59 protein-coding genes (1 of these 59 cut by a window edge) are annotated in these 53,464 nt (G+C 67.1%); 21 read left to right on the top strand and 38 right to left on the bottom strand.

Annotated features, from left to right (window positions below):
- The 4 genes from ACQKLX_RS15210 to epmA form a co-directional block, all read right to left on the bottom strand.
- A protein-coding gene (locus ACQKLX_RS15210; RefSeq protein WP_427362405.1) for a type II toxin-antitoxin system VapC family toxin crosses the window boundary here: on the bottom strand, positions 1 to 73 show its start. Its footprint begins 314 nt before the window's first position; the window shows 73 of its 387 coding nt (coding positions 1–73); it begins with the start codon at positions 71 to 73; its stop codon lies beyond the left edge, outside the window.
- On the bottom strand, positions 70 to 315 hold the full coding sequence (locus ACQKLX_RS15205; protein ID WP_427362404.1) for a type II toxin-antitoxin system Phd/YefM family antitoxin: 246 nt from the start codon (positions 313 to 315) through the stop codon (positions 70 to 72). Before ACQKLX_RS15205 ends, ACQKLX_RS15210 begins: the two co-directional genes overlap by 4 nt.
- A gap of 66 nt (positions 316 to 381) precedes the next feature.
- Entirely contained in the window at positions 382 to 1,446 is a 1,065-nt protein-coding gene (locus tag ACQKLX_RS15200) for a lysine-2,3-aminomutase-like protein (RefSeq protein ID WP_427362403.1), read from the bottom strand.
- Positions 1,443 to 2,507, bottom strand: a complete 1,065-nt coding sequence (gene epmA / locus ACQKLX_RS15195; protein ID WP_427362402.1) for an EF-P lysine aminoacylase EpmA — start codon at positions 2,505 to 2,507, stop codon at positions 1,443 to 1,445. Before epmA ends, ACQKLX_RS15200 begins: the two co-directional genes overlap by 4 nt.
- A gap of 133 nt (positions 2,508 to 2,640) precedes the next feature.
- Here epmA and efp point away from each other — a divergent pair, with 133 nt between their 5' ends.
- On the top strand, positions 2,641 to 3,210 hold the full coding sequence (efp, locus tag ACQKLX_RS15190) for an elongation factor P (protein WP_427362401.1): 570 nt from the start codon (positions 2,641 to 2,643) through the stop codon (positions 3,208 to 3,210).
- A 93-nt stretch (positions 3,211 to 3,303) separates the two neighbouring features.
- A complete protein-coding gene (locus ACQKLX_RS15185) occupies positions 3,304 to 3,822 on the top strand; it encodes a DUF1993 domain-containing protein (RefSeq protein WP_427362400.1) in 519 nt (172 codons plus the stop codon).
- A gap of 133 nt (positions 3,823 to 3,955) precedes the next feature.
- On the opposite strand, the gene ACQKLX_RS15180 is transcribed toward ACQKLX_RS15185, so the two are convergent.
- Positions 3,956 to 5,413 carry a phospholipase D-like domain-containing protein gene (locus ACQKLX_RS15180; RefSeq protein ID WP_427362399.1) on the bottom strand — a complete coding sequence of 486 codons (1,458 nt, stop codon included), beginning with the start codon at positions 5,411 to 5,413 and terminating at the stop codon, positions 3,956 to 3,958.
- 354 nt (positions 5,414 to 5,767) lie between these two features.
- Positions 5,768 to 6,421: an MBL fold metallo-hydrolase gene (locus tag ACQKLX_RS15175; RefSeq protein ID WP_427362549.1), complete on the bottom strand. Its 654-nt coding sequence runs from the start codon at positions 6,419 to 6,421 to the stop codon at positions 5,768 to 5,770.
- A gap of 262 nt (positions 6,422 to 6,683) precedes the next feature.
- On the opposite strand from ACQKLX_RS15175, the gene ACQKLX_RS15170 reads away from it, so the two are divergent.
- Positions 6,684 to 7,544 carry an AraC family transcriptional regulator gene (locus tag ACQKLX_RS15170; RefSeq protein WP_427362398.1) on the top strand — a complete coding sequence of 287 codons (861 nt, stop codon included), beginning with the start codon at positions 6,684 to 6,686 and terminating at the stop codon, positions 7,542 to 7,544.
- Entirely contained in the window at positions 7,541 to 8,515 is a 975-nt protein-coding gene (locus ACQKLX_RS15165; RefSeq protein ID WP_427362397.1) for an alpha/beta hydrolase family protein, read from the top strand. Before ACQKLX_RS15170 ends, ACQKLX_RS15165 begins: the two co-directional genes overlap by 4 nt.
- On the opposite strand, the gene ACQKLX_RS15160 is transcribed toward ACQKLX_RS15165, so the two are convergent.
- The 9 genes from ACQKLX_RS15160 to ACQKLX_RS15120 form a co-directional block, all read right to left on the bottom strand.
- A complete protein-coding gene (locus ACQKLX_RS15160; RefSeq protein ID WP_427362396.1) occupies positions 8,516 to 8,848 on the bottom strand; it encodes a hypothetical protein in 333 nt (110 codons plus the stop codon).
- Entirely contained in the window at positions 8,845 to 10,461 is a 1,617-nt protein-coding gene (locus ACQKLX_RS15155; protein ID WP_427362395.1) for a fumarate hydratase, read from the bottom strand. The genes ACQKLX_RS15160 and ACQKLX_RS15155 overlap by 4 nt, the downstream gene beginning before the upstream one ends.
- A gap of 120 nt (positions 10,462 to 10,581) precedes the next feature.
- Positions 10,582 to 11,043 (bottom strand): PTS IIA-like nitrogen regulatory protein PtsN, encoded by a 462-nt coding sequence (ptsN, locus tag ACQKLX_RS15150; RefSeq protein ID WP_427362394.1) that lies wholly within the window; start codon positions 11,041 to 11,043, stop codon positions 10,582 to 10,584.
- An 84-nt stretch (positions 11,044 to 11,127) separates the two neighbouring features.
- Positions 11,128 to 11,715 carry a ribosome hibernation-promoting factor, HPF/YfiA family gene (gene hpf / locus ACQKLX_RS15145; protein ID WP_427362393.1) on the bottom strand — a complete coding sequence of 196 codons (588 nt, stop codon included), beginning with the start codon at positions 11,713 to 11,715 and terminating at the stop codon, positions 11,128 to 11,130.
- 188 nt (positions 11,716 to 11,903) lie between these two features.
- Positions 11,904 to 13,436: an RNA polymerase factor sigma-54 gene (rpoN, locus tag ACQKLX_RS15140; RefSeq protein WP_427362392.1), complete on the bottom strand. Its 1,533-nt coding sequence runs from the start codon at positions 13,434 to 13,436 to the stop codon at positions 11,904 to 11,906.
- Between the two features lie 162 nt (positions 13,437 to 13,598).
- Entirely contained in the window at positions 13,599 to 14,420 is an 822-nt protein-coding gene (gene lptB, locus ACQKLX_RS15135) for an LPS export ABC transporter ATP-binding protein (RefSeq protein WP_427362548.1), read from the bottom strand.
- A 198-nt stretch (positions 14,421 to 14,618) separates the two neighbouring features.
- Complete coding sequence (locus ACQKLX_RS15130; protein ID WP_427362391.1) at positions 14,619 to 15,308, bottom strand: LptA/OstA family protein; 690 nt, start codon at positions 15,306 to 15,308, stop codon at positions 14,619 to 14,621.
- A 42-nt stretch (positions 15,309 to 15,350) separates the two neighbouring features.
- Positions 15,351 to 16,088, bottom strand: coding sequence for an LPS export ABC transporter periplasmic protein LptC (gene lptC, locus ACQKLX_RS15125; RefSeq protein WP_427362390.1), 738 nt, complete (start codon positions 16,086 to 16,088; stop codon positions 15,351 to 15,353).
- Positions 16,089 to 16,204: 116 nt separating this feature from the next.
- Positions 16,205 to 16,819: a ribonuclease D gene (locus ACQKLX_RS15120; protein WP_427362389.1), complete on the bottom strand. Its 615-nt coding sequence runs from the start codon at positions 16,817 to 16,819 to the stop codon at positions 16,205 to 16,207.
- Between the two features lie 235 nt (positions 16,820 to 17,054).
- Between ACQKLX_RS15120 and ACQKLX_RS15115 the strand changes: the two genes are divergently transcribed.
- From ACQKLX_RS15115 to ACQKLX_RS15105, 3 genes are all read left to right on the top strand, one after another.
- Positions 17,055 to 17,483, top strand: coding sequence for a DUF805 domain-containing protein (locus tag ACQKLX_RS15115; RefSeq protein WP_427362388.1), 429 nt, complete (start codon positions 17,055 to 17,057; stop codon positions 17,481 to 17,483).
- The gene (dapE, locus tag ACQKLX_RS15110; protein ID WP_427362387.1) at positions 17,480 to 18,682 is read left to right on the top strand and encodes a succinyl-diaminopimelate desuccinylase; all 1,203 of its coding nucleotides are present in this window, start codon (positions 17,480 to 17,482) and stop codon (positions 18,680 to 18,682) included. The genes ACQKLX_RS15115 and dapE overlap by 4 nt, the downstream gene beginning before the upstream one ends.
- Before the next feature lie 65 nt (positions 18,683 to 18,747).
- On the top strand, positions 18,748 to 19,335 hold the full coding sequence (locus ACQKLX_RS15105; RefSeq protein WP_427362386.1) for a hypothetical protein: 588 nt from the start codon (positions 18,748 to 18,750) through the stop codon (positions 19,333 to 19,335).
- 7 nt (positions 19,336 to 19,342) lie between these two features.
- Here ACQKLX_RS15105 and truA read toward each other — a convergent pair whose 3' ends face one another.
- The 3 genes from truA to def are packed head-to-tail and all read right to left on the bottom strand — an operon-like array spanning position 19,343 to position 21,565.
- Positions 19,343 to 20,080, bottom strand: coding sequence for a tRNA pseudouridine(38-40) synthase TruA (gene truA / locus ACQKLX_RS15100; protein ID WP_427362385.1), 738 nt, complete (start codon positions 20,078 to 20,080; stop codon positions 19,343 to 19,345).
- A gap of 2 nt (positions 20,081 to 20,082) precedes the next feature.
- Positions 20,083 to 21,012 (bottom strand): methionyl-tRNA formyltransferase, encoded by a 930-nt coding sequence (gene fmt, locus ACQKLX_RS15095; RefSeq protein WP_427362384.1) that lies wholly within the window; start codon positions 21,010 to 21,012, stop codon positions 20,083 to 20,085.
- 19 nt (positions 21,013 to 21,031) lie between these two features.
- On the bottom strand, positions 21,032 to 21,565 hold the full coding sequence (def, locus tag ACQKLX_RS15090) for a peptide deformylase (RefSeq protein ID WP_427362383.1): 534 nt from the start codon (positions 21,563 to 21,565) through the stop codon (positions 21,032 to 21,034).
- A 116-nt stretch (positions 21,566 to 21,681) separates the two neighbouring features.
- Between def and ACQKLX_RS15085 the strand changes: the two genes are divergently transcribed.
- Positions 21,682 to 22,866 carry a DNA recombination protein RmuC gene (locus tag ACQKLX_RS15085; protein WP_427362382.1) on the top strand — a complete coding sequence of 395 codons (1,185 nt, stop codon included), beginning with the start codon at positions 21,682 to 21,684 and terminating at the stop codon, positions 22,864 to 22,866.
- A gap of 9 nt (positions 22,867 to 22,875) precedes the next feature.
- On the opposite strand, the gene ACQKLX_RS15080 is transcribed toward ACQKLX_RS15085, so the two are convergent.
- The gene (locus tag ACQKLX_RS15080; protein WP_427362381.1) at positions 22,876 to 23,415 is read right to left on the bottom strand and encodes a hypothetical protein; all 540 of its coding nucleotides are present in this window, start codon (positions 23,413 to 23,415) and stop codon (positions 22,876 to 22,878) included.
- Between the two features lie 238 nt (positions 23,416 to 23,653).
- On the opposite strand from ACQKLX_RS15080, the gene ACQKLX_RS15075 reads away from it, so the two are divergent.
- A complete protein-coding gene (locus tag ACQKLX_RS15075) occupies positions 23,654 to 24,895 on the top strand; it encodes an MFS transporter (protein WP_427362380.1) in 1,242 nt (413 codons plus the stop codon).
- Here the strand turns inward: ACQKLX_RS15075 and ACQKLX_RS15070 are convergent, their stop codons facing one another.
- The 6 genes from ACQKLX_RS15070 to ACQKLX_RS15045 form a co-directional block, all read right to left on the bottom strand.
- Positions 24,896 to 25,405, bottom strand: coding sequence for an OsmC family protein (locus ACQKLX_RS15070; protein ID WP_427362379.1), 510 nt, complete (start codon positions 25,403 to 25,405; stop codon positions 24,896 to 24,898).
- Positions 25,406 to 25,455: 50 nt separating this feature from the next.
- A complete protein-coding gene (locus ACQKLX_RS15065) occupies positions 25,456 to 26,169 on the bottom strand; it encodes an ATP-binding cassette domain-containing protein (protein WP_427362378.1) in 714 nt (237 codons plus the stop codon).
- A 182-nt stretch (positions 26,170 to 26,351) separates the two neighbouring features.
- Complete coding sequence (locus ACQKLX_RS15060) at positions 26,352 to 26,756, bottom strand: VOC family protein (protein WP_427362377.1); 405 nt, start codon at positions 26,754 to 26,756, stop codon at positions 26,352 to 26,354.
- A 45-nt stretch (positions 26,757 to 26,801) separates the two neighbouring features.
- Complete coding sequence (locus ACQKLX_RS15055; RefSeq protein ID WP_427362376.1) at positions 26,802 to 27,584, bottom strand: ABC transporter ATP-binding protein; 783 nt, start codon at positions 27,582 to 27,584, stop codon at positions 26,802 to 26,804.
- Positions 27,585 to 27,591: 7 nt separating this feature from the next.
- Positions 27,592 to 28,425: an ABC transporter permease gene (locus ACQKLX_RS15050; protein ID WP_427362375.1), complete on the bottom strand. Its 834-nt coding sequence runs from the start codon at positions 28,423 to 28,425 to the stop codon at positions 27,592 to 27,594.
- A gap of 20 nt (positions 28,426 to 28,445) precedes the next feature.
- Complete coding sequence (locus ACQKLX_RS15045; protein ID WP_427362374.1) at positions 28,446 to 29,420, bottom strand: aliphatic sulfonate ABC transporter substrate-binding protein; 975 nt, start codon at positions 29,418 to 29,420, stop codon at positions 28,446 to 28,448.
- 326 nt (positions 29,421 to 29,746) lie between these two features.
- Here ACQKLX_RS15045 and ACQKLX_RS15040 point away from each other — a divergent pair, with 326 nt between their 5' ends.
- The 3 genes from ACQKLX_RS15040 (at position 29,747) to ACQKLX_RS15030 (ending at position 33,867) form a co-directional block, all read left to right on the top strand.
- The gene (locus ACQKLX_RS15040; RefSeq protein ID WP_427362547.1) at positions 29,747 to 32,512 is read left to right on the top strand and encodes a [protein-PII] uridylyltransferase; all 2,766 of its coding nucleotides are present in this window, start codon (positions 29,747 to 29,749) and stop codon (positions 32,510 to 32,512) included.
- A gap of 68 nt (positions 32,513 to 32,580) precedes the next feature.
- Positions 32,581 to 33,231, top strand: coding sequence for a nucleotide exchange factor GrpE (gene grpE, locus ACQKLX_RS15035; RefSeq protein WP_427362373.1), 651 nt, complete (start codon positions 32,581 to 32,583; stop codon positions 33,229 to 33,231).
- 3 nt (positions 33,232 to 33,234) lie between these two features.
- Positions 33,235 to 33,867, top strand: coding sequence for a trimeric intracellular cation channel family protein (locus ACQKLX_RS15030; RefSeq protein WP_427362372.1), 633 nt, complete (start codon positions 33,235 to 33,237; stop codon positions 33,865 to 33,867).
- On the opposite strand, the gene ACQKLX_RS15025 is transcribed toward ACQKLX_RS15030, so the two are convergent.
- The 3 genes from ACQKLX_RS15025 to ACQKLX_RS15015 form a co-directional block, all read right to left on the bottom strand.
- Positions 33,859 to 34,482, bottom strand: a complete 624-nt coding sequence (locus ACQKLX_RS15025) for an alpha-ketoglutarate-dependent dioxygenase AlkB family protein (protein WP_427362371.1) — start codon at positions 34,480 to 34,482, stop codon at positions 33,859 to 33,861. The two genes, ACQKLX_RS15030 and ACQKLX_RS15025, sit on opposite strands and share 9 nt — an antisense overlap.
- Positions 34,483 to 34,634: 152 nt before the next feature.
- On the bottom strand, positions 34,635 to 35,441 hold the full coding sequence (dapB, locus tag ACQKLX_RS15020) for a 4-hydroxy-tetrahydrodipicolinate reductase (protein WP_427362546.1): 807 nt from the start codon (positions 35,439 to 35,441) through the stop codon (positions 34,635 to 34,637).
- Between the two features lie 145 nt (positions 35,442 to 35,586).
- Positions 35,587 to 36,546 (bottom strand): TIM44-like domain-containing protein, encoded by a 960-nt coding sequence (locus ACQKLX_RS15015; protein WP_427362370.1) that lies wholly within the window; start codon positions 36,544 to 36,546, stop codon positions 35,587 to 35,589.
- A gap of 255 nt (positions 36,547 to 36,801) precedes the next feature.
- Here ACQKLX_RS15015 and ACQKLX_RS15010 point away from each other — a divergent pair, with 255 nt between their 5' ends.
- Positions 36,802 to 37,038, top strand: a complete 237-nt coding sequence (locus ACQKLX_RS15010) for a hypothetical protein (protein WP_427362369.1) — start codon at positions 36,802 to 36,804, stop codon at positions 37,036 to 37,038.
- Between the two features lie 465 nt (positions 37,039 to 37,503).
- Here ACQKLX_RS15010 and ACQKLX_RS15005 read toward each other — a convergent pair whose 3' ends face one another.
- From ACQKLX_RS15005 to ACQKLX_RS14995, 3 genes are all read right to left on the bottom strand, one after another.
- Complete coding sequence (locus ACQKLX_RS15005) at positions 37,504 to 38,748, bottom strand: amidase (RefSeq protein ID WP_427362368.1); 1,245 nt, start codon at positions 38,746 to 38,748, stop codon at positions 37,504 to 37,506.
- Positions 38,749 to 38,881: 133 nt separating this feature from the next.
- Complete coding sequence (locus tag ACQKLX_RS15000; RefSeq protein WP_427362367.1) at positions 38,882 to 39,661, bottom strand: SDR family NAD(P)-dependent oxidoreductase; 780 nt, start codon at positions 39,659 to 39,661, stop codon at positions 38,882 to 38,884.
- Positions 39,661 to 40,359, bottom strand: a complete 699-nt coding sequence (locus ACQKLX_RS14995) for a hypothetical protein (protein WP_427362366.1) — start codon at positions 40,357 to 40,359, stop codon at positions 39,661 to 39,663. The genes ACQKLX_RS15000 and ACQKLX_RS14995 overlap by 1 nt, the downstream gene beginning before the upstream one ends.
- A gap of 122 nt (positions 40,360 to 40,481) precedes the next feature.
- Here ACQKLX_RS14995 and ACQKLX_RS14990 point away from each other — a divergent pair, with 122 nt between their 5' ends.
- The 4 genes from ACQKLX_RS14990 to ACQKLX_RS14975 are packed head-to-tail and all read left to right on the top strand — an operon-like array spanning position 40,482 to position 43,953.
- The gene (locus tag ACQKLX_RS14990) at positions 40,482 to 41,330 is read left to right on the top strand and encodes an IclR family transcriptional regulator (protein ID WP_427362365.1); all 849 of its coding nucleotides are present in this window, start codon (positions 40,482 to 40,484) and stop codon (positions 41,328 to 41,330) included.
- Positions 41,327 to 42,133: an ABC transporter permease gene (locus ACQKLX_RS14985; protein WP_427362364.1), complete on the top strand. Its 807-nt coding sequence runs from the start codon at positions 41,327 to 41,329 to the stop codon at positions 42,131 to 42,133. The genes ACQKLX_RS14990 and ACQKLX_RS14985 overlap by 4 nt, the downstream gene beginning before the upstream one ends.
- A 51-nt stretch (positions 42,134 to 42,184) precedes the next feature.
- Positions 42,185 to 43,174, top strand: coding sequence for an ABC transporter substrate-binding protein (locus tag ACQKLX_RS14980; RefSeq protein ID WP_427362363.1), 990 nt, complete (start codon positions 42,185 to 42,187; stop codon positions 43,172 to 43,174).
- Between the two features lie 5 nt (positions 43,175 to 43,179).
- On the top strand, positions 43,180 to 43,953 hold the full coding sequence (locus ACQKLX_RS14975; RefSeq protein ID WP_427362545.1) for an ABC transporter ATP-binding protein: 774 nt from the start codon (positions 43,180 to 43,182) through the stop codon (positions 43,951 to 43,953).
- Between the two features lie 124 nt (positions 43,954 to 44,077).
- On the opposite strand, the gene ACQKLX_RS14970 is transcribed toward ACQKLX_RS14975, so the two are convergent.
- Positions 44,078 to 44,785 (bottom strand): glutathione S-transferase N-terminal domain-containing protein, encoded by a 708-nt coding sequence (locus ACQKLX_RS14970; RefSeq protein WP_427362362.1) that lies wholly within the window; start codon positions 44,783 to 44,785, stop codon positions 44,078 to 44,080.
- Between the two features lie 181 nt (positions 44,786 to 44,966).
- On the opposite strand from ACQKLX_RS14970, the gene ACQKLX_RS14965 reads away from it, so the two are divergent.
- A complete protein-coding gene (locus ACQKLX_RS14965) occupies positions 44,967 to 45,371 on the top strand; it encodes a DUF2306 domain-containing protein (protein ID WP_427362361.1) in 405 nt (134 codons plus the stop codon).
- A gap of 118 nt (positions 45,372 to 45,489) precedes the next feature.
- Positions 45,490 to 46,635 carry an extensin-like domain-containing protein gene (locus tag ACQKLX_RS14960; RefSeq protein ID WP_427362360.1) on the top strand — a complete coding sequence of 382 codons (1,146 nt, stop codon included), beginning with the start codon at positions 45,490 to 45,492 and terminating at the stop codon, positions 46,633 to 46,635.
- Positions 46,636 to 46,904: 269 nt separating this feature from the next.
- Here the strand turns inward: ACQKLX_RS14960 and mepA are convergent, their stop codons facing one another.
- The gene (mepA, locus tag ACQKLX_RS14955) at positions 46,905 to 47,846 is read right to left on the bottom strand and encodes a penicillin-insensitive murein endopeptidase (RefSeq protein WP_427362359.1); all 942 of its coding nucleotides are present in this window, start codon (positions 47,844 to 47,846) and stop codon (positions 46,905 to 46,907) included.
- 150 nt (positions 47,847 to 47,996) lie between these two features.
- Between mepA and ACQKLX_RS14950 the strand changes: the two genes are divergently transcribed.
- Together ACQKLX_RS14950 and ACQKLX_RS14945 are read left to right on the top strand one after the other, a co-directional pair.
- A complete protein-coding gene (locus tag ACQKLX_RS14950; RefSeq protein ID WP_427362358.1) occupies positions 47,997 to 48,980 on the top strand; it encodes a Bug family tripartite tricarboxylate transporter substrate binding protein in 984 nt (327 codons plus the stop codon).
- Between the two features lie 91 nt (positions 48,981 to 49,071).
- Positions 49,072 to 49,245 (top strand): DUF3309 family protein, encoded by a 174-nt coding sequence (locus ACQKLX_RS14945; RefSeq protein WP_427362357.1) that lies wholly within the window; start codon positions 49,072 to 49,074, stop codon positions 49,243 to 49,245.
- A gap of 33 nt (positions 49,246 to 49,278) precedes the next feature.
- Here ACQKLX_RS14945 and lhpI read toward each other — a convergent pair whose 3' ends face one another.
- The 5 genes from lhpI to ACQKLX_RS14920 form a co-directional block, all read right to left on the bottom strand.
- On the bottom strand, positions 49,279 to 50,223 hold the full coding sequence (gene lhpI, locus ACQKLX_RS14940; RefSeq protein ID WP_427362356.1) for a bifunctional Delta(1)-pyrroline-2-carboxylate/Delta(1)-piperideine-2-carboxylate reductase: 945 nt from the start codon (positions 50,221 to 50,223) through the stop codon (positions 49,279 to 49,281).
- Between the two features lie 8 nt (positions 50,224 to 50,231).
- A complete protein-coding gene (locus ACQKLX_RS14935) occupies positions 50,232 to 50,567 on the bottom strand; it encodes a lipopolysaccharide assembly protein LapA domain-containing protein (protein WP_427362355.1) in 336 nt (111 codons plus the stop codon).
- Positions 50,568 to 50,587: 20 nt separating this feature from the next.
- The gene (gene ihfB / locus ACQKLX_RS14930; protein WP_326872856.1) at positions 50,588 to 50,875 is read right to left on the bottom strand and encodes an integration host factor subunit beta; all 288 of its coding nucleotides are present in this window, start codon (positions 50,873 to 50,875) and stop codon (positions 50,588 to 50,590) included.
- Between the two features lie 28 nt (positions 50,876 to 50,903).
- Positions 50,904 to 51,872 (bottom strand): signal peptide peptidase SppA, encoded by a 969-nt coding sequence (sppA, locus tag ACQKLX_RS14925; protein ID WP_427362354.1) that lies wholly within the window; start codon positions 51,870 to 51,872, stop codon positions 50,904 to 50,906.
- 149 nt (positions 51,873 to 52,021) lie between these two features.
- Positions 52,022 to 53,311 carry an Hsp70 family protein gene (locus tag ACQKLX_RS14920; RefSeq protein WP_427362353.1) on the bottom strand — a complete coding sequence of 430 codons (1,290 nt, stop codon included), beginning with the start codon at positions 53,309 to 53,311 and terminating at the stop codon, positions 52,022 to 52,024.
- Between the last annotated feature and the right edge of the window lie 153 nt (positions 53,312 to 53,464).

Below are 53,464 nucleotides of genomic sequence, written 5' to 3'. Positions count from 1 at the left end.
GAGCTTTCGCGGACAACCGGTGTGGTTGTCCCGCACTCCATAACAGCAAATGCGTATCCAGCAGCAGCTTCACGAACGGCTTTCGAACAGGCTGACGATCTCCTCGGCTCCCATTCGGTCGAAATCGTCAGGCACGCTGATCTCTCCATCCATGAAGCCTATGCGCCGAACCAATCGGAGCTCCCCCTCATCGAGCGGCACGAGCTTGACCATCGGCTTTCCGGCCTTGGCAATAACGACGCTCTCGCCCTTCGACACCCGCTCGACCAAGCGCGAGAGATTGGTCTTGGCTTCGTGGATGTTCACTGTCTTCATGTCCGCTCTCGAACTTAGTTCATCGGACTTAGTCTAGCACCCAGCCTTTGGGATCGATACCGCAGTTTATATCGGCGGATAGGCGTGGAGATCGCCATGGCGATCCTCCGCGAAGCCTTGCGCGCCGGGCGTCTCGCAGCCCGAAAGGAAGGCGGGTCCGACCGGGATCTTGCCGGCTCCGCCAGGGATGTCGAGGATATAGGTCGGCTGGCACAGGCCGGAAAGGTTGCCGCGCAGGCTTTTGACGAGGGCTTGCCCCTCGGCCAGCGAGAGCCGGAAATGCGAGGTTCCCGGCGCGAGATCGGGATGGTGCAGGTAATACGGCTTGACCCGGTTCTCGACGAAGGCGCGCATCAGCGCCGACAGCGTCTCGACATCGGCGTTGACACCCCTGAGCAGCACGCTCTGGCTAACGAGGACATGACCGGCGTCGACAAGACGCGCCAAAGCAGCCTTCGATTCCGCAGTGAACTCGCGCGGATGGTTGGCGTGGACGGCGATGTAGCTCGCCTTGCCGGGAATGCGCAGCGCCCGGACATAGTCCTCGGTGATGCGCTCGGGCTGGACCATCGGCACGCGCGTATGCCAGCGCGCCACCTTGATATGCGGGATTGCGGCGAGGCGCTTCGCCACCTCGCGCACGCGACGGGCGGACAGGATCAGCGGATCGCCGCCGGTCATGATCACCTCCCAGATCTCCGGGCGGGAGGTCAGATAGGCGAGCGCGGCCTCGAGCTTGTCGCCGGTCAGGGCATCGCCGCCGGGGCCGACCATCTCGCGGCGGAAGCAGAAGCGGCAATAGACCGGGCAGGCGTGGACCAGCTTGAGCAGGGCCCGGTCCGGGTAGCGGTGGACCACGCCCTCGACGGGCGAATGCGCCTCGTCACCGATCGGATCGGCGAGTTCCTCCGGCAGCGTGGTCAGCTCGGCCGCAGCGGGAATGAACTGGCGGGCGATCGGATCGGCTTCGTCGGCGGGGTCGATCAATGCCGCGATCGCCGGCGTCACCGAGACGGCATAGCGCTTCGCCACCTGCGCCAGCATCTCGCGCTTTTCGGGCGCAACGAGGCCGCGCTCGACGAGGGCGTCGAGCGTCCTGAGCGGCTGGCCTGGCGGCTGGTGGATCGTCATCGCCCTCCCCTGCCCGGTTCCGCGACCGGCGTCCAGAGCACATCCTCGATCCGGCGCGCGCCGGTGGCGAGCATGACGAGCCGGTCGAAGCCGAGCGCGATGCCCGAAGCCTGCGGCATCAGCGCGAGCGCAGCCAGGAAATCCTCGTCGATCGGATAGCGCTCGCCATAGATGCGCTGCTTCTCGTCCATGTCGGCCTCGAAACGCCGACGCTGCTCGTCCGAGTCGGTCAATTCGCCGAAGGCATTGGCGAGCTCGACGCCACAGGCATAGAGCTCGAAGCGCTCGGCGACGCGCGGATCGCCCGGCTTCGGCCGGGCCAGCGCCGCCTCCGAGATCGGGTATTCGCACAGGATGGTGGCGCGGCCACGGCCGAGCTGTGGCTCGACCCTCTCGGAGAGGACGCGGCTGAAGATGTCGGACCAGCTGTCGTCCTCGGCGAGGCGGATACCGGCGGCCTGCGCCTGCGCGGCCAGCGCCGCGCGATCAGTCGCGCCATCGTCAGCGATCGTCGCCAGCAGGTCGATGCCGGCATGGCGGGCGAAGGCCTCGTGCAAGGTCACGCGCTCGGGCTCGGCGAAGGGATCGACCTCGCTGCCGCGCCAGCGCAGGAGCGTCGTGCCGGCGGCCCGCGCCGCCTCGGCCAGCAGCGCCGCGCAGTCCTGCATCAGCGCCTCATAGTTCTCGCCGGCGCGATACCACTCCAGCATGGTGAACTCTGGATGGTGCAGCGCCGTGCGCTCGCGATTGCGGAAGACGCGGGCGAAATCGAAGATGCGCGGCTCGCCGGCGGCCAGCAGCTTCTTGGCGGCGAATTCCGGCGAGGTGTGCAGGTAATAGGGATGGTCGGCGCCGGCGTCGTCGATCAGCGTCGTGGCAAAGCCGTGCAGATGCGTCTCGTTGCCGGGCGAGACCTGCAGGATCGCCGCCTCGACCTCGACGAAATCGCGGGCGTCGAACCAGCGCCGCAGCGCCGCCTTGATCCGACTACGGGCAAGAAGCATGGGGCGCCGGTCGGCATGGATGTCCGGCCGCCAGAAGGGCGGGTGGGTCTGGCTCATCACATCTCTCTATAGCGAAAGCCGCGCAAACCGGCCTGCGCGCTTCCGTTTGCGCCTCGAATGCGGTAGTGGCGCGGCACAGGAATTCGCATAGCGCGCGGACAGCGCCCGCGCCAGCCAAGGAAATAGTCACGTGGTCAAGGTCATCGCCTCCTCCGTCCGCAAGGGCAACGTCCTCGAAGTCGATGGGCATCTCTGCTCGGTGCTCTCGGCCGAGAGCTTCTTCCCGGGCAAGGGCACGCCGACGACGCAGATCGACATGCGCCGCATCGCCGACGGCGTGAAGGTCACGCAGCGCTACAAGACGACCGAGCAGGTCGAGCGCGCCTATGTCGAGGACCGCGACTTCACCTATCTCTATCAGGACGGCGAGCAATACGTCTTCATGAACCCCGAGACCTTCGACCAGCTTCCGGTCGATGGCGACGTGGTCGGCGACATGGCGCCCTATCTCCAGGAAGGCATGAAGGTCACGCTCTCGGTGTTCGACGACCGGGCCGTCGCGATCGAGCTGCCGCAGCGCGTCACCCTCGAAGTCGCCGAGACCGAGCCGGTGACGAAGGGCCAGACGGCCTCCTCCTCCTACAAGCCGGCGATCCTCTCGAACGGCGTGCGCAGCGCCGTGCCGCCGCATATCGGCGTCGGCACCCGCATCGTGGTGATGACGGCCGACGGCTCCTATGTCGAGCGCGCCAAGGATTGATCCAGGCGCCCGCTGACAGCGGCAGCAAAAGGCTTATATCGACGAATGCAGCGGGCCCTTTCCGGGCCCGTTTTCGCTGATGAGGGTTCTTCGATGCCGCTTTCCGCCTATGACGCCGTCTTCCCAGGTTTCATCCAGACCCTGAAGGCGCTCGACGCCATCCTCGACAAGGCGGTGGCCGAGGCCTCGCAGCGCAAGATCCAGGCGGAGGTGCTTCTGGCGAGCCGGCTCGCCCCGGACATGCTGTCCTTCACCCGGCAGGTCCAGCTGATGTCGGATTTCGCCAAGAACGCTGCGGCGCGGGTGAGCGGAGCGGAGAACCCGCGCTTCCCCGACGAGGAGAAGAGCTTCGAGGAGCTGAAGGCGCGGATCGCCAGGACGCTGGACTTCGTCGCCTCGGTCGACAAGGCGGCGCTCGATGCCGGGCTCGACAAGGACGTGACCTTCCCGCGCGGCCCCTCGGCGACCGTCACCATGAAGGGCGCCGACTATCTCACGCGCTTTGCCGTGCCGAACTTCTATTTCCACGCCACCACGGCCTACGACATCCTGCGCGAGAACGGCTTCCAGATCGGTAAGCAGGACTTCCTCAAGGGCGTGTTCGACGCCTGAGCCTTTACGCGTCATGCTCGCCCTTGTGGCGAGCATCCACGCCTTGAACACCACCTTGCCCGAAGGAAGACGTGGATGGTCGGGACAAGCCCGACCATGACGGAAAGGGGTCTGCCCCTGATAGCCACCCCTCTCACAGGTAAGGCGAGCAGAGCCAGAGCATCCGGTCGAGCAGGCGCAAGGGGAAGGGCCGTGCCCGCAGCTCCTTCAGCGTGACCGGGCGCGCCCTGGCGATCGCAGCGTCGATGCGCTCCTCGATGCCGCGGGCGAAGCTTTCGTCAAGCACTTCGAGATCGATCTCGAAGTTCAGCCGGAGCGAGCGCGCATCGAGATTGGACGAGCCGACATAGGCCCAGGTCCCGTCGATCGCGAGCAGCTTGGAATGGTCGAAGGAGCCGGTGGCGCGCCAGATCCTGCAGCCATCCTTCAGCACCTGGTCGAACTGTGCTCGCATGGCCCGGTCGACCAGGACAAGATTGTTGACGTCGGGCACGACGATGTCGACGGCGACACCGCGCCGTGCCGCCGTGACCAACGCGCTGATCAACTCACGATCCGGCAGGAAATAAGGTGACATGATCCGGATCGAGGTCCGCGCCACCGAGAAGGCGCCGATCAGCAGCTTGTGATTGGTCTCCAGGCTGGCATCGGGGCCCGAGGCGACGGCGCGCAGCAGCACCGTCGGGCCGTGTGCAGCAGCTTGCGGCACAACTGCCCAGGCCTCGCCGGAGAGCTCCTCGCCCGAGGCGAAGCGCCAATCCTCAGCCGCGACGCCGAACAGATCCTCGACGACCGGGCCCTCGACCCGGAAATGCGTGTCGTGTCCGGCGGCCTCGCCGGCGAACTCGGTGGTGAAGCCCTGGCGGATGTTCATGCCCCCCGCGAAGGCGATACGGCCATCGACGATCAGCAACTTGCGGTGGGTGCGCAGATTCGCATAGGGCAACCGCAGGCCGATGATGATGTTGCCGTTGAAGACGTCGACCGGCACGCCGCCCTTCTGCAGATAACCGACGATGCTCGGCACCGAATAGCGGGCGCCGACCGCATCGATCAGCACACGCACCGCGACGCCGCGCCCGTAAGCTGCGATCAGCGCGTCGGCGATGCGCAGGCCGAGCGGGTCGCGGTCGAAGATATAGGTCTCAAGGATGATGGAGCGTTCGGCCGCCGCGATCGCCGCGACCATCGCGGCATAGGCCTCGTCGCCGGTCCTGAGCACCGCGATGGCATTGCCCGTCTTGAGATGGCGAAGCGTCGCCTTGTCGCCCAAGGTCTTCAGCGCAGCGAAGCGGCGGCCGACATCGCCCGCGACCTCCGCGTCGGAAACCTCGAATGTCTGCGCCAGCGGGAAGGCGCCGAAACGATGCCGGCGCTGCGAGACGATCGAGGCGCGGCGGATGCGGTTGATGCCGCCGACCGCATAGATCAGCGGCCCGACGATCGGCGAGAGCACGATGACGCCGACCCAGCCGATCGCGGCGCGGACCTCGTCCTTGGTCATCGCGGCATGGCTGGCCGCGACAACGGTCAGAACCAGCGAGGCGAAGCCGAGGATATGCGGCCAATAGGCGGAGAGAATCTCCCACATGCGGGCGACTATCGCATGGGAAACGAAACCGGCAATGCGATCAGCTTCTTACCGAGACGCGCCGACTTTCATGGCGGAGCCCCCTTGAAAGGGCAGGATCATAATCCCATATCGCGGCCACGCGGATGTCGAGGGCGTTCCACTGTCCTCCGTCCCGTTGAAGACGGCCATGAGCCCGAAGGTAGCGACGCCGGATGTACGCGCGCCCTTCCGGACATGGCCGTTGGCGTTTCTGGAACACGTCATGCTCGGGCTCGACCCGAGCATCTCAGGCCGGATGAGGCTCTGTTTGGTGCCTTCTCGTCATGAGATTCTCGGGTCTGCGCTACGCTCCGCCCGAGAATGACGGCGCTCCTACTGCGAATTCCCCTGCAGGAACGGATTGGTCCGGCGCTCCTCGCCGAGCGTGCTGGCCGGGCCGTGGCCTGGCAGGAACTGGACGTCGTCACCGAGCGGCAGCAGCTTGCCCTTTATCCCGCCGATCAGGTCCTTGTGGTTGCCATAGGGGAAATCGGTACGGCCGACCGAGCCGGCGAAGACCGTGTCGCCGGCGAGCAGGAAACGCAGATCCTTCTGGAACAGCGTGACATGGCCGGGCGTGTGCCCCGGCACATGCTGGACGGAGAATTCGATATCGCCGACCGAGACGGTGTCGCCCTCGGCGAGCCAGCGCGTCGGCGTCACCGCCTGCACGCCACGCATCTCGAACATCAGCCCCTGCTGCGGCAGCGCGTCGAGCAGGAACTTGTCGGCCTCGTGCGGACCGATGATCGGCAGGTTGAGCACGCCAGCGAGCTCGGTCGCGCCACCGGCATGGTCGATATGGCCATGGGTCAGCCAGATCGCGACCGGCGTGACGCCGAGCTCAGTCAGTGCGCCGCGGATGCGCTCGACATCGCCGCCGGGATCGACGATCGCGGCCTCCTTGGTGCGCGTGCACCAGACGATCGAACAGTTCTGCTGGAAGGGCGTCACCGGCACGACGGCGATGCCGAGCGGGGAGGTCATGTCGTCGGTCATTCCATCATCCCGTCATCGGTCCAGTCAAAACCCCGCAGTGCATGCGCGGCGCCTCTGCGCAACTGCCATACTCCAAACACCGCCTTGGCCAAACCCGCTCGCCCGGCCGTGTTTCGAAGCCAAGGGGCAATGGCAGTCATACCCGCGAAGCGATTCAGGACACAGGATGCAGCAACCGACCGATCCGCATCCAGGCACTTTAGCAAAAGCAGCTAAGTTTCCGGCGCAGCGATAGGGCAAGCTATCAGCCATGACCAACGATCGAACGGAACGGGATTATCGCATCCGCGTGGCTCGCGCGGTCGCCGCCATCGTCGCCGACCCGATGGCCAATTCCCGGCTCGATGATCTCGCACGCCTCGCCAATTTCTCACCCTTTCATTTTCACCGCGTCTATGCCGGCGTCGTCGGCGAGACGGTAGCGGCCACCGTCCGCCGCGTTCGGCTGGCCCTTGCGACCCGTCTCCTGACCAGCTCGAACGAGAGCATCACGCAAGTGGCGCTGGCGGTCGGCTATGACAGCCCGCAAGCCTTCGCGCGCGCCTTTCACGAATTCACCGGGCAATCGCCACGCGCATTCCGGCAACAGATGACGCAAGCGTTCGTTGCTGCCGAAATGGCGCCCCTGCTCCCCGACGACGCATCCCTGCCTGCTGTCACGATCGTCGAGCGGCCGGCACGGCAACTGCGTGCGCTGCGGCATGTCGGATCGTTCGCGACCATCCCCCATACGCATCGGCAACTGCGCCAGCGCGCCGGTCCACGCACCATCGCGGAGAAATGGGGCGCCTCATTCGGCAACCCCGAACATGCCGGCCGCTTCCAATATTACGCCGCCATCGCCTCACCCGATCCCTGGCCAGAGAACTCGGAGGTCGAGACGCTGGAGATCCCCGGCGGCCGCTATGCCGTGCACCGGCTGGTCGGCCCATACACCCGGATCAATGCCACTGCACAGGCCATCTACACCAGATGGATGCCAGCCAGCGGCTACGAGCCGGACGATCGGCCGACGCTGGAGCACTATCTCGATACATCGTCGCGCGGAATCGCGCCCGCCGCCCTGCGCACCGACCTGTTCATCCCCATCCGCAGTGCGAGCCCGCCATGACCCTCCGTCGCCTTGTCTCCTGCATCGCGTTTTGCCTTGCGACCTCGCTGACGCAGGCTGCCGGGCTCAAATCCATCGACATTCCCGCCGAAGGAGCATCCCAACCGCTCAAGGGGGCGGTCTGGTATCCATGCAATCGGCCCGTAAGCGAGACGCGGATCGGCCCCTTCGTCCTATCCGTCAGCATGAATTGCCCGCTCGCTGGCGAGAAGCGCCCGCTGATCGTGGTGTCGCATGGCAGGACCGGCAGCTTCCTCGGGCACCGCGATACGGCGCAAGTCTTGGCCGATGCCGGCTTCATCGTCGTTGCGATCAATCATCCCGGCGACACCAGCCTAGACCAGAGCCGCACCCTCGAGTTCCCGATCTTCATCGAGCGGCCAGCCGACATCAAGCGTACGATCGACTACATGCTCGGCGCGTGGCCCGATGCGGCCAGGATCGATGCCGGGCGGATCGGCTTCTTCGGCTTTTCCCGCGGCGGCTATACCGGGCTCGTCGCCGTCGGCGCCAACCCTCAGTTCGGCAAGCGCCTCAGGCTCTGCGAGGGCAAGAGCGACCCGCTCTGCGAGCAGGTCCACAAAGGAGGGCTGCCGGAACTCAGCCATGATGCGCGCATCAAGGCGGCGGTCATTGTCGATCCGCTCAGCGTCTTCTTCACACAGGAGAGCTTCAGGAACGTGCGGGTGCCGGTTCAGCTCTGGGGCTCGGAACGCGGCGGCGACGGCGTCACTCCGAAGAGTGTCGTGGACATGGCAGGCTGGCTGCCGACGAAGCCCGACTTCCACGTCGCGCCCGGCTCCCAGCATTTTTCCTTCCTGCCGCCCTGCCCGGCCGAACTGGCGCAATCGGCAGCCGAACTCTGCAGCGACCAGCCCGGTTTCGACCGGGCTGCCTTCCACGCCGATTTCAACGCCCGGGTGCTGGCCTTCTTCAAGGCGCAGCTCGGCGAGCCGCCGGAGATCAGGTAGTCAGCGCCGCCCACAGCGATTGGCGAGCAGCACCCGGTAATCGGCGAGCGACTGGTCCATCTGCGCGACGTTCTCCTCGCGCTGCCGGCCGGTCTGGCAGGTCGCGAAGACCGAGCGCGCCTTCTGCATGAAGGCGACATGGTCGCGCCAGGCGGCGCACTGCGTCGCCTGGTCGGCCGTCGCGACCTGCTGCATCTTGTACTGCCGCTGGCGCATCGCCGCCTCGTTCTGGAACAGGTCGCGCGTGCAGGTCGCCGGAACGGGACGGGGCTGTGCCAGGGCGAGCGCAGGAACCAGGGTCAGCAGGACGGCGACGGCAGCACGAACGATCATCCGAGATTCAGCTCCTTGAAGAAGTCGTTGCCCTTGTCGTCGATGACGATGAAGGCCGGGAAGTCCTCGACCTCGATGCGCCAGACCGCTTCCATGCCGAGCTCGGGATACTCAAGCACTTCGACCTTGCGGATGCAGTCCTGGGCGAGACGCGCCGCCGGGCCGCCGATCGAGCCGAGATAGAAGCCGCCATGGGCCTTGCAGGCCTCGCGGACCTGGGCCGAGCGGTTACCCTTGGCCAGCATCACCATCGAGCCGCCGAAGGACTGGAACTGGTCGACGAAGGAGTCCATCCGGCCGGCCGTGGTCGGGCCGAAGGAGCCGGAGGCGAAGCCCTCGGGCGTCTTGGCCGGGCCGGCGTAATAGACCGGGTGGTTCTTCAGATAATCCGGCATGCCCTGGCCGTTCTCCAGCCGCTCGCGGATCTTGGCGTGGGCCGAGTCGCGCGCGACGATGATCGTTCCGGTCAGCGAGAGCCGGGTCTTCACCGGGTATTTCGTCAATGTGGCGAGAATCTCGCTCATCGGGCGGTTGAGGTCGATCTTGACGACGTCGCCGCCGAGCTTGGCCTCGTCGATCTCCGGCAGGTACTTCGACGGATCGGTCTCCAGCGCCTCCAGGAAGATGCCATCCTTGGTGATCTTGCCCTTGGCCTGGCGGTCGGCCGAGCAGGAGACGCCGAGGCCGATCGGCAGCGAGGCGCCGTGTCGCGGCAGACGGATGACGCGCACGTCATGGCAGAAATACTTGCCGCCGAACTGCGCGCCGACGCCGAGCGCCTGCGTCAGCTTGTGGACCTCCTCCTCCATTTCGAGGTCGCGGAAGGCATGGCCGCTGGCTGAGCCCGTGGTCGGCAGCGCGTCGAGATATTTGGTCGAGGCGAGCTTGACCGTCTTGAGGTTCTGCTCGGCCGAGGTGCCGCCGATGACGATGGCGAGGTGATAGGGCGGGCAGGCGGCCGTGCCGAGCGTCAGGATCTTCTCCTTCAGGAACGCCATCATCCGGTCCTTGGTGAGGAGCGAGGGCGTCGCCTGGAAGAGGAAGGTCTTGTTGGCCGAGCCGCCGCCCTTGGCGACGAAGAGGAATTTGTAGGCGTCCTCGCCCTCGGCATAGATGTCGATCTGCGCCGGCAGATTGGTCGCGGTGTTCTTCTCCTCGAACATGGAGAGCGGCGCGACCTGGGAATAGCGCAGATTGCGCTTGAGATAGGCGTCGTAAACGCCCTCGCCGAGCGCCGCCTCGTCATCGCCCTCGGTCCAGACCTTGCGGCCCTTCTTGCCCATGATGATCGCCGTACCGGTGTCCTGGCACATCGGCAGCACGCCGCCCGCGGCGATGTTGGCGTTCTTGAGCAGGTCATAGGCGACGAAGCGGTCGTTTCCGGTCGCTTCTGGGTCGTCGAGGATCTTGGCGAGCTGGGCGAGATGGCCCGGACGCAGCAGATGGTTGATGTCGATGAAGGCCTGCTCGGAAAGCCGCTTGATCGCCTCGCGCGAGACGCTCAGGACCTCGCGCCCACCGATCGTCTCGACGCTGACGCCCTCAGCTCCGAGCGAGCGGTAAGGCGTCTTGTCCTCGCCGAGAGGGAAGAGATCGACATGGGTATAGGCCATCGGCGGCACTCCGCGGTTCGACGGCGCCGCACGCGGCGCCTCTTGCGCCGCGTCATAGCCCCTCGGGGCAAGGCCTCCAAGTCCAGACTGAAATCATTCCAAGTCGAGCACAGCGGCGCGTCAGGCAGCCTTGGCAGCGGTCTCGGCCAGGATCGCATAGATCGCGGCCGGGTCATGCGCATGGCGCACCTGCTCCAGAACCGCCTGGTTGCGCAGCACGCGGGCGACGCGGGCCAGCGCCTTGAGATGATCGGCCCCCGCCCCTTCCGGGGCGATCAGCACGAAGATGATATCGACCGGCTGGCCGTCCAGCGCCTCGAAATCGATCGGCTTCTCGGCACGGGCGAACAGGCCGACGAGCCGTTCGATCCCGGCCATGCGGCCGTGCGGAATGGCGATGCCATCGCCGATCCCTGTGGAGCCCAGACGTTCGCGCTGGAGCAGGGATTCGAACAGTTCACGCTCTGGCAGGCCGGTGAGCAGGGCGGCGTGCTGCGCCAGCTCCTGCAGGGCCTGCTTCTTGCTGTTGGCGCGCAGCGGCGAGATCACCGCATCGGGCCGGAGAAGATCGGTCAGCGTCATAACCCAATCCATGCATGTCCCGTGCCGGAATGCAGGCGCCACCGGCATCCCGGCCGGCGCCCGAACTCCATCAGCGGCAGGACTTCAAGAAAGAGAAGCCGGCGGATCGATCCAGCCGATATTGCCGTCGCGGCGGCGGTATACGACGTTCATGCGGCCATTGCCAGCATGGCGGAAGATAACCACAGGCGCGCCAGTCAGATCGAGCTCGGCGACCGCGTCGACGACCGTCATCTGATGCAGGGATTTGGTCGATTCGGCCACGATCACCGGGTTCTCGCCAGCATGATCGGCCTCGTGCTCCTCGACGTCGTCATCGGGTGCGGCGATCACATAGCTGGGGATTTCCATCAGCGGCTCGCGCCCGTTCGCCGCGGCGGAGCGATCCTTCAGCCGGCGCTTGTAGCGGCGCAACCGCTTCTCGATGCGCTCGGCCATCTTGTCGAGGCTGGCATAGGGGTCGTGTGCGGTGGCGGAGGCTTCGAGGGTGATGCCGGAAGACAGATGCAGGACACCATCCGTCTTGAAGGCGGTACCATCCTTGCCGACGGTGATGTGCCCCTGATAGCCGCCTTCATAGTACTTGCCCAACGCCGCGGCGACCCTTGTTTCGGCCTGCCCGCGCAGGGCCGCGCCGACATCGAGGTTCTTGCCGGAGATTCGCAAGCTCATGGAGTGCTTCCCCTTCTTGTCGCCATGGTCAGTAGCCGACCATCTCAAGGAGGTAAGAACGCCCTCATGGGGTTGTCAATGTGCGGAACGGCGCAGTTGCACGGGCAGCAGGGCGAAGCTGCGAGCTGCTCATGATGTGAGGCGCTCATTGTGCTGCAACGCAAAATTGTCCTGACGGCGCGCGCTCGTCAGCGTCCGGCCAGCGCCATCGCCGCCTTCTCGCGACGGCGTTCCATGGAGGAAGGAATACGCAGCGATTCCCGGTATTTCGCCACGGTCCGGCGGGCGATGTCGATGCCGTTTTCCTTCAGCCTGGCGACAATGGCGTCGTCCGAGAGCACGTCCCTCGGCGGCTCGTCGTCGATCATCTGCTTGATGCGGTGGCGCACCGCTTCGGCCGAGTGAGCCTCGCCATAGCCGGTCGCGGCAATCGCGGCGGAAAAGAAGTATTTCATCTCGAAGACCCCGCGCGAGCAGGCGAGGTACTTGTTCGAGGTGACGCGCGAAACGGTCGATTCGTGCATGCCGATCGCATCGGCGACGGTCTTGAGGTTCAGCGGCCGCAGATGCTCGACGCCATGGGCGAAGAAGCCGTCCTGCTGGCGCACGATCTCGCTGGCGACCTTGAGGATGGTGCGGGCACGCTGCTCGAGCGAACGTGTCAGCCAGTTCGCAGTCTGCAGGCATTCGGCGATGAAGGCCTTGTCCGCATCGTTGCGCGCCGATTTCGAGACGCGCGCATGATAGGTCTGGTTGACCAGCACACGCGGCAGCGTGTCGGGGTTGAGATCGACCAGCCAGGAGCCATCAGGCGCGGCACGGATGAAGACGTCCGGCACCACCGTCTCGGCAGCCGAGCCGCCGAAGGCGCGTCCCGGCTTGGGATCGAGCCGCCTGATCTCGGCGACCATGTCGGCGATGTCCTCGTCGTCGACGCCGCAGATGCGCTTGAGGGCGGCATAGTCGCGCCTGGCCAGTAGCGGCAGGTTGGCGATCAGGGCCTGCATCGCCGGATCGTAGCGGTTGCGGTCGCGCAGTTGAATCGCCAGGCATTCGCCGACATCGCGAGCGGCTATGCCGCTGGGATCGAAGCCCTGGACGATGGCGAGGACCTGCTCGACCCTGGCGAGGTCGATGCCCAGGCGCTCGGCGATATCGGCCAGCGGTTCGCTGAGATAGCCGGAGTCGTCGACGCCATCGATGATATGACTGCCGATCAGCCGCTCGGCCTGCCCGGCGACGGCAAGATCGAGCTGGGCGCTGAGGTGCTCGTGCAGCGAGACCTCGCTGGTCAGCCCGCTTTCGAAGCCGTCCGGCCCCTCGTCGAAGGAGCCGCCGGAGCCGCCATAGGCGCCGCCGATGATCGGCAAGCTGTCGGTCCCTTGAGTCTCCAGCCGCGCTGCCTTGGGCTGCTCGTTCTGGAAGACGTTGTCGAGCCCGGTGCCGAGCCTGCCTTCGATCCCTTCCTGGGTATTGAGACTCTCGGCGCGGGCGTAAGCTTCGGCGTCGGCGGCGAGCGGGCTTTCGCCGGAGCCGTTGAGCGCAGCGGCTTCAGGCGCCTCGTCGCCGCGTTCGAGCAACGGATTGCGCTCCAGCTCGCCCTCGACGAAGCTCTGCAATTCGAGATGGGAGAGCTGGAGCAGCTTGATCGCCTGCAGCAATTGCGGCGTCATCACCAGGGACTGGCCCTGGCGCAGCTCCATGCGTGGCATCATCGCCATCGCGATCCCGACTCCTCAGCCTGCGGCAATTCGGCACGGTTCTTGCCTGTGAAACAGACTAGCTGTGCAGTGCAGCGACGTCAAAGCCCGATGCGGGCTTTTGCGTCGGGAAGTTAATGCACTGCAGCACCCGCAATTCGGATAGCCGCAGCACCAGCCCGCTCAGAGCCGGAAATCCTCGCCGAGATAGACGCGGCGGACATCGGCATTGGCGATGATCTCGGCCGGCGAGCCTTCGGTCAGAACCCGGCCGGAATGGATGATGTAGGCGCGGTCGACAAGGCCGAGCGTCTCGCGGACGTTGTGGTCGGTAATCAGCACGCCGATGCCGCGATCGGTCAATTGCCGCACCAACTCCTGGATGTCGCCGACCGCGATCGGGTCGATGCCAGCAAAGGGCTCGTCGAGCAGGATGAAGGACGGGCGGCCGGCGAGCGCGCGGGCGATCTCGCAGCGACGGCGCTCACCGCCGGAAAGTGCGATCGACGGCGCCTTGCGCAGGCGGGTGATGTTGAACTCGTCGAGCAGCTTGTCGAGCTCGCGCTCGCGCTTCTTGCGGTTCGGCTCGACCACTTCGAGCACCGCGCGAATATTGTCCTCGACCGAGAGGCCGCGGAAGATCGAGGCTTCCTGCGGCAGGTAGCCGATGCCGAGCCGGGCGCGCTGGTACATCGGCAGATTGGTGATGTCGTTCCCTTCCAGCGAGATCACGCCCATATCGGCGCTCACCAGGCCGGTGATCATGTAGAAGATCGTGGTCTTGCCGGCACCGTTCGGCCCGAGCAGACCGACAGCCTCGCCATTGCGGACATAGAGCGAGGCCTCGCTCACGACATTGCGCGCACCATAGGTCTTGCGCAGGCCGCTGACCGCCAGGATGCCAGCGCCACCGACGGCGCTGGCGATGGGACCTGCATCCACCTCGTCCTCGACCGCCTGCTCACCCTTGCCCTTACCGAACAGCCCGCCGAGCCTCGTGAACAGCCCAGATCGCGCCGCCGGCGCCTTGGCCGGCCGCGTCGGATTGGGCTGCCCCTGCTGGGCGGCCTCGGGAGGCGGGGAGAGAGATGCCGTCACAGGAAAAGATGCAAGCTGCTGGCGTTCGACATGAGTCCGCTCTGGTATGCGAGGCGCGCCGAACTGGCAACGCCTTCTTGCAGCCGCCCCTGCCGCAAGGGAAGATCAGTTGGTCGGCGCGGCGGCCGGCTTGGCGCCCGCCTTGTTGTCCTTCTTGTCCTTGCCTTCCTCGCCCTGGTTCGGCACGAAGAAGCCTTGGACGCGCCCGCTCGACGTCACGTTGGCGACGCCGGTCTCGGTGTTATAGACGAGCTTGTCGCCGCGGGTGATGTTCGGGCCGTCGTTCAGCGCGACATTGCCGGTCATGATCACCTGGTTGTTGGCGCGGTCGAACACGGCGTTGTCCGAGGTCGCGGCCTGGGTCTTCGAGACGACGGTGACGGGGCCGGAGCATTCGATGCGCTTGATCGCGCCATCATTGCCGCCCTGCGCGGCCGGCTGAGTCGGCCTGGGCGTGCCGCCCTGGCCGCGGCCTTCATAGAACACCGTCATCACCGAGCAACGCACCGTCGTCTCGCCCTGCACGGCGACGACATTGCCGGAGAAGACCGCCTTGTTGTCCTTATCGAGGACGTCGAGCTTGTTCGCATCGATCTTGATCGGCTCCTTGCTGTCGCCACCCATGCCACCGAAGGGCGAGCCGGGCGCGCCGCCGCGTGGCTTGGCCGGCTTGGCCGGCGTTGCGCTCGCGGCAGCAGGAGCCGAGCCGGAACGGGCCGGCGGCTGTTGAGCAAGGGCCGCGGCGGACAGAGCCGGCGCGATCAGGGCGGCGAGAGCAAGAGCGAGAGGTTTCATCAGCAATCCGTCACTGGTCTCTTCTGGCGCGATGCGGGGGCCTCACGGCTTCGCCGCCGGGCTGAGTGCTTCGAGGTTGGGTGTGCTGCCCTCGCGCTCGGGCCCCGCCAGGCTGCGCGCCGGCGCATTCTCGATGAGGACGTGCACACGCCCCTCGAAGGTGATGAGCGCACCGTTGTCCTTCACGTCGAGCGTGTCGGCATCGACGGTGGTCGTGCCGAGATTGACCTTGACCGGCTCGCGCGAGTTGACCGTCCCGCCCTTGAAGTCGACATCGGCCGTACGCATGCGGATATCATAGCCCGACTCGGTGCGAATCTTCACATCGTCGACCAGCTTCAGCTTTTCCTTCTGCTGGTCGAAATGGCCGCTCTGGGCGTTGATGTTGATCCAGCCCTCGTTCTTCATCAGCACGCGCGCGGTCATCTTGACCAGCTCGATCTGCGTGGGATTGCGCACGTCCTGCAACGCCGAATCCGCCGTGACCTCGTAAGGGCTGCTGTCCTTGCGATAGCCGGCGAGCTTCGGCGCCTCCATCACGACCTTGCCGCCGGACATGCTGATCCCGCCCAGCGAGAGATTGCCGACATGGCGCAGCGGGTTGAGGAAAGGAACGACGACCAGTCCGACCACCGCGACCACGGCCCCGACCGGGATCAGCCGCCGCAGCAGACGCACGAGTGCAGAATGCCGGCGCGCCGCCTGGAAGGCGCTCTGCCGCATCTGCGCCCGGATCGCAGCCGGGCTGCGCGTCTCAGGGGATGTGATCGCCAAGCTCATGCCCGCCCATTGCCAGCCACCAGCGGCTTTTTCATGTCAGACCGGCGCACGCCGACAGGCGCTCGCGGCCGATCCGACAATCGCCCGACATAACGCCTAGCTCAAATACATCAACTTTACGTATGCGCGAAGATGTCGACCTCCGGCCAGCCGGCGAGATCGAGTTCGGCGCGCGTCGGCAGGAAGTCGAAGCAGGCCTTGGCGAGATGAGTGCGCCCCTCACGCTCCAGCAAGACGTCGAGCTTGGCCTTCAGGGCGTGCAGGTGCAGCACATCGGAGGCGGCGTAGCCGAGCTGCGCCTCGGTCAACGTGTCGGCACCCCAGTCGGAGGATTGCTGCTGCTTCGAGAGCTCGACGCCGAGCAACTCGCGGACAAGGTCCTTCAGCCCGTGCCGATCGGTATAGGTGCGCACCAGCTTGGAGGCGATCTTGGTGCAGTAGACCGGCGTGGTGACGACCCCGAAAGCCTTCTCCAGCGCAGCGATGTCGAAACGGGCGAAGTGGAAGAGCTTCTGCACGCTCGTATCGGCAAGGATGCGGCAGAGATTGGCCGGTGCCGGAGCGCCCTTCGGGATCTGCACGACGTCGGCGGTGCCGTCGCCGCGCGAGAGCTGCACCACGCAGAGCCGGTCGCGCTGCGGATTCAGGCCGAGTGTCTCGGTGTCGATCGCCAGGACCGGCCCCGGCTCGAAACCATCAGGAAGATCGCCGCGGTGCAGACGAATGGTCATGCCCAAAACCTCGCTCGGCAGCGCAAGGGCGCCGCTCAGTCAACCTGCCATCCGCCGGTCAAGCCGAATGGCCTCCTCGAAAATCCGGAGATCATTTCGCAGCTAGCGGCGCGTTCGGCCGTGTTCAAGCTTTTTCTCTGGCAATACAACCGGTTCGGGCAAGTTAACCTTTTATTCACCATAAGCTTCATTCGAGCGCCCAAGCATGCGAGGATGCGGAATCGGAGCTTGATCCATGTCCGTAGTCCGCCTGTTCACCGATCTCGACGGCCGAATCGGCCTGCGCCCGTTTTGGTTGGGTAGCATCGCGCTCGCTTTCGGCCTGCTGACGATCCAGTGGGCCGCGGTCAACCTCCTGGACAAGCGAAGCGCGGCGATGACAGTCGCCTTCATTAATGTCTTCGCCCTTTTTCCCTGGTCGGCACTCGCCGCGAAACGCGCAGCCGACCGTGGCGGCTCGCCGCTTTTCGGCATCTTCCTGGTCTGCGCCATCGTGCTGCCGCGGGAATTGCAGCCGCTGCTCGGCTACGCCTGGGCGCCCTCGCTGGTCGCGATCTCGACGATGGCCTGGCTGATCGCACTGGTCGATCTCGGCCTGATGCCTGGCGCAGGCGGCGATGCGCCGCTTGCAGAGCAATCGCGGACTGCTAAACCGGCTCGATGAGCCAGACTGCGCCCACCATCCTCGATTTCGACCTCACCGATCCGATCGCCCTCACCCAGGCCCTGGTGCGCTGCCCCTCGGTGACACCGGCCGAAGGCGGCGCGCTCGCGCTGCTCGGCGCCGTGCTGAACGCCGAGGGCTTCAGCGTCGAGCGGCCGGTGTTCTCCGAGCCGGGCATGCCCGATATCGAGAACCTCTATGCCCGCATCGGCAGCGAGGGCCCGGTCTTCGTCATCGCCGGCCACACCGACGTCGTCCCCCCCGGCGACCTCGCCGCCTGGACGCATGATCCCTTCGCGGCTGAGATCGTCGATGGAACTCTTTATGGCCGCGGCGCCTGCGACATGAAGGGCGGGCTCGCCGCCATGGTCTCAGCCGCGATCCGCTATCGGCGTGCCAATCCTGATGCACCAGGCTCGATCGCCTTCCTGGTCACCGGCGACGAGGAGGGCCCAGCCGTCAACGGCACGGTCAAGCTGCTGGCCTGGGCCGACCGGCGCGGCGAGCGCTTCGACCATTGCCTGCTGGGCGAGCCGACCAATCCGGCTGCGATGAGCGACATGATCAAGATCGGCCGGCGCGGCTCGCTGACCGGCAAGCTCACCGTCCACGGCGTGCAGGGCCATGTCGGTTATCCGCATCTGGCCCAGAATCCGATCCGCGGCATGGTCCGGCTGCTGGCCGGGCTCGAGGAAAGCCCGCTCGATGCCGGCACCGAGCATTTCGACCCGAGCAATCTCGAGCTGACGACGCTCGATGTCGGCAATCCCGCGACCAATGTGATCCCGGCACAGGCCAAAGCCGTCTTCAACATCCGCTTCAACGACCTCTGGACGCCGGAAACGCTCGCCGCGGAGATCGAGCGGCGATTGCGAGAAGCCGCCGGCAATGCCGTGCGCTACGAAATCAGCTTCGAGCCGACCAATGCGGTCGCCTTCCTGACCCAGCCCGGGCGGTTCGTGGCCATGGTCGCCGACGCGGTTGAAGCTGAAACCGGCAAGCGCCCGGCACTGTCGACGACCGGCGGCACCTCCGACGCCCGCTTCATCAAGAACTACTGTCCGGTGGTCGAATACGGCGTGGTCGGCCAGACCATGCACCAGATCGACGAGCAGGTCGCCACGGCCGACCTCGTGACGCTGGAGCGGGTCACGCATCGTTTGCTGGCGACTTATTTTGCGGCAGCGCAGCACGCTTGACGGAACCAGCCCTGACGCGCACATTAGACAAAAGTCTAATGCCGTGACGTCCGGAGGGTTGGGCCATGAGGCTTGCTGCCGACGATGTGACGCGATCGCTCGCCGCTTCCTGGCGCCTGCTATGGGCCGACGCGAAGGCCCTGCCTGATCTCGATCTCAGCCGCGACGGCTTCTGGCGCTCCTATCTCGCGCTCATCCTCACCATTCCATCGATGATCCCGGTTCTGGCGGCCGAGCGGACGCTCGCGGGCCTCTCGAACAGGGGCAGCCTCTTCGATGCCCCCGGGCTGCTCGCCGCGGTCGTCACCGCCGAGATGCTGGCGGTGCTCGCAGTACCGGCGCTGTTGATCGGGATCGCCCCGAATCTCGCCCGGAATCCGCGCTTCACCGGCTTCATCATCGCCTGGAACTGGGCCGGCATCGTTTCGGCGGCGCTGATGGCGGTGCCGGCGACGGTCTTCGCGCTGGGCTGGTCGAACCCGGGCATCGCGACCTTTCAAACCCTCGCCTTCGCGACGATCGTGCTGAGGCTACGCTATTGCGTGGCGCGCGCCGCCTTCGGCGCCGAGAGCGGTGCCGCCGGAGCGGTCGCCTGCGCCAGCCTGCTGGCGGATTACTCCGTGATCCGGACCTTCGGGCTGGCCGGATTCTGACCCGGTTCTAGTAGTCCACGCCGGCGAGATAGAGCCCGCAGGGCGGCGCCAGCGCGGCGCATTGCGAACGGTCGCGCGCCGCCAGCACCTTGCCGACCTTGTTCTCCGGCCAGCGCCCCATGCCGACCATCTTCAGGCAGCCGACCATGGAGCGGACCTGATGGTGCAGGAAGGAGCGGGCATGGACATAGGCGACGATCTCGGCCCCCTCGCGCCGGCAATCGAAGCGGTCGAGCGTGCGCAGCGGGCTGTTGGCCTGGCATTCGGCCGCGCGGAAGGTCGTGAAGTCGTGATGGCCGATCAGCGCCTTGGCGGCGCGGTCCATCGCCTCGTGGTCGAGCTTGACCGGGACATGCCAGACCCGGTCCGCATCGAGCGCCGGCTGCGCCCGCCGGTCGAGGATGCGGTAGATGTAATAGCGGCGCGTCGCTGAGATGCGGGCATCGAAGCTGTCGGACACTGCCTCGGCACTCAGCACCGCGACCGGCAGGCGCTTCAACCGAGCGTTGCTGGCGTCACGCACCACATCGGTGCGCCAGTCCTTGTCGAGATCGACATGGACGACCTGATGGGTGGCATGGACGCCGGCATCGGTACGCCCGGCGCAATGCAGGCGCACGGCATGACCGCAGAAGGCCTCGACCGCCTCCTCGACGCTCTGCTGCACCGACGGCCCGTTGAGCTGGCGCTGCCAGCCTGAGAAGGGCGTGCCGTCATATTCGATGACGAGCTTGTAGCGCGGCATCTCTAGAGCTTCGCGCCCGCAGTCAGCCGCGCCCCGCGCAGGAACTCCTGGGCGCTCATCGGCCCCTTGCCGGCGCGCTGGACCTGAAGAAGCTTCACCGCCCCGACCGCGCAGGCGATCGTCCCGTCATCGTCGAGCAGCGTGCCCGGCTCGGCGGCGCCGCCGGCACGGGCGGTGCGCAGGAGCTTCAGCCGCTCCGGCCCCTTGCCGAGATCGACCTCGACGAAGGCGCCCGGGAAGGGCGAGAGGCCGCGGACGACATCGTGGACCTGCTGCGCCGGCCGGTTCCAGCTCAGCCTGGCCTCGTCATTGCCGATCTTGCTGGCATAGGTGACGCCCTCTTCGGGCTGCGGCGTGAAGCGCAGGCCGCCGCGGCCGAGTGCGGCGAGCGCCCGGACCATCAGGTCGGCGCCAAGGCCGGCAAGCCGGTCATGCATGTCGCCGGCCGTGGCGTTGCCGTCGATCGCAAGCCGCTCGACCATGGCGACCGGGCCGGTGTCGAGCCCCTCCTCCATCTTCATCACGCAGACGCCGGTCTCGGCATCGCCGGCCATGATGGCGCGCTGGATCGGCGCCGCGCCACGCCAGCGCGGCAGCAGCGACGCATGCAGATTGAGGCAACCGAGCTCCGGCACCTCCAGGATCGCCTTGGGCAGGATCAGGCCATAGGCGACGACCACGGCGACATCGGCCTGGTGCGAGGCCATGACCTCGGCGGCCTCGGCGTTCTTCAGCGTCTTCGGCGAGAAGACCGGGATGCCGAAGCGCTCGGCCGTGACCTGGACCGGCGAGGGTCTGAGTTCCATGCCGCGCCCGGCCGGCGCCGGGGCGCGGGTGTAGACGGAGACGACCTCGTGACCCTGGCCGATGATCTCGGTCAGGGTGGGCACGGCGAAATCCGGCGTGCCCATGAAGATGACGCGCAAGCTCATAGTTTAACGCCCCGGCCGGTCAGGCTGCGCTCTCCCGCTTCGCCGCCTTGGCGAAGCGCTTGTTCACCCGGTCGCGCTTCAGCCGCGACAGGTAATCGATGAAGAGCACGCCGTTGAGATGGTCGATCTCATGCTGCAGGCAGGTGGCTAGCAGGCCGTCGGCCTCGACCTCCTGCGCCTTGCCGTCGAGATCGCGATAGCTGACCTTGACCCGCGCCGGACGTTCGACCTCCTCGTAATATTCGGGGATCGAAAGGCAGCCCTCCTCATAGGAGCTAAGTTCCTCCGAGCGCCAGGTCACCTCGGGGTTGATAAAGATCCTCGGCTCGCGCTGCTGCTCCTCACCTTCTGCCGCCTGCTTCGAGACGTCGATGGTGATCAGGCGGACCGGCTCGCCGATCTGGATCGCGGCAAGGCCGATTCCCGGCGCGTCGTACATCGTCTCCAGCATGTCCTCGGCGAGCTTGCGGATCTCCGGCGTGATGTCGCCGATCGGCGCGGAAACCTTGCGGAGCATCGAATCGGGCAGAATGACGAGGGGGCGGATGGCCATAGGGCTCTCAGGGACGATGATCGGGAGTTGCCGCGACATAAGCTTTTGTGAAGAAGCGGTCAAACTGTTCCGCTTATGTTCTAGAATTGCCAGCCGAATCGTGTAGGCTTGGGGGTATGAACCAGATCGCCTTCGTCCTGCTGGAACGGCCCGTAAGCTGGGCCGAAGCCGCCCTTGGCTTCGCCGGGCTGACGCTCACCCTGCTGATGCTGGCTCTGCTCTCGTCCTGGCGCGGCTCGCGCCGACGCGAAATGGAGGCAGCGATAGCGGCCGAGCGCGCCCGCGAGATGGATGACAAGGTCGCCGAAATGAACCGGCAGCAGGCCGAGCTTTCCGGCCGCATGCAGACCATGGCCGAGATCCTCTCGACCCGGCAGGGCGACCTCGCCCGCCTCGTCGCCGACCGGATGGACGGGCTGCGCCAGCAGGTCGGCGCCGGGCTGGAGCAGAATGTCCGGCAGACCAATGAGAGCCTCGGCAAGTTGCAGGAGCGCCTCGCCGTCATCGACAACGCCCAGAAGAACCTGACCGAACTCACCGGCGAGGTGGTGACGCTGAAGGACGTGCTCGCCAACAAGCAGGCGCGCGGCGCCTATGGCCAGGGCCGGATGGAGGCGATCATTCGTGACGGCCTTCCAGCGGCCTTCTTTTCATTTCAACCAACGCTCTCCACCGGCAAGCGGCCGGATTGCCTCGTCACCCTGCCCGGCGACGGGCGCGGCCTCGTCATCGATGCCAAGTTTCCGCTGGAGAGCTTCACCATGCTGCGCGAGGCGCGTGGCGACGAAGCGAAGAAGCAGGCTTCGGCGCGGGTGCGCACCGATGTCGGCCAGCACGTCAAGGACATCGCCGAGCGCTATTTCCTGCCCGGCGAGACGCAGGACATGGCGCTGCTCTTCGTGCCGTCGGAGGCGATCTATGCCGATCTGCACGAGCATTTCGACGATGTGATCCAGAAGGCGCACCGGGCGCGGGTGATGATCGTCTCGCCCTCGCTGCTGGCCTTGGCGATCCAGTTGATGCAGTCGCTGGTGCGCGATGCCCGCATGCGCGAGGAGGCGCGCGTCATCCAGTCCGAGGTCGGCAAGCTGCTCGACGATGTCCGCCGCCTCGGCGAGCGCGTCGACAAGCTCGACAACCATTTCCGCCAGGCGCAGGACGACGTCGCCCAGATCAAGACCTCGGCCGGCAAGGTCACCGGCCGGGCCGAGAAGATCGGCGCGCTCGAATTCGACGACGCCCGCCCGAACGAGCCGCAACTGCCCTTCGCGAAAGCTGTGAAATTGAAGGCGGCTGAGTAAGCTTTAGCCTCAGCGCGGCCGGGGGAGTTGCCGTTCGGCCTCGCCGATCAGGCTGTCCTGGCCATCGGTCGGGCCGCCATGGAGCGCGGCGACCCGGCGCAGCATCCCGAAGAGCTCCTCGAATTCCGCCCGGGTCAGGCGAGGCCGCAGCAGGTCACGCAGATCCATCAGCGCGATCGTCTTCGAGGGCGATGCCTTGACGGCATGCCGCGCCAGGACAAGGCGCTCCTCGATATCGGTACCGTATTCCAGCATGACACGCATCTCGCTGCGGATCAGGTCGAGCTGCTCGGTCGTCGGCTCGCCGCGTTCATTGGCGACGAGGAACATCAGTGCGACGGCACCGTCCCGGCTCTCCGGCAGCGTCTTCAGCGCCGTGCGGCGTGCTTCGGCCTCCGATTCTGCGCGGCGGCGACTCAGCAATTCGCGGCGCTTCTGTTCGCTGCCGGCACTGAGGCGCTGACTGACATATTCCATGCCGCCGCCCCAGATCATCCAGTAGATCACGCCGGTGGTGATGGCGCCGACGATGGCTGCGAGAACCGGCATGCAAATCTCCTGGTGCAGCGCCTGCGATCAGGGCGAGCGATGCAGGGGCGATCCGGTCTTGGACGGATCAGAGCAGATATCGCAGCTGCAGAGCCGGTTTTGTGACACAACGCGCTCTTGCCTGCCTTACACCGACACCGGCGCGGCCTATTGTCCGAGCCGGGCCACATGCCATGGCGAGATCACATTCCGACGTTGAGTTGCAGGCGTCCCCAGATCGCGCCGGAGGCCGCCAACCTTGCTCGTCCAGATCGGAACGCTCATCGCCGCGACGAGCCTCGTGCAGCTCGCCAACGGCTTCTTCAACACGTTCCTGTCGCTGCGGCTGACGAGCGAGGGCTTCGGCCCGACGCTGACCGGCATCGTTCTCAGCGCCTATTTCATCGGCTTCACCATCGGCGCCGTCTGGTGCGGGCCCATGATCCAGCGCATCGGCCATATCCGGGCCTATGCCGCCTTCGCCGGCATGGTAGTGGTCGGGACGGCGGCGATGCCGCTCTTCGTCTCACCACTAGGGTGGATCGCGTGCCGGATGGCGATCGGCATCGGCTGCGTCGGCCTGTTCATCACCACCGAGAGCTGGCTCAACGCCAAGGCCCCGCCCGAGCAGCGCGGGCGCATCTTCTCAGTCTACATGGTCGGCACCTTCCTCGCGCTCGCCGCCGGGCAATTGCTGATCGGCAAGCTGCCGGTCGAAACCGCCATGCCGTTCAACATCATCGTCGCGCTGTTCGCATCGGCGCTGGTGATGGTCAGCGCCACCCGCGCCGAAGCGCCGGCTCTCGCGCCGGAGGCCTCCCTGCCTTATGGCGAGCTGACCCGACAGGCGCCGATCTCGGTGATCGGTTGCGTGATCGCCGGCATGATCAGCAGCGCCTTCTACGCGCTGTTCCCGGCCTGGATGGCGCGCAACGCCATTCCCCAGGAGACTATCGCCCTGTTCATGCTGGTCGCGGTCCTCGGCGGCTTCACCTTCCAGGTCCCGGTCGGCCGCTTCTCCGACCGCGGCGACCGCCGGATCGTGCTGGCGGGGCTGGCGCTCGGCTTCTCCGTGGCGGCCGTCGCGCTCGACCTCGTGCCACGCCATCTCGGGGCCGTGCTGCCGGTCGCCGCCCTGCTCGGCGGCTTCATGTCGACGCTCTACCCGGTCTGCGTCGCCCATGCGCTCGACCGCATGCCGCAGGATCGCGTCGTCGCGGTCAGCGGCCGGCTAATCCTGGTCAGCGGCATCGGTTCGGCGCTCGGCCCGATTCTCGGCGCGCAGGTGATGGCGCAGCTCGACATCAACGGCCTGCTCTACTTCATGGCCGCCATCAGCGCCCTGCTCGCCGCCCTCGCCGCGCTACGGATCCGCCAGCGCGCCGCGCCCGAACAGATGTCCGAGCGCCCCTTCGCCATTATCGACCCGATGACGGCGCCGATCTCGCAGGAACCAGAAGCAACGGAGGCGGACGGGTCGCCGCGCCCGCTGCCGGCCTGATCAGGCCCGCGCGAGATTGGCCGAGAGCTCCGGCTTCACGTTCAGCGTCTGGAAGACGACGCAATAGCGCTCGGTCAGCTTGAGCAAGGTATCGAGCTTCTCCTGCGGCGCGTCGGTCTCGACGTCGAAGGAGAGGCGGATCGCCTTGAAGCCGACGGCGGCATCCTTGGCGACGCCGAGCGTGCCGCGGAAATCGAGATCGCCCTCGGCCCGGACCGTGCCCTTCTTCAGCTCGATCTCGAGCGCGGTCGCGACCGCTTTCAGCGTGACGCCGGCGCAGGCGACGAGCGCCTCGAGCAGCATGTCGCCGGAGCAGAGCTCGGCACCGGAGCCGCCGGTCGCCGGATGCAGACCGGCAAGCGCGATCGCCCGGCCGGTCTCGACCTTGCACGCGATGTGCTGGTCGTCGAGTTCGCCCCTGGCTTTCAGCGTGATCACCGCCGCATCGGGCGCCTCACGATACTTGTCCTTGAGCGGGGCCTGCAGAGCGCGCAGCGCGGTGACGTCCATGATCGTGATCCCTAGGGTAGAAGCATCCGGTCGCGGCTTGTCTAGCCGCTTCAGGCCGCCGCCTCCACCTCCGGCGCGACATGCCGGCTCTCCTTGTCGAGCGCCCGACGCAATTCGCGGCGGAGCGCGACGAAGCCGACCGAGCTCTCGTCACGCGGGCGTGCCAGCAGGTTGTCGAGGCTGAAGGCGATGGGACCCGGCTGCTGCGGCAGGAGGAGAATGCGGTCGGCCAGGCGCAGAGCCTCCTCGACGGAACCCGTGGCAATGACGACAGCCGGGCGTCCCTGCGTACAGAGCCCCGGCAGGAAGGCAGCCAGCCGGTCGCGCGCCTCGGAATCGAGCGCGGCGAAAGGCTCGTCGATCAGGAGCAGACGCGGCCTGACCAGCAGGAGGCGGGCGATGGCGAGCCGCAGCGTTTCTTCCAGCGAGAGCGTTCCCGGCCGCTGCGCCGCCTGCGCAGCGAGGCCGACGCGGACCAGCGCATTGGCGATCAGGCCCTCGCGTTCGAATGGTGTCGCCTTCGGCAAGGCGAAGGCGAGATTCTCGGTCAGGCTGAGCCAGGAGAAGAAGCGCGGTCTGGCGCAGAGCAGGCCGAGCTCCGCCGTCGGCACCGTGCCCTCGTCGCCCGTCAGGCCAGCAAGGGCCCGCAGCGCTTTTGAGCGCGCCTGTGCGGACACGCCCAGCACAGCGATGGCCTGACCCGACTGCGGGCGCGGCAGAGCGCTGTCGGAAGAGCGGGAGAAATTATGAAGATCGGCCGACATGACTGCTCCATCCATGACAAGGCGGAAGGAGCGCCGACGGCTTCAGGCCGTCCCGTCGTTCCCGCGCTTTAGCTGCATTTGTTTCGCGCCCGCAAGCTGAGGCTCAAATCGGCGCGTGTCCTTTCATACGGTCTAGGCGTCCGTTTTGTCAAACGAAGGGATGTCGTGGGTACGGAAGGTCGTCAGCGCGCCGCAGGGCCGCGCACGCAGGCTTCGATATTGTTGCCATCGGGGTCGAGCACGAAGGCGCCATAGTAGTCGCCAGCGCCCTCGCGCGGACCGGGCGGGCCATTGTCTCGGCCGCCGGCCGAAAGCGCGGCCTCATAGAAGGCGTCGACCGCCGCCTTGTCCGGCGCGATAAAGGCGATGTGGGCCTGGTTCAGCCCGGCGCGCGAGCCTTCGACCCAATAGGACGGACGGATCGTGCCGACCCAGAGATAGGGGATCGGCTCTTCAGCACTGCGGCCGAACAGGAACGATTCCGGACTGTTGGAGGCGGTGGCGAGGCCGAGCGGCCGGGCGATCGCGTCATAGAAGCGGCGCGCCTTGGCGAGGTCGGTGACGACGATGCCGGTGTGGTCGATCATGCCAAGTGAACCCGGCGCAGGCAGGCTTGTTCCGCGGCCGACAGCCTACCACCACATCCCGGCGCTCTCCGCCGTCTTGTGCTGGCGTGGCTCGCTGTCGGTGAGCGAGCGGTCGAGCGTGCGCAGCGCCTCGCGCTTGATCGCCTCGAAGGCCGGCGAAAGCCGGTCGCGCGGGCGGGTCAGCGGATTGTCGAGCTCGTCGAAAATGCGGCCGGGCCGCGGCTGCATCACCACGATGCGGTCCGCCAGCGTCACCGCTTCCTCGACATCGTGGGTGACCATCACCACGGTCGGCCGGCTCTCCTCCCAGAGCGCGAGGAGATGGCCGTGCAGGCTGGCGCGCGTGGTGGCGTCGAGCGCCGAGAAGGGCTCGTCCATCAGGAGCAGCTTGGGCCGGGTGACGAGGGCCCGGGCGATGGCGACGCGCTGCTGCTGGCCGCCGGAGAGCTCGCGCGGCCAGCGCGCCTCGTAGCCGGCGAGGCCGACGCGGGCGAGCGCCCCGGTGACGAGACGGGCGCGCTCCGCTGCCGGCAGGTGGCTGAGGCCGAAGCCGGCATTGTCGGCGACCGAGAGCCAGGGCAGCAAACGCGGCTCCTGGAAGATCACGCCGACATCGGCGCGTGGCTCGGTGATGGCGGCATCGTCGAGGAGGATGCGCCCCTCGCTCGGCCGGTCGAGCCCGGCCACGAGGCGCAGCAGCGTGGTCTTGCCGCAGCCGGAACCGCCGACCAGCGCCAGGATTTCGCCGGCGGCGACGGAGATGTCGATGCCGGACAAAGCGCGGGTGCCGTCGGCATAGGTCTTGGAAAGGTGGTCGAAGGTCAGCATCGCGCCCTCAGAGCCTGTCCCTGGCGGTGTCCTGCCAGGCGAGGAAAGGACGCGTCAGCGCGAGCAGGAGACCGTCGGCGAGCTTGCCAAGCACGGCGAAGGCGATGATCGCGGCGATGATCGTATCGGGCCGGCCGAGTTGCTGGCCATCGACCAGGAGATAGCCGAGCCCCTCGCTCGCGCCCATGATCTCGGCGGCGACGACGAACATGAAGCCGAGCCCGAGGCCGCCGCGCAGCGCCGTGAACCAGTCGGGCAGGATCGCCGGCAGCAGAACGCGCCGGACCATAGCGAGCCGGCCGAGGCGGAAGACGCGGCCGACTTCGACGATCTTGCGGTCGATCGAGAGGATCGCGGCGGCAACGCCGAGATAGACCGGGAAGAAGACGCCGACCGCGATTAGCGCGACCTTCGAGGCCTCGAAGATGCCAAACCAGAGGATGAAGAGCGGCACCCAGGCGATCGACGGGATGGCGCGCAGAGCCTGCAGGGTCGGGTCGAGCAGACCGCGCGCCAGCGGCAGGGCACCGGTCAGGGCGCCGAGCGCGGTGCCGACGGCGGCGCCGATGCCGAAGCCGGCGGCGACACGCCAGAGCGTCGCCGCCGCATGGGTCCAGAGTTCGCCGCTGATCGCGAGCTGCCAGAGCGTCGCGCCGACCACGCTGGGTGGCGGCATCAGGCGGCCATTGGCGAGGCCGGCCCGGACCAGGATCTCCCAGATGATCGCGAGAACGACCGGCAGCAGGAAGCCCGCGAGCCGCAAGCCGACGCGAGAAGCCGGCCGCGCTTGCGGCGCGGCCGGCTTCCCGTCAACGGCATCTGCGATCTCGATCGAACTCATTGCGACGGGATCATGCCTGCTCAGTTCGTCGCAGCAAAGCGCTTGTCGATCAGCGCGTCGACCGTCGCCTTGACGTCGGCGTTCGCCGGCAGGACGCCGGCCTGCTGCAAAGCGAGCCCGGCGGCGAGGATGGTCTCAGCCTGCGCCGGGCCGATCGTGCTGTGGGTCAGCTCGGTGCGGGTGAGCTGGCGCTCGATCACCGCGTCGGAGAGCTTGGTCGCCTCGACCAGCGCCTTCCTGACCTCGGCCGGATTGGCGAGGGCGATGGCGCGCGCCTCCTCATAGGCCTTGAGCACTTTTCGGACGAGCTGCGGGTTCTTCTCGGCGAATTCTTCGCGGACGTTGAGCACGCCCCAGGTGTTGTCGGCGGCCTTCCGGTGGAAGAGCTTGGCGCCGGCCTCGACCTCGGCGGCAGCCATCATCGGGTCGAGCCCGGCCCAGGCCTCGACATCGCCGCGCTCCAAAGCGAGCCGGCCATCGGCATGCTGCAGCAGCACGAGCTTGACGTCCTTCTCGGTCAGGCCGGCCTCGGCGAGCGAGCGGACCAGGAAGATGTGCGGATCGGTGCCGCGGGTGACGGCGACGCGCTTGCCCTTGAGATCGGCGACCTTGGTGACCTCGCTCTTGGCGCCGGTGACCAGAGCCGTCCACTCCGGCCGCGAATAGACATAGATCGACTTGATCGGGTTGCCGTTGATCTTGGCGATCAGCGCGGCCGCGCCGGCGGTCGAGCCGAAATCGAGCGAGCCGGCATTGAGAAATTCGAGCGCCTTGTTCGAGCCGGCCGAGAGCACCCAGCGCACCTTGATGCCGTCGGCCTCCAGCGCCTTTTCCAGGATGCCGCGATCCTTCAGGACAAGGCTGACGGGGTTATAGGTGGCATAATCGACGCGAATCTCCTTCGGCGCCTGCGCTTGCGCGCTGCCGAAGGCGAACGAGGCGGCGGCGAAGCCGGCGAGCACGGCGCGGCGGGTCGGAAATGAGATGACAGGCATGGCGTTCCCCTTCGGTCCATTTTGCGCGAAGGGATGGAGGCTCGTGCCTCCGGCGCCCCCGCTTTAGCTGCACTTGTTTCGCGCCCGCAAGCTGCTGGCTCAAATCGGCGCGTGTCCGATTGATAGGTTCAATCGTTCTCTTTGTCAAACAAAACACAGAACGGTGTGAGATTCACAATTCCACATATATTTAATGTTAAATTATGCTTCCGCGGCTGGCCCCATTCGTGCTAGGGATCGGTGCCGCCGCATCAGCCGAAAGCGCCGAAGAGCCTCGTTCAGTGCCGCCCTCCCCCGACAAGCCAGCCCCCCGCCTCGCCGAGTTAATCGACAACCCAACCGCTGCAGTCGGCAAGCTGGCGCGGCAGTTCAAGGATGGAGATCGCGACGGCCTGCGCAGCGCCCTGGTCGGCGCCCTGCACGACAATCTCGAGGAAGGCCGCCAGTCGGCGCGGGAGATCCTGGCCAAGTCCCGCAACGGCCTCGCCTGCGCCAAGCGGCTCTCGACCGTGATGGACAGCGTCGTCGGCGGCCTGCACGCAGCGGCGACGCGCCATTTCTATCCCGTCGAGAACCCCTCGGCTGGCGAGCGCATCGCCGTCGTCGCGGTCGGCGGCTATGGCCGCGGCACATTGGCGCCAGGCTCGGATGTCGACCTGCTCTTCCTCTTCCCCGACAAGCAAACGGCCTGGGGCGAGAGCGTGGTCGAGGCCATGCTCTACCCGCTCTGGGACTTGAAGCTGAAGGTCGGACACTCCGTGCGCTCGGTCGACGACTGCATCCGCGAAGGCCGGGCCGACATGACGATCCGCACCGCACTCTTGGAGGCGCGGTTGATCTGCGGCGATGCAGCCTTGTTCGCCGATCTCGTCCGGCGCTATGGCGCAGAGATCGCCGAGGGCACCGCCCCCGCCTTCACCGAAGCCAAGCTGGCCGAGCGCGAGACCCGCGTCACCCGCGCCGGCTCGTCGCGCTATCTGGTCGAGCCCAATGTCAAGGACGGCAAGGGCGGGCTGCGCGACCTCAACACGCTGTTCTGGATCGCCAAATACTCCTATCGCGTCGACGATTCCGCCGAGCTGGTCGAGGCCGGGCTGTTCGATGCGCGCGAGTTCGCGATGTTCCAGCGCTCGGAGGAGTTCCTCTGGCGGGTGCGCTGCTGGATGCATTTCATCACCGGCCGGGCCGAGGAGCGGCTCTCCTTCGACCTGCAGCGTCAGGTCGCGGCCGCGATCGGCTATGCCGGCCGCAGCGGCCAGGCGCCTGTCGAGCGCTTCATGAAGGCGTATTTCCTCGTCGCCAAGGATGTCGGCGACCTCACCGCGATCGTCTGCGCCGCGCTGGAAGCACGGCAGCAGAAGCCGCGCGCCAGCCTGACCAACCTGATCGGTTCCTTCACCAAGCGGCGGCGCGTGCGCGCGCTCGGCCATCCCGACTTCACCCTGCAGGGCCAGCGCCTCGCCGTCATCGACGACGACGCCTTCAAGCGCGACCCGGTCAACCTGCTGCGGCTCTACGAGATCGCCAGCCGCGACGATCTCGCCATCCATCCCGACACCAGCCGGCTGGTGACGCAGTCGCTGCGGCTCGTCACCCCGCAATTGCGGCAGGACCGCGAGGCCAACCGGATCTTCCTGGAGATCCTGACGGCGCGGCGCTCGCCGGAAGCGGTGCTCAGGCGGATGAACGAATCCGGGCTGCTCGGCCGCTTCGTCCCGGATTTCGGTCGCATCGTCGCGATGATGCAGTTCAACATGTATCATCACTACACGGTCGACGAGCACCTGATCCGCTCGATCGGCATCCTGGCCGAGATCGACGCCGGCAAGCTCGAAGCCGAGCATCCCCTGGCGAACTCGATCTTTGCGACGATCACCAACCGGCGCGCGCTCTATGTCGCGCTGTTCCTGCACGACATCGCCAAGGGAAGGCCAGAGGACCATTCGGTCGCCGGCGCGCGCATCGCCCGCAAGCTCTGCCCGCGGCTCGGCCTGACCGAGGCGCAAACCGAGACGGTGGTCTGGCTTATCGAGAACCATCTGGTGATGTCGACCGTCGCCCAGAGCCGCGATCTCGGCGACCCCAAGACGATCGAGAGTTTCGCCGCGATCGTGCAGACGCTGGAGCGGCTGAAGCTGCTGCTGGTGCTGACCGTCGCCGACATCAAGGCGGTCGGGCCCGGCGTCTGGAATGGCTGGAAGGGCCAGCTGCTGCGCACGCTCTATTACGAGACCGAGGTCGTGCTCGCCGGCGGCCACTCCGGCATCGAGCGCAAGGCCAGGGTCGAGCGCAAGCAGCAGGCGCTGGAGACGCGGCTCGCCGACTGGACTGACGACGAGCGCGCCGCCTATCTCGCCCGGCACTACCCGGCCTATTGGCTCAAAGTCGAGCCCGAGCGCCAAGAGCAGCATGCCCGCTTCCTGCGCGAGGCCGAGATTGCCGGCCGCACCACCGCGACGCGGGTCGAGACCGACCAGTTCCGCGGCGTGACCGAGCTCACCGTGCTGGCGCCGGACCATCCGCGCCTGCTCGCCATCGTCACCGGCGCCTGCGCCGCAGCCGGCGGCAACATCGTCGACGCGCAGATCTTCACCACCACGGACGGTCTGGTGCTCGACACGATCTTCGTCTCGCGCGCCTTCGAGCGCGACGATGACGAATTGCGCCGGGCCGAGCGGATCGCCGCGGCGATCGAGCGTGCCCTCAAGGGCGAGATCAGGATCGCCGATCTCGTCGCGCAGCGTCGCGCCCCGCCGCCGCGCGGCGGAACCTTCCAGGTCGCGCCCGAGGTGATCATCGACAACGTCCTGTCGTCGCGGCACACGGTGCTGGAGGTTTCGGGCCTCGACCGGCCCGGCCTCCTCTACGATCTCACCACCGCGATCGGGAAGCTCAACCTCAACATCGCCTCGGCCCATATCGCGACCTTCGGCGAGAAGGCGGTCGACGTCTTCTACGTCACCGACCTCACCGGGGCGAAGATCACCTCGACGGGGCGGCAGCTGGTGGTTCGTCAGGCACTGCTCGCCGTGTTCAATCTGGAGCTCGACAAGACGGCCTCGGCCAAGGCCAAGACCATGGCACGCGCTTGATTTCGCCGGGCCGAAGCCCGATATCGGCGACGAAGCCGGTGTGCCCCGAGGTCACGCCGCAATGATGCATGACGATCAACGATTGGGATGATGGAATGACGCAGAACCCTGCGAAGGACGATCCGAAGCCGGAAACCGAGAATCAGGACGTGGCCCAGAGCGAAGCGACCGAGACGCAGACGCCCGACCCGCTCGCCCTGCTCGAAGCCGAGCGCGACGACCTCAAGGACAAGCTGCTGCGCACCCTGGCCGAGATGGAGAATCTGCGCCGACGCACCGAGCGCGAGATCGCCGACGCCAAGGCCTATGCGGTGACGAGCTTCGCCCGCGACCTGCTCGGCTCGGCCGACAATCTGCGCCGGGCGCTGGAGAGCGTGCCGGAAACGGCGCGCGCCGCCGCCGACACTGCGCTGAAGGCCGTGGTCGAGGGTGTCGAGCTGACCGAGCGCGAGCTGCTGAAGACGCTGGAACGCCACGGCGTGCGCAAGATCGACCCGCAGGGCGAGAAGTTCGATCCGAACCTGCACCAGGCGATGTTCGAGGCACCCGATGCCGACATCGCCAAGGGGCTGGTCTCGAAGGTGGTGCAGACCGGCTACAAGATCGGCGAGCGCGTGCTGCGCCCGGCACTGGTCGGCGTCTCCGCCGGCGCGCCCAAGCCTGCCGCCAATGGCTCGGACAGACCGGCAGCCGATGCCGGCGACAAACCGGCGAACTGACGGGTGCTCGAAGCTGCGGGCGTCGTCGTCTTTGCCCTGACCGGGGCACTCGTCGCCGCCCGCAAGCGGATGGACCCGTTCGGTTTCATCCTCCTCGCCACCGCCACGGGCGTCGGTGGCGGCACCTTGCGCGATCTCCTGCTCGACCGGCGCGTCTTCTGGATCGAGGCGCCCTCCGACGTGATGCTGTGCACGGCCGTCGCCCTGGCGGCTTGGGCCGTCGCCTATGCCAAACCCGGGATGCTCGACGGCTGGGGCGCCAAGCGCCTGCTGATCTGGGCCGATGCCGCCGGGCTCGCGCTCTTCGCCGTCATCGGAGCGCAGAAGGGCCTGGCCGCCGGCGTTCCCATTCCCTCTGCCATTGCCTTCGGCGCGATGACCGCGACCTTCGGCGGCATCATCCGCGACATCATCGCCGGCGACCGGCCGATGGTGCTGTGGAGCCGCGATTTCTACGTCACCGCCGCGGCGGCCGGCGCCGGAGCGACGGTCGGCCTCGCACAGATGGGCTTGGCCCCGGTACTCGTCATGCTCGGCGGAATTGCCGCCGGCTTCGGCCTGCGCGCCGGCTCGATCCTGTTCGGCTGGTCGTTCCCGAAGCTGCCCGGCGACGACACGCCGAAAGCATCAGGCTGACGGCTTCGTCACCCGTCTGAGTGTCAGGTTGATCCGCCCCGCCTGCGGCAGCAGGCTCGACGAGCCCGCGAGGATGCGGTCGATGCCGTGAAAAGCGAGCCGGGCCTCGCCGCCGAAAGCGAGCGCATCGCCCGAAGCCAGCTTCAAGGAGAGTGTCTTGCCGCCGCGGCTAGTGCCGCCGATGCGGAAAATCGCGGTGTCGCCGAGCGAGAGCGACAGTACCGGCGCATCGAAATCCTGCTCGTCGCGATCCTGGTGCAGACCCATCTTCGCGGTCGGTTCGTAGAAATTCACCAGGCAGGCCTCGGGCGGATGCGGATAGCCTGCGAGTTCCTCCCAGGCGCGCATGAGCCGGGCCGGGATCGCCGGCCAGGGTGCGCCGGTGTCGGGATGCAGCGGCTGGTAGCGATAGCCGCGCTCGTCGGAGACCCAGCCGAGCGATCCGCAGTTGGTCATTTTGACGGAGAACGGTTTGCCGGTCTTCGGCATGCGCGGCAGATAGAACGGCGCCAGCCGCGCTGCCTCGCGCAGTTCGGCGACCAGCGCCGCCTGCTCGGCCGGATCGAGATAATCCGGCCAATGCGTCACGCCCGGCGCGACGGCGAGTTCAATCATCTCAGCACCCAGTGTCCGTCTTGGACTTCGTCAGGGCGTGACGAGACTGGGATTTTTCGAGCATCGGAGCAGAGCGTACTCAAAGTACGTGAGCACCGAAGCGCAGAAAAATCCCAGTCGCAGGCCGCCATCACGAAGCCCAAGACGGACACTCAGAACTTGTCGAGGCCGAGCACGTCGGCCATCGAGTAGAGCCCGGGCTTGCGGCCGCGGCCCCAGAGCGCCGCCTTGACCGCGCCCTGCGCGAACAGGCTGCGATCCTCGGCGATATGGGCGAGCTCGAGCCGCTCGCCGGCGCCGGCGAAGATCACCTTGTGGTCGCCGATGACGGTGCCACCACGCAGCGCTGCGAAACCGATCGTGCCGGGCTGGCGGGCGCCGACCTGGCCGTCCCGTACCGCAACCCGGGATTCGGCGAGATCGATGGCACGCCCCTGCGCCGCAGCTTCGCCGAGCAGGACGGCGGTGCCCGAGGGCGCGTCGACCTTCATGCGGTGGTGCATCTCGACGATCTCGATGTCCCAGTCGGTGCCGAGCGTCGCCGCGACCTTGCGCACCATGGCCGCCAGCAGGTTGACGCCGAGGCTCATATTGCCGGAGCGGATGATCGCGGCATGGCGTGAAGCCGCCTCCAGCTTGGCCAGATGCTGAGGCTCCATGCCGGTGGTGCCGGCGACATGGACGATGCGAGCCTGGGCGGCGAGGCCGGCAAAGGCGACGGTGGCTTCCGGCGTGGTGAAATCGAGCACGCCCTCGGCTTCGACGAAGGCGGCGAGCGCATCGTCGCTGACCAGCACGCCACTGGCGGGCAGGCCGGCGAGCACCGCTGCATCCTGGCCGAGCGCAGGAGAGCCTGGCCGCTCGATCGCGGCGGAGAGCACGCAACCTGGCGTCTCGTGGATCGCTTTGACCAGCGAACGGCCCATCCGGCCGGCGGCGCCGACGACGACGAGACGCATGTCGCTCATGGTGAAACGCTCCAGATAGCCAAAACAGGCGCCAAACGCCGACACCACAACTGCCTATAGGGCGCTTCAGTGCAGGCCGAAACGAAAAACGGCCGGGCAAAGCCCGGCCGTGCAGATTTCGGGTGTCGTCGCCGGCTCAGTCGATCGGCTGGATCGCCGCGACCTTCCACTCGCCGCCGCGCGAACGCACGAAGGTCCAGTGCTCGGTGACCTCCCGCGGGATCGTGGCGTGGCCCTCGACGACCTTGCCGCCATTGCGCTCGACCATGGCGGTGAGCAGGCTGAAGCGCATCGCGACGGTGGCGTATTCGTAGCCGTCCTCGCGCCAGGATTCGGCGAGGTCGCCCTGCAGCAGCTTGACGTCGGCAGCCTTCTCGATCAGGCCCTTGCGGGCGTTGTCGGCGAACTCATCCTCCAGCGCGCCGGAGATTTCCGGCGTCGTGATCTGGCGCAGGCGCGCAATGTTCTCGTCGGAGATCGCGGTCTGCACCTCGGAGAGCAGGCGCTCGAAGGTGCCGTAGTCGGCTCCCTGCAGTTCGAACTCGACCGGCTTGGCAGCGGCAGCGCCGCCACCGACACCCCCCATCGCCGGAGCAGCCGGCTGGGGCTGATAGGCCTGACGACCAAGGGGGCCGCCGGCGCTGGCGAGCTGCGGCTCGCTGCGGCGACGGAACAGGCGCAGCGCCAGCCAGATCAGGCCGCCGATCAGCGCGACCTGGAACAGCAGGCCGAGCATGCCGGCGAGACCGCCGAAACCGGCACCCGAGAGCAGGCCGAACAGGCCGGCGCCGAGCAGGCCGCCGGCGACGCCCATCATCAGGCTGCGCGCCATGGACGGGCGAGCCGCCTGCGCGGCAGCGCCCGCCGCACCGGCCGCCGGCGTGGCGGCCGATGGGCCGGGGGTCTGAGCCTGGTTGCGCTGGAACGAGGAGCCGGGCGCGGTCGGCGTCGGCGCGACCTGCGACTGGGTGCGCGAGCCACGGCTGCCGAAGCTGCGGCCGCCCGGGGCGGCCTCGGCGATGATCGGCACCAGCAGCAGCGCGCCGGCGATAAGGGCGATTGCACGTCCACGACGGGCGAGCGAAATCAGTGACATGGTTCCTCCCGGAGCCGGGATCGGCTCACTGGACCCGAAATATGGTTGGGTCGTACGACTTTCGCAAGGAGGGGATGGCCTGCAACCTTCGATGAACGAGCTCTGACGACATTGGGTTGCCGGCTTCGATATGCTACCGTTTCTGCCGCGTTACGCCGATCAGGCTAACGACAGGAGCAAGCCATGGTCCGATCCCGTCGGAGGCTACCCTGCTCTGGCGCCGCAACCCTGCTGTTGTCGGCTGTTTCTGCGACGATGCTGTTACTGTCCTCCTCCGTCGCCATGGCGCAGGAGCGGGCTGTCGCCCTCGACAAGCCGCGTCTGGCACAGGCGCCCGAGCCCTACTGCTATTGCTGGAACGACGGAAAGAAGATCGCGGAAGGCAGCATGGCCTGCATTCGCACCACCATGGGGCGGCGCCTCGCCACATGCGGGCGCGTCACCAATCTGATGTCTTGGGAAGTGACCGAGAACCCCTGCCCCGAGAGCTGAACGGTTCCGGCGGCTCCAAAGGAAAAGCGCCGCAGGGCCTCTCCCGCGACGCTTTCCAATTGGCTTTTTGGTCTTTTCGACTCGAGACTGACTTCCCCGTCAGAACGCTCCGATCACGATCGCCAGAACCAGCGCGAAAGCTGCTCCCATGGCCAACCGGTCGAGACTTAGCGTGAGGTTCATGTGAACCCTCCTTTGTCATTGACCTGACATGGAAGCTAGCAGAAACGGCGGCCTCCGCAAGTGGCTGCGTCGCCGCAGCCGGTGCCGTAGCAGAGAAGCATTCTTAATCAGCGGTTAAATCATTGAACTGCTTTGTGGATAGTCCCGAACAAGACCTTCTCGGCAGAAGCTTTTAGTATTGCCGAGCGCAGCATAAATCCTTGTCGCCACAATCGAGCCGAAGTTGTTGCAACGCAATATTGTCCCACGCGGGACAAGCGCCCAGGTCTCGCCGAGAAATCGTCATGCCGGCATCAGGATCAGACGCTCGAGCGCACGCGCCACGGCGATGACGCGGGCATCGTCACCGAAGCGTCCGACGAGCTGGAAGGAGACCGGCAGGCCACGTGGGCCGCGCGTCAGCGGTACGGTCAGGCAGGGCGTGCCGAGCAGGGTCCAGAGCCGATTGAACTTGGAATCACCGGTCGAGGCCAGGGTCTCCGGCGCCTCGCCCGGCGCGGCATAGGTCAGGACGAGATCGACCTCGCCGAGCCAGCGCTCGGCCGCATGCCGGCCGCGCCGGGAAGCGGCACGCGCCGCGTCATAGTCGTCAGGCGTCGTGGCTCGGGCCTCGTCGAGATAAGCGCGCAGCTTCGGCGGCAGGTCTTCGCGATGGTTGGCGTATTCCCAGGCGAGCGCTTGCGTCGCCTCCCAATTCTGCAGCGGACCGTGGGCATAGAAAGTCTCTGCAAGCTCGGCCGGCGTCGCAATGTCCTGGACAGTGGCGCCACCTTTGCGAGCGATCTCGGCGATACGCTGCAACGCGCCCTCGCAGGACGGTTCGGGCTTGTCGGTGAACTCCTGCCGGCAGAGGCCGAGCCTCAGCCCGGCCAGCGAGGCTTCGGGCGCGTCGAGGTCCGGGCGGCCGGTCAGCGTCGCCAGGGCGAAGGCGAGATCGTCGGCGCTGGCCGCCATCAGGCCGAGCGTGTCGAGCGACCAGGAGAAGGGCTTCACCCCGACTGTCGGCAAGAGCCCGTAGGACGGCTTGATCGCGGCGACGCCGCAATAGGCGGCGGGCCGGATCACCGAGCCGCCGGTCTGGGTGCCGATGGCGAGCGGGATCAGGCTGGCGGCGACTGCCGCCGCCGAGCCGGCCGAAGAGCCGCCGGGGCTGGCCGAGGGATCGTGCGGGTTGCGGGTCGGAGCGGGATCGAGGAAGGCGAAGGCTGTCGTCTGCGTCTTGCCTGCCACGCTCGCGCCGGCCGCCTTCAGCGCCATCACGATCGGCGCGTCGGCCTTGGGCTGGTAACCGTTATAGATCGACGAGCCCATGCCGGTCGGCAGGTCGGCGGTGTCGATGATGTCCTTGACGCCGACAGCGACGCCCGACAGCGGCCCTTCGCCTGCCGACAGCTTTTCAGGACGAGCCGCGAATGCGCGCAGGTCCGCATCGCGCTCGTCGATTCGCCGTTCGCTGTCGGCAAGGGCGGCCTGAGCGGAAACTTCGCCATTGGCGACGCGGCGAGCGATATCGCGAACCGAAAGCATGGACCTGTCCCTGGAATCTGCGCGGCGAGGTCGCCGATGCGGTCATGCTGGCACAGGCCAAGCGCCGAAAGAAAGCCGGGAACGTCCCCCCGCAGACGGGGTATGCAGCCGGTGCGCCGCTGGAGCGCCCGGCTCAGTAGGTCGCACGGCCGCCGGAGAGGTCGAAGATGCCGCCAGTCGAGAAGGAGCAGTCGTCGCTGGAAAGCCAGAGCACCAGGCGCGCCACCTCCGGCACCTCGACGAAACGCCCCATCGGAATGCGCGACATGATGTCGGCGCGCCGCTCGGCCGAAATCTCCCTGGCCATCGCCGTCTCGGCGGCAGCCGGCGTCACGGCGGTGACGATGACGCCCTCCTTCGCCGTCTCCTTGGCAACGCTCTTGGTCAAGGCGATCAGCCCGGCCTTCGAGGCAGAATAGGCGGCGGCCATCGCCATACCCTCCTTGCCCTGGATCGAGGCGATGTTGACGACATGGCCGCGTAGCGGATGGCCGTCCGGCGAGCGCCGCGGCTCCTGGCGCAGCATCCGGCCGACGACGGCCCGCGTCACCAGATAGGCGCCGAACAGATTGACCTGCAGCACACGCTGAAAGTTCTCCGGCGTCGTCTCCCAGATCGGCTTCACTTCACCCAGCACACCGGCATTGTTGATCAGGATATCGATCCGGCCATGGGCGGAGACCGCGGCATCGGCCGCCGCCTCGACCGCGTTGACGTCGCGGATGTCGAGCTGACGCTGACTGGATCGCCGGCCGAGCTCGGCCACGGCCTGCACCAGGCCATTCGCATCCTGATCCCAGAGCTCGACGCTGGCGCCGGCCTCGATCAACGCCCGGGCGATGCCGCGGCCGAGTCCGCCTGCGCCGCCGGTGATAACCGCGTGGCGGCCGGAGAGATCATGGCGCGTACTCATCAGCCGGCACTCCAGGCGGTCTTGGTGCGGGTGATCTGGTGGCGGTAGAGGCCGAGCGAGAATGGTCCCTCGCCGCCGAGCGCCCGGAGTTCCTCGGCGTCGAGCTCCGCCCTGGCCAAGGCGATGAAGTCCGTCTCGTCGCCCCAGCCTTCGACCAGCAGCACCCAACGCGGCACTGCGTTGGCGACACCGCGCGCCGTCTGCTCGGCCGTGGCGACGCCACTCGCTTGTGCATCCGCCGTCAGCAAATGGACGCCGGCAACACCGCGCATGGCGAGCAGGTCGGGCACGAGCCCACGCAGCAGCGCCGCCTTGTGGGCCGAGGCGATGTTGTCAGGCACATCGTAACGCAAGGTCGCCATCAAACCGCCCTGGGCCGGCCCGCTGGTATGGGCGACGCGACAGATCGCCCGCGCCACCGAACGGAAATGCTTCACCGCCGAGAACGTCCAGGGCGTAGGCGCATTGACCCTCGCGGCATAATCCTGCCCTTTCAGAACCTCGACTGTCTGCGCCTCGTACAGGTTGAAGAATTCGAGCTCGGCATCGATCGCGACATAGCGGCGTCCGCGCAGGAAGCCGGGAATGCCGACCCGCTCCGGCATGTGCTCTTCGCCATGCCAGGCATAGAACTCCGCCCTGCCCTCTGGCGCGATGTCATGCCAGATCGCGACCGCCCCCTCACCTGCCAGGCTCATCGTTCTCTCCACCGGGCTCACTTTGCGGGCCGCGTTGACTCGGCCTCACCCCACCTCTATACGAAAATCAAATCCAAATTGGAAACGATTTCCAATTTTAATCAAGACGAGGGCGGAGACGAGTGACGATCGCGGCGGTCGAGCGTGCATTCAAGCTGCTGGAGGCGCTGGCGGGCGAGGCCGACGGCGCCGACCTGACCGTGCTCGCCGAGCGGCTCGACCTGCCGGTCAGTGCCACCCATCGCCTGCTCGCCAGCCTGGCCGAGCGCGGCTTCGTCACGCAGGACCCGCAATCGGGCGCCTATGCGCTGACGCTGAAGCTGTCGCAGCTCGCCTTCCGCAATCTCGACCTGCGCGGCCTGCCCGATGCCGGCCAGATCGTGCTCGATCAGCTCGCCCGCGCCACCCGCGAATATTGCCGCCTCGCCGTGGTCGAGGGCGAGAGCCTGACCTGGATCGCCCGCGCTCAGGGCGCGACAGCGGGCCTGCGCTACGAGCCACCGATGGGAATGGGCATCGTCCTGCACGCCACCGCCACCGGCAAGGCCTGGCTTGCCTCGCTGCCGGAGCAGGAGGCGCTGCGCATCGTCTGCGCGCGCGGCTTCGACACGGAGGGGCGCACCGGCCCGAACGCGCTCGGCGATGTCGACGCCCTGCGCCGACATCTCGGCGAGACCCGTGGCCGCGGTTATGCGCTTGCGGTCGAAGAAGGCGAGATCGGCACCGTCGCGATGGCGACAACCTTCCGCGCCGGCCCCGATGCGGGCGCACCGATCGCCGGCACGCTCAGTGTCGCGGGGCCTCTCCCGCGCATGCATGAGGCGCGCCGCGGCGAGATCGCGGCTGCGCTCGTCACCGCCGCACGGGACATGGCCGCGATCTGGCCGCTCAGGCGGCGACAGATCGGCGCCCTCCCCACCGTTTCGGCAGAGGCAGCCCTGCGCCTGCTGCCGACAGAGACATCAGCATGAGCCGCGATACCGCAACCACCCCGGCCACGCCGCAAGCCCCCGGCAAAACCGCCGCCTGGGTCTCGGCCATCGCCTGGCCGCTGGCAAGCTTCGCGGTGCTGCTGGTCGCCTGGCAGCTCCTGGTGCCGATGGCGGGCATCCCCGAATACATCCTGCCGGTGCCGAGCGCCTTCTTCGAGCGGCTCTGGCTCGATCGTGCCGACATCTTCCGGCACACGCTGGTGACGGCGAACGAGATCGTGCTCGGCTTCCTGATGGCGGCGGTGATCTCGATCCCGCTCGGCTACATCATCGTCTCGGTCAAGCTGCTGGAGAAGGCGATCTATCCGGTGATCGTCTTCTTTCAGCTTGTGCCGAAGATCGCGATCGCGCCGCTTTTCGTCGTCTGGTTCGGCTTCGGCCTGTTCCCGAAGGTGCTGCTGACCTTCCTGCTCTGCTTCTTCCCGACGCTGGTCGCGAGCATGACCGGCTTTCGGGCTCTGGACGAGCGCGTGCTCTATCTGACGCGATCGATGGGCGCGTCAGCCTGGCAGACCTTCCGCTATGTCCGGGTGCCGGCGGCGCTGACCTACATCTTCTCCGGCCTCAAGGTCTCGGCCGTGTTCGCGGCGACGGGTGCGATCGTCGGCGAGTTCGTCGGCGCCAATGCCGGCCTCGGCTATCTCCTGCTGCGCGGCACGAGCTTCCTCGACATGCCCCTGATCTTCGCCTGCCTGGTGGCGTTGTCGGCCGTCGGCATCCTGTTCAGCTACCTCGTCGACTGGCTCGAAATGCTGCTGATGCCCTGGCAACGCAAGGGCTGATCCGATCGCAATCCAGCCGGAGCCAACCGGCAATCTAGGGAGGAGACAAAGATGAAACGCAGAACCTTGCTCGCGAGCGCCGCCATCCTCGCCCTGAGCAGTGGCATGGCCTTCGCCCAGACCGGCAAGCCGATGAAGATCACGCTGAACTTCCTCGCCGCGGCGCCCAATGCCGGCTTCATGATGGCCAAGCAGATGGGCCTCTATGAAAAGGCCGGCATCAACCTGACGATCGAGGAAGGCAAGGGCTCGGGCACGACCGCGCAAATGGTCGCGACGGGCCAGACCGATGTCGGCTTCGCCGATGCGCCGGCCGCGATGCAGCTGCGCACCAAGGGCGCGCCGGTGAAGATCGTGGCGCCGGTGCTGCAGACCAATGGCTTCGCCATCATCGCGCTGGAGGACAGCGGCATCGCCTCGCCCAAGGACCTCGTCGGCAAGAAGCTCGCTGTCCAGCCCGGCACGGCGCAGACCACGCTGCTCGACGCGATCCTCGCCAGCAACGGCATCGACAAGGGCAAGGTCGACGTCATCAACATCGATCCCGGCGCCTTCGTCGGCGCGCTCCTGGAGAAGAAGGTCGACGCCATCCTCGGCGGCGCCGATTTCCACTCGGTGCAGATCCGCGAGCGCGGCTTCAAGGTGCGCGACATCTTCTACCGCGATGTCGGCGTGCCGACCGTCGGGCTGTCGATCATCGCCCGCGACGACAAGATCAAGGCCGATGCGGAGCTCTACAAGAAGTTCATCGAGGCGAGCCTGCAGGGCTGGGACGCCGCCCGCAAGAACCCTGACGCCGCCGCCGACGCGGTCGTCGCGCAATTCCCCTCGGTGAAGAAGGCGCAGGTGCTGGCGCAGTTCGACGTCGTCAACAAGCTGCTCTGCGCGCCCGGCGCCGCCTCGCTCGGCAAGGTGCCGGAGAAGAACTGGAGCGTGAGCTTCGACCTCCTGACGCAGTATCTCGGCCTACCCAAGGACAAGCCGATCAGCGACTACTACACGACCGAGCTGCTCCCGGCCTCGGCGCCGGCCTGCTCGTGAGCGCGATGGCCGCCAGCGCCGCCGCCTCGATCCAGGGGCGCGGCATCGTCAAGACCTTCGGCGGCTTCACGGCCGTCGACGGCTTGACGCTCGACATCAGGAGCGGCGAGTTCGTCAGCCTGATCGGGCCCTCCGGCTGCGGCAAGAGCACGTTCATGCTGATGGCGGCCGGGCTGATCCCGACCAGCGGCGGCGAGCTCCTGGTCAACGGCAAGCCGCTCACCGAGCCGCTGACCGATATCGGCATCGTCTTCCAGGACCATCTCCTGCTGGAGTTCCGGACGGCGCTGGAGAACGTCATGCTGCAGGCCGAGATCCGCGGCCTGCCGCTGGCGCCGGCCAAGGAGCGGGCGCTCGAGCTCTTCGCCAAGCTCGGCATCAGCCATGCCGTCGATCGCTATCCGAAGCAGCTGTCCGGCGGCATGCGCCAGCGCGTCTCGATTGCCCGCGCGCTGATCCACAACCCGTCGGTGCTGATGATGGACGAACCCTTCGGGGCGCTCGATGCGATCACGCGCACGCAGATCCGGCACGATCTCGAAATGCTCTGGCTGGAGACGGCCAAGACCGTGGTCTTCATCACCCATTCGATCGAGGAGGCGATCGGCCTCTCCGACCGGGTGCTGGTGATGTCGCCGACGCCGGGCCGGGTCGTCGACGAGATCAAGATCGAGTTGCCGCGGCCGCGGCCGGCGCATCTCGGCGACTATCCGAGCTTCAATGCCTATGCCGACCGCATCCATGATGCGTTCCGGCGCTTCGGGGTGATCAAGTATTGACAGGCGTCATTCTCGGGCGAAGCGAAGCGCAGACCCGAGAATCTCTTGCAGGCGAAGGCGCTTTTCGGCGCCCCTTCCGGCCCGAGATGCTCGGGTCGAGCCCGAGCATGACGAGCCTTGTGCCTCAGCCCGGCCGCTTCGGAATCTCCAGCCCGCGCTGCACCGCCGGCCGCGCCAGACCGCGCTCCAGCCATTTCGGCACCAGCTTGAGCTTGTCGTATTCGACCAGCTCGCCGGCGCCGTAGAAGCCGACGAGATTGCGGACCCAGCCGAGCGTCGCGATGTCGGCGATGGTGTACTCGTCGCCCATCAGCCAGTCGCGGCCCGCGAGCCTGGTCTCGAGTACGCCGAGCAGGCGCTTGCTCTCATTGGCATAGCGGTCGCGCGGGCGCTTGTCCTCGTATTCACGGCCGGCGAACTTGTGGAAGAAACCGAGCTGGCCGAACATCGGGCCGATCGCCGCCATCTGGAAGAAGACCCATTGCAGGGTCTCGTAGCGGCGCGCCGGGTCGGTGGGCAGGAACTTGCCGGCCTTGTCGGCGAGATAGACCAGGATCGCGCCGGATTCGAACAGGGCGAACGGCTTGCCGCCTGGGCCATTGGGATCGAGGATCGATGGGATCTTGCCGTTCGGGTTGAGCGAGAGGAATTCCGGCGTCCAGGTCTCGTTCTTGCCGATGTCGATCGCATGCGGCTCGTAGGGGATGCCGGTCTCCTCCAGCATGATCGAGACCTTCACGCCGTTCGGCGTCGGCAAGGAATAGAGCTGCAGACGGTCGGGATGCTTAGCAGGCCAGCGCTGCGTGATCGCAAAAGCGGAAAGATCGGACATCTAGGGGTATCCTCGGAGGGCGGGGCGCCAGCGGCGAAAGGCCATGACGTTGCGGCGTAACTTGGAGCGGCACCCCGGGCGGCGCAACCAGGCGGACCTTGCGCAAACGCCAACTGGCTTACGCAGGATTCACATCTCGATGCGATGCTGAAGGCTGTTGTCACCCCGCGAGGACAGCGCGATGACGCTTGCCCCCTTGCTCGCCGCGCCGGCCGTCATGCAGTTGCATGCCCTGGCTGCGCTGATCTCTCTGGCTGCAGGCCTGACGGTCCTTGCCCTGCGCAAGGGCACGCCCCGCCACCGCCTGATCGGCTGGTTCTTCGTGGTGGCGATGGCGGTGACGGCACTGAGCTCGGCCTTCATCACCAGCAACGGGCACTACAGCGCCATCCACCTGCTCAGCGTTCTGACGATCGTGACCCTGCCACGGGCGATCATCATGCGCCGGCGCGGCAACATCGCGGGCCATCGCGCCGCGATGCTCTGGCTCTTCGCCGGGCTCGCCGTGGCCGGTGCCTTCACCCTGATGCCGGGGCGGATGATGAACAAGGTCGTCTTCGGCCAAGCCGCGGCGGCCATCCGTTAACGCCCATGCTGGCGCTTTAACCGCCGCTTAACGCCATCGGCAAAGTTAATCCGCCCGTGGCTTCCAGGACGCAGCCGGTCAACAAACCGTTCATCGAACGACTCGCATTTGATCGGTCATGCGTCGCGTTCATCTCACTCTCATCGCGCTCGGCGTCATCGGCGCCGGTCTTGCCGGCTGCGGCAAGTTCCAGAAGCCGCAGCGAGCGCCCTGGCGTGACCAGGCCGAAGCCCAGTGCCTGGCCTCGGGCCAGGTGCAGCTCTCGGCCTATGTCAGCCTGCGCGGCAAGGCGATCGACGGGCCCGGCACCTGCGGCATGGAAAAGCCGCTCAAGGTCGCGGCCTTCGCCAATGGCAGCGTCGCCCTGACCAGCAATGCGACATTGGCCTGCCCGGTGGTCGCGACCACCGACAAATGGTTCAACGAGGTGGTGCAGCCGGCGGCGATGAATGTGCTCGGCGCGCAGGTCATCGAGATCCGCGCCGGCTCCTATTCCTGCCGCGCCATGAACAACGGCACCGGCACCAGCCGCACCTCCGAGCATGCCTTCGGCAATGCCGTCGACGTCTTTTCCTTCCGGCTGAACGACAACCGCGTCGTCACCGTCAAGGATGGCTGGCGCGGCGCGCCCGAGGAACAGGCCTTCCTGCGCGAGATCTTCGTCGGCGCCTGCGAGCATTTCTCGACCGTGCTCGGCCCCGGCGCCGACGCCTTCCACTACGACCATTTCCACATCGACCTGGCGCGCCATTCCAAGGGCCGGCACATCTGCAAGCCGGTGATCAAATACGAGCCCAACTACAATCTGCCGCCGCCGGACCCGGCGCGGCCGGACCGGATGGCGCTGCAACAGCAGCAGCCGGCGACGCGCCAGAGCCTGCCACCACCGATGGTGGCGAGCGGTTCGGGCGGCTTGCTGCGCCAGCCGAGCGGCGGCCTGCGTCCGCCCGGCGCGGTCAGCGGCGGCTATCCGGTCGCGCATCAGCAGCATGGCGGGCTCGACGCGCAGCGGCGCTATATCGACGAGGCGCCACAACCACAGATGTCGCAGCGCTATCAGCCACAACCGACGCCGAGCGAGATGCGCGGACCGCTGCAGCTGCCAGGCTCGACGCCGCCGGAGGAGGAGCTGATCGTCGGCGACGACGAGGGCAACGGCATCGTCGACAGCGCCCAGCCGGGCGAGAACGAGGCGCCGATCAACCCGCGCAACGACCCGTTCGCCTACCGGCCGGGGCAGCCAACGGGGTCCCTGCGGCGGTAGCGATGCGCTAAAGCCTTTCCAGCAGACGACGGAAAACCGTCACGCGCGGGAACCCTCTCCTGGAAGGAGAGGGTAGGGTGAGGTGTTGGCCGTTCGACCAGCTCCGCGAGCGCTCACCGCGCGGTTGGTTTCAGGCTGACGTTTCCGCTCCGAGCACCTCACCCCTGCCCCTCTCCTTCCAGGAGAGGGGTTCCCCCGCGCTTGCCCCTCGGCCGGCACTCATTGGAAAGCCTTCGGTCCATCGGCAAGGCGAGCCTGACGGGCATCCCCTACCGCGACACCAGCACCTGCCGGCATTCGGCCGGCAGCGCGTCGAGCGACATCGGCGGCTTGGGCTTCGGCTTCGGGCCTGGCTTCGGCTTGGGCGGGTTGAAGATCGCCTGATATTGCTTCTCGACCCAGCCATCGAGCTCTGCGCCGCAGCCATCGCCGAAATTGGGCGGCTCCTGGCCACTGCAGCCCTCGACGCCGGGCGGGCAGCTCATCCGGATGTGGAAATGGTAATTGTGGCCCCAGATCGGCCGGACCTTGTTCAGCCAGGCCTTGTCCGAGCCGGCCTCGCGGCAGAGCGCGACCTTGAGTGCCGGATTGACGAAGATGCGCTCGACGCGCGGCTCGCTCGCCGCCGCCTTGATCAGGCGGGTATGCGCGGGCGTCCAGTTCTTCGGATTGACGTCGCGCCAGTCCGAGCGGGCCATATTGACCGCGGACATGTTCTCGCGGTCGTCGCTGTCGAGGCGCTTCCTCGGCATTGGCGTCAGCCAGATATCGGCATCGAGCCCGATCTGGTGCGAGGCATGGCCGGTCAGCATCGGCCCGCCGCGCGGCTGCGAGAGATCGCCGACCAGGAGGCCCGACCAGCCGGTGATCTTCGGCACCTCGCGGGCGAAGCGCTCGAGGAAGGAGATCAGCTCGGGATGGCCCCAGTTGCGGTTGCGGGCGAGGCGCATGACCTGCCAGTTCTCGCCGTCAACCGGCAACGCCGTCGCGCCCGCCAGGCAGCCGCGGGCATAGGAGCCGATGGCGCGCGCTCTCAAGGCGGCCGGCGCTGTCTTCTGGCCGAACAGCGCGCGAGCCGCATCGGGATAGGCGGCGATGTTGGCGGCGCGGGTCTTGGCTTCCGCCTCGGCGGTGGACTGCGCACGGGCAGCGCCGGCCGCGACCAGCACAGGCAAGAGAATCAGGGGGGCGAAGCGGCGAAGCAGCTGCATGTCGGTGAGAATCGCAGGCCGCTCGCACCGAGGTCAAGCCGCAGCGCGATCAATGGGCTGGACAGGGCACGCCGGAGCCGGCAGCGTCTGCGCTGCCGAAGAACGGGCAGCAAGCCCTCCGGCGAACGCTTCTGGAGGAGATATCCGACGATGAGCCACGTCACTCTCGACCGCCGCACGCTGCTCGGCGGCCTCGGAGCTTCCCTCGCTTTGCCCGCAACCGGGCATGCGCAAGGCGCCTGGCCGCAAGGGCGCACGCCGAAGCTGGTCGTGCCGTTCACCCCCGGCGGCGCCACCGACATCCTCGGCCGGCTGGTCGCCGACAAGGTCGGCCAGGCACTCGGCGCGACCTTCGTGGTCGAGAATCGCGCTGGCGCCGGCGGCAATATCGGCGTCGAAGCGGTGGCCCGTTCCGAGCCGAACGGCGACACGCTGCTGATCGTCTCGGTCGGCCTCATCGCCAATCCGGCGCTCTACGCCAAGGTCAACTACGACCCGCTCACGGACTTCGCCCCGATCACCATGGTGGCGCTGGTGCCGAACCTGCTCGTCGTCAGCCCCACCCTCAAGGTCAAGGACACGGCCGAGCTGATCGCCTACGGCAAGGCCAATCCGGGCAAGCTGACCTATGCCTCCTCCGGCGTCGGCACCTCGATCCACCTCGCCGGCGAGCTCTTCCAGAAGCTGACCGACATCAAGATGGTGCATGTGCCCTATCGCGGCTCGGCCCAGGCGATGCAGGACCTGATCGGCGGGCGCGTCGACCTGATGTTCGACAACATCACGCCGGCGCTGCCCCAGGTCCGCGCCGGCGCGGTGCGCGGTTTCGGCGTCACCACGGCCCAGCGCTCGCCGACCGCCTCCGAATTTCCGCCGATCAACGATCTCGTCCCGGGCTTCGACGTATCCTCCTGGTTCGCGCTGTTCGCGCCGGCGAAGACGCCGCAGGCGATCATTGACCGCATGCAGGCCGAGACCAAGGCCGCGATCGCCGACCCCGTCGTGCGCGGCAAGATGGACCAGCTTGCGGCCCAGCCGGTCGGCAACACGCCGGCGGAGCTCGCCGCCTTCGTCCGCGCCGAACAGACGAAATGGGTCAGCCTGATCCGCGAGGTCGGCATCAAGGCGGAATAGCGCTGGAACCTAGGCTTCGCGCCCGACGTTCTTCGAACGCCTGCCCGCCAATCAGCGCGGAAGCCGGCGGACGGAAGAAGGGGCGCGAGCCATGTCCACCCTGCTCATCATCATCCTGCTCATCATCCTGCTCGGCGGCGGCGGGTATTACGGCCATCGCAGCTATGGCGGCGCCGGGCTCGGCGGCGTGGTCGGCCTAGTGCTGGTGATCGTGCTGGTGCTGTGGCTGCTCGGCGCCCTGGGCGGCCCGGCCGTCAGGGTCTGATGTCGCGGCGAGCGGGGCGTCTGCAGTCCCGCCTCAGTTCGCCAGCTTCCAGACCAGCATGGCAGCGGCGAGGTCTTCGAGCGCGGTGCCGACCGACTTGAACAAGGTCACGTCATCGCGTTCGGCGGCAGCGTCATATTCGCCGCGGCAGAGGCCGGCCAGGGTGCCGGAGACCTGCTCTGCGGTATAGGCGCCCGCCTTGATCGCGACGGCGACATCGCCGCCCTCATGCAGCGCGGCCTGCGTATCGACGAAGACATGAGCGCGCTGCAGCGCCTCGTCATCGGCCTCGCGCATCGACAGATTGAAGGCTCCCACCAGGTCGAGGTGAGCGGTGCGCTTCAGCCAGCGGCCCTGGATCAGCGGCTCGCGCGACAGCGTCGCACAGGAGATCAGATCAGCCTGACGCGCCTCAGCCTCGAGATTCCCCGCGACACGCGCGTCGATGCCGTCGCGCGCCAATTCGGCCACGACCTCGGCCGCAGCCTCCGGGCGACGTGCCCAGATCGCGATATCCTCGAAATCGCGGACGCTGCGATGCGCCTTGACCAGGAAGGTCGAGAGCGCGCCGGCTCCGACCATCAGCATTCGCTTGGTATCCGGACGTTCGAGCATGCGTGAGGCGAGCGCAGATGCCGCAGCGGTGCGCCACAGCGTCAGGCGCGCGCCGTCCAGCGCCGCCAGCGGCGCGCCGGTCGCGCCGTCCATCAGCAGATAGCTGCCCATCACGCTCGGCAGGCTGACCGTGGCATTGCCGGGGAATACCGTGACGACCTTGGTACCGAGGAAGGCGGGCTTCGCCTCCGGCGCCGTCCAGGCCGGCATCAGCAGCAGGGTCGCGGCCGCATCCGGCCGCTCGATCTCGTGATGATGACGCACCGGCGTGACGATGTCGCCGCGGAACGCATCGGCAAGCGCATCGATCAGCGCGGGGAAGTTGAGCAGGCCATCGATCTCGGCCGCGGAGAAGAAGCGCATGGTGAAGGTCAGACGCGATTGGTCAGCGCGGGCAGCGCCGAATCCGGCACGGCGGCGCGCAGCGACTGCGCCTCGCCCCGCAGCTTTTCGGCCTCGCGGCGGTTGATCCGCGCGGCCTTGCGATGCTTGCCCTGCGCCAGCCAGGAGGCGAAGCCGCCGATCAGGATGCCGATGGCGATGGCAGCGAGGATCACGGAAAAGAGCGGCAGATCGAGGGCGAAGGCCGGCGCATCGCGGCTGATCGGGTCGAGCGAGACCCGGACCGGGGCGCGGTTCGCCACCGAGAACAGCACCACGATCAATGCGACCGGGACGAGCACCAGCGCCTTGAAGAAAGCCTTCATCCCGCTCTCCTCCAGCCGGCTCAGCCGCCTTTGCCGTTCAGCCGCATGCGCAGCTCCTTGCCGGTCTTGAAGACCGGCACGAACTTCTGGTCGACCTTGACGGAATCGCCAGTGCGCGGATTGCGGCCGACGCGGGCGGCACGCTCCTTGGTCGAGAAGGCGCCGAAGCCACGCAGCTCGACACGGTCGCCGCGCGCCAGCGCCTTGACGACCTCGTCGAGGATCGAGCCGACGATATTCTCGATATCGCGCTGGTAGAGGTGGGTGTTGCGCTCGGCAATGCGCTGGACGAGTTCTGATTTTATCATGGGTCCAATATAACCGCTTGTAACATCGTCACTTTTCGACGGCAGGCTGCCAGAGCGCCAAGGGCGCGTCAAGCCGCAGGCCAACCGGGGTTTCCGCTGCACGCGAGATCAGGGCCGCCAGCGCCTCCAGGCCGGCAGCCCGCGCCATCGCCTCGCTCGCGCTCCACAGCCCATAGGAGGAGGATTCGCTTCGGCGGCGCCAGTCGCGCACCGGCAGGTCCTTGCCGACCCCCTTCTCGCGCTCCAGCCAGGCGATCGCTTCCTGCTCGCTGCCGACCTCGTCGATGAGCTTGAGCTTGACCGCCTGACGGCCGGAATGGACACGGCCATCGGATACGGCGGCCACCTCGGGATCAGCGAGCTTGCGGCGCTCGCCGACCAGCCGCTTGAACCAGTCATAATTGTCGGCGATGACGCGTGCGGTTTCGGCCGCCGCCTCAGGCGAAGTCGGCTCGAGACCGCTCGGGGCCGCCTTGAGCGGACTCGAGCGGGTGATCTCGAACTTGACGCCGATCGTATCGAGGAGTCTCGCGACGTTGGGAATCTGTGCGATCACGCCGATCGATCCGACCATCGAGGTCTGGCGCGCGACGATGCGCTCGCTGCCGAGCGCGACGATGTAACCGCCGGAAGCGGCGATCCCGTCGACCACCGCGATCACGGGCTTCTTCGCGGCGAGGCGGCGAACCGCATCGTAGACCGCTTCCGAGCCGGTCACCGTGCCGCCGGGGCTATCTATGCTGAGCAGCACGGCGCTGGCGCGGCTGTTCTCCAGCGACTTGATCAACTCGAGCGTGCGGCGGTCGCCGGAGATGAAGCCCGAAATGGTGACGCGGGCGATATGAGCCTGGCTGGTGCTGCCGGGCAGGCGCCCGCTCCAGGCGAGCGCGCCGGCAACGATCAGGGCGACCACGCCGACCAGGGCAAGCAGCCGCCAGAGCGAAAGCTTGCGCCGCAGGCTGCGACGATCGGCGAGCAGATCGGCATCGGACGACATGTCGGCGGCTCCGGCTCTCACTTTGCAACAGGGACCATACCCCGGCCATTTGCAGTGCAAGCTGGTCGGCGCGGGCTCCAGAGGCCCTGTGATGTAGCTCCCCGGTGCGGGAGGGGCAAGGCAACAATGGCCGCGACAGGATGCCCGGCTCAGGCCTCGGCCAGTGCCCGCTGCCGATCGAGTGCGAGCAAAGCAAGGCCGCTCGCCACCGAGCGGAAGGCGTCGCCGATATGGATGCGCTGCGGGCTGAAGCGGCGGTCGAACAGCGCGCGCACCGCCGGCACATAGGAGGTGCCGCCGGTCATGAACACCGCCTCGATCTTGTCGCCAGCAACACCGGCGGCGGCCAGCGCCTCGTCGAGAGCGCCCTCGATCGCCGCGACATCATCGGCGATCCAGCGCTCGAACAGGGCCCGCGTCACGGTACGGTCGATGCGCACACCCATCTGGTCGAAGGCGAGCTGTGCCTCGGCCTGTGAGGAGAGTGCGATCTTGGTCGCCGAGACGGCGCGGTAGAGCTCGTAGCCGAGATCGTATTCGATCACCGTCATCAGGTCCTCGAGCCGCTCGGGCTCGACCGCGTCGCGGATCAGCGCCTTGAGCTCGGTCATGGTCTCCCTGCTCTTCATCAGCGAGAGCCGGTGCCATTGCGCGAAGGCGGCGTGGTAATGGGCCGGAATCGGCAGGCGCTTGCCGAAGGAGAGATAGTCCGAGCCCTTGCCGAGCAGCGGCGAGACCGCATGCTCGATGATGCGGTAGTCGAAGGTATCGCCGGCGACGCCGACGCCGGCATGCGAGAGCGGCACGGCCTGCAAGGTCCCGTTGCTACCAGGCTCGAAGCGCATCACCGAGAAGTCGCTGGTACCGCCGCCGAAGTCTGCGACCAGCATGGTCTGCGGGGTCTTGAGGTCGCGTGCATACCAATAGGCGGCGCCAAGCGGCTCATAGGCGAAGTCGACCTTGCTCATGCCGGCCTTGCCATAGGCCGCCGAGAGGCGCGTCAAAGCGAGCTCCTCATCCGGGCGATCGCCGGCGAAGACGACCGGGCGGCCGGAGAGGACGCTGCGCTCGCCGAGGTCGTCTATCCCCGCGGAGAGATCGCTCAGGAAGACCGCGATCAGGTCCTCCAGGCGGAAGAGCTTGCCGAACAGACGCGTCTCCTGGAAGGCGCGGCTCGACAGATGCGTCTTCAGCGATTGCAGGAAGCGATGCTCGGTGGTCATGCCGAGCGCCATGTCGAGCGCGTCGGGGCCGCTGACATGGGCGACATGGGTGTTGGGCGGTCGGCCTTCGCGCCAGAACATCAGGGCCGAGCGGTAGGCGTCGACGGCGCCCTGCTTCGTCGCGAAGCTGCGGGTCGTCACCGAGCCGTCAGGACGTGCGAGCGCGACCACGCTGTTGGTGGTGCCGAAATCGATTCCGATCGCTGCGTCCTGCATCTTCACCTCCACTGCGCGCTTTCCGTTCGACCGATGGTCGAACGAAAAGAATTCGCGCCAAATCAATCAGTTGAGCATGTTCTCATCGCAAAAGTGGCTTCCACTTTTGCGGAACATGCTCGAGCCGAAACAAAAGCCCGCGCGGATTTCTCC

Origin of the sequence: Allobosea sp. NPDC003192 (assembly GCF_050275675.1) — a bacterium.
In the GTDB taxonomy this organism is placed as follows: Bacteria; Pseudomonadota; Alphaproteobacteria; order Rhizobiales; family Beijerinckiaceae; genus Allobosea.
Note: the sequence above shows the minus strand (reverse complement) of the source record. Positions and strands in the feature narration are given on the sequence as shown.

Bases quoted from the DNA above. Each gene is read 5' to 3' on its own strand.
- ACQKLX_RS15130 (WP_427362391.1), bottom strand. From the start codon at position 15,308: ATGAAACCTCTCGCTCTTGCTCTCGCCGCCCTGATCGCGCCGGCTCTG.
- sppA (WP_427362354.1), bottom strand. From the start codon at position 51,872: ATGTCGTCCGATGCCGATCTGCTCGCCGATCGTCGCAGCCTGCGGCGC.
- def (WP_427362383.1), bottom strand. From the start codon at position 21,565: ATGGCCATCCGCCCCCTCGTCATTCTGCCCGATTCGATGCTCCGCAAG.
- ACQKLX_RS14950 (WP_427362358.1), top strand. From the start codon at position 47,997: ATGAGCCACGTCACTCTCGACCGCCGCACGCTGCTCGGCGGCCTCGGA.
- lhpI (WP_427362356.1), bottom strand. From the start codon at position 50,223: ATGCGCTTCTTCTCCGCGGCCGAGATCGATGGCCTGCTCAACTTCCCC.
- ACQKLX_RS15085 (WP_427362382.1), top strand. From the start codon at position 21,682: ATGAACCAGATCGCCTTCGTCCTGCTGGAACGGCCCGTAAGCTGGGCC.
- ACQKLX_RS14970 (WP_427362362.1), bottom strand. From the start codon at position 44,785: ATGTCCGATCTTTCCGCTTTTGCGATCACGCAGCGCTGGCCTGCTAAG.
- ACQKLX_RS15120 (WP_427362389.1), bottom strand. From the start codon at position 16,819: ATGACCATTCGTCTGCACCGCGGCGATCTTCCTGATGGTTTCGAGCCG.
- ACQKLX_RS14980 (WP_427362363.1), top strand. From the start codon at position 42,185: ATGAAACGCAGAACCTTGCTCGCGAGCGCCGCCATCCTCGCCCTGAGC.
- ptsN (WP_427362394.1), bottom strand. From the start codon at position 11,043: ATGACGCTGACCGATCTTCTCCGGCCCGATGCGGTGATCTCGCCGCTG.
- ACQKLX_RS15070 (WP_427362379.1), bottom strand. From the start codon at position 25,405: ATGGACGTCACCGCGCTGCGCGCTCTGCAGGCCCCGCTCAAGGACAAG.
- ACQKLX_RS15025 (WP_427362371.1), bottom strand. From the start codon at position 34,482: ATGATTGAACTCGCCGTCGCGCCGGGCGTGACGCATTGGCCGGATTAT.
- ACQKLX_RS15010 (WP_427362369.1), top strand. From the start codon at position 36,802: ATGCTGTTACTGTCCTCCTCCGTCGCCATGGCGCAGGAGCGGGCTGTC.
- ACQKLX_RS15200 (WP_427362403.1), bottom strand. From the start codon at position 1,446: ATGACGATCCACCAGCCGCCAGGCCAGCCGCTCAGGACGCTCGACGCC.
- ACQKLX_RS15170 (WP_427362398.1), top strand. From the start codon at position 6,684: ATGACCAACGATCGAACGGAACGGGATTATCGCATCCGCGTGGCTCGC.
- dapE (WP_427362387.1), top strand. From the start codon at position 17,480: ATGAGCCAGACTGCGCCCACCATCCTCGATTTCGACCTCACCGATCCG.
- ACQKLX_RS15175 (WP_427362549.1), bottom strand. From the start codon at position 6,421: ATGACCTCCCCGCTCGGCATCGCCGTCGTGCCGGTGACGCCCTTCCAG.
- ACQKLX_RS15050 (WP_427362375.1), bottom strand. From the start codon at position 28,425: ATGAGTTCGATCGAGATCGCAGATGCCGTTGACGGGAAGCCGGCCGCG.
- grpE (WP_427362373.1), top strand. From the start codon at position 32,581: ATGACGATCAACGATTGGGATGATGGAATGACGCAGAACCCTGCGAAG.
- ACQKLX_RS14975 (WP_427362545.1), top strand. From the start codon at position 43,180: ATGGCCGCCAGCGCCGCCGCCTCGATCCAGGGGCGCGGCATCGTCAAG.
- ACQKLX_RS15185 (WP_427362400.1), top strand. From the start codon at position 3,304: ATGCCGCTTTCCGCCTATGACGCCGTCTTCCCAGGTTTCATCCAGACC.
- ACQKLX_RS15065 (WP_427362378.1), bottom strand. From the start codon at position 26,169: ATGTCGGCCGATCTTCATAATTTCTCCCGCTCTTCCGACAGCGCTCTG.
- ACQKLX_RS15115 (WP_427362388.1), top strand. From the start codon at position 17,055: ATGTCCGTAGTCCGCCTGTTCACCGATCTCGACGGCCGAATCGGCCTG.
- ACQKLX_RS15060 (WP_427362377.1), bottom strand. From the start codon at position 26,756: ATGATCGACCACACCGGCATCGTCGTCACCGACCTCGCCAAGGCGCGC.
- ACQKLX_RS14985 (WP_427362364.1), top strand. From the start codon at position 41,327: ATGAGCCGCGATACCGCAACCACCCCGGCCACGCCGCAAGCCCCCGGC.
- ACQKLX_RS15180 (WP_427362399.1), bottom strand. From the start codon at position 5,413: ATGTGGGAGATTCTCTCCGCCTATTGGCCGCATATCCTCGGCTTCGCC.
- hpf (WP_427362393.1), bottom strand. From the start codon at position 11,715: ATGAGCTTGCGAATCTCCGGCAAGAACCTCGATGTCGGCGCGGCCCTG.
- dapB (WP_427362546.1), bottom strand. From the start codon at position 35,441: ATGCGTCTCGTCGTCGTCGGCGCCGCCGGCCGGATGGGCCGTTCGCTG.
- ACQKLX_RS15160 (WP_427362396.1), bottom strand. From the start codon at position 8,848: ATGATCGTTCGTGCTGCCGTCGCCGTCCTGCTGACCCTGGTTCCTGCG.
- ACQKLX_RS14935 (WP_427362355.1), bottom strand. From the start codon at position 50,567: ATGAAGGCTTTCTTCAAGGCGCTGGTGCTCGTCCCGGTCGCATTGATC.
- ACQKLX_RS15080 (WP_427362381.1), bottom strand. From the start codon at position 23,415: ATGCCGGTTCTCGCAGCCATCGTCGGCGCCATCACCACCGGCGTGATC.
- ACQKLX_RS15005 (WP_427362368.1), bottom strand. From the start codon at position 38,748: ATGCTTTCGGTTCGCGATATCGCTCGCCGCGTCGCCAATGGCGAAGTT.
- truA (WP_427362385.1), bottom strand. From the start codon at position 20,080: ATGCCGCGCTACAAGCTCGTCATCGAATATGACGGCACGCCCTTCTCA.
- ACQKLX_RS15165 (WP_427362397.1), top strand. From the start codon at position 7,541: ATGACCCTCCGTCGCCTTGTCTCCTGCATCGCGTTTTGCCTTGCGACC.
- ACQKLX_RS15015 (WP_427362370.1), bottom strand. From the start codon at position 36,546: ATGTCACTGATTTCGCTCGCCCGTCGTGGACGTGCAATCGCCCTTATC.
- ACQKLX_RS14995 (WP_427362366.1), bottom strand. From the start codon at position 40,359: ATGAGCCTGGCAGGTGAGGGGGCGGTCGCGATCTGGCATGACATCGCG.
- ACQKLX_RS14920 (WP_427362353.1), bottom strand. From the start codon at position 53,311: ATGCAGGACGCAGCGATCGGAATCGATTTCGGCACCACCAACAGCGTG.
- ACQKLX_RS14960 (WP_427362360.1), top strand. From the start codon at position 45,490: ATGCGTCGCGTTCATCTCACTCTCATCGCGCTCGGCGTCATCGGCGCC.
- ACQKLX_RS14965 (WP_427362361.1), top strand. From the start codon at position 44,967: ATGACGCTTGCCCCCTTGCTCGCCGCGCCGGCCGTCATGCAGTTGCAT.
- rpoN (WP_427362392.1), bottom strand. From the start codon at position 13,436: ATGGCGATGATGCCACGCATGGAGCTGCGCCAGGGCCAGTCCCTGGTG.
- ACQKLX_RS15155 (WP_427362395.1), bottom strand. From the start codon at position 10,461: ATGGCCTATACCCATGTCGATCTCTTCCCTCTCGGCGAGGACAAGACG.
- lptC (WP_427362390.1), bottom strand. From the start codon at position 16,088: ATGAGCTTGGCGATCACATCCCCTGAGACGCGCAGCCCGGCTGCGATC.
- ACQKLX_RS15055 (WP_427362376.1), bottom strand. From the start codon at position 27,584: ATGCTGACCTTCGACCACCTTTCCAAGACCTATGCCGACGGCACCCGC.
- mepA (WP_427362359.1), bottom strand. From the start codon at position 47,846: ATGCAGCTGCTTCGCCGCTTCGCCCCCCTGATTCTCTTGCCTGTGCTG.
- ACQKLX_RS14945 (WP_427362357.1), top strand. From the start codon at position 49,072: ATGTCCACCCTGCTCATCATCATCCTGCTCATCATCCTGCTCGGCGGC.
- ACQKLX_RS15045 (WP_427362374.1), bottom strand. From the start codon at position 29,420: ATGCCTGTCATCTCATTTCCGACCCGCCGCGCCGTGCTCGCCGGCTTC.
- epmA (WP_427362402.1), bottom strand. From the start codon at position 2,507: ATGAGCCAGACCCACCCGCCCTTCTGGCGGCCGGACATCCATGCCGAC.
- ihfB (WP_326872856.1), bottom strand. From the start codon at position 50,875: ATGATAAAATCAGAACTCGTCCAGCGCATTGCCGAGCGCAACACCCAC.
- ACQKLX_RS15205 (WP_427362404.1), bottom strand. From the start codon at position 315: ATGAAGACAGTGAACATCCACGAAGCCAAGACCAATCTCTCGCGCTTG.
- ACQKLX_RS15105 (WP_427362386.1), top strand. From the start codon at position 18,748: ATGAGGCTTGCTGCCGACGATGTGACGCGATCGCTCGCCGCTTCCTGG.
- ACQKLX_RS15000 (WP_427362367.1), bottom strand. From the start codon at position 39,661: ATGAGTACGCGCCATGATCTCTCCGGCCGCCACGCGGTTATCACCGGC.
- fmt (WP_427362384.1), bottom strand. From the start codon at position 21,012: ATGAGCTTGCGCGTCATCTTCATGGGCACGCCGGATTTCGCCGTGCCC.